This window comes from Pseudomonas sp. GX19020, from assembly GCF_023371075.1.
Classification (GTDB): Bacteria; Pseudomonadota; Alphaproteobacteria; order Rhodobacterales; family Rhodobacteraceae; genus Pseudogemmobacter.
Genome location: NZ_JAMCCR010000010.1, coordinates 56,542 through 112,972, shown reverse-complemented (window position 1 = coordinate 112,972; position 56,431 = coordinate 56,542). Strand labels below are relative to the sequence as shown.

General features: G+C 62.6%; 56 protein-coding genes and 1 pseudogene (2 of these 57 running past the window's edge). 45 read left to right on the top strand and 12 right to left on the bottom strand.

All coding sequences use genetic code 11. The features are described 5' to 3' along the window. The 30 genes from M3484_RS15575 to M3484_RS15430 all read left to right on the top strand — a co-directional run. Positions 1–118, top strand: partial view of an HAD family hydrolase gene (locus tag M3484_RS15575; RefSeq protein WP_249497599.1) — the 3' end only. The gene continues 533 nt to the left of window position 1, outside the view; only the last 118 of its 651 coding nucleotides appear in the window; the start codon falls outside the window, past its left edge; its stop codon occupies positions 116–118. Positions 119–318: 200 nt separating this feature from the next. Next, a complete protein-coding gene (locus tag M3484_RS15570; RefSeq protein ID WP_092904248.1) occupies positions 319–1,140 on the top strand; it encodes a carbohydrate ABC transporter permease in 822 nt (273 codons plus the stop codon). Positions 1,141–1,194: 54 nt separating this feature from the next. Continuing rightward, on the top strand, positions 1,195–2,496 hold the full coding sequence (locus tag M3484_RS15565) for an extracellular solute-binding protein (RefSeq protein WP_249497597.1): 1,302 nt from the start codon (positions 1,195–1,197) through the stop codon (positions 2,494–2,496). A gap of 75 nt (positions 2,497–2,571) precedes the next feature. Further along, positions 2,572–3,465, top strand: coding sequence for a carbohydrate ABC transporter permease (locus M3484_RS15560; protein WP_171909715.1), 894 nt, complete (start codon positions 2,572–2,574; stop codon positions 3,463–3,465). Then, a complete protein-coding gene (locus M3484_RS15555; protein WP_249497595.1) occupies positions 3,462–5,741 on the top strand; it encodes a propanediol/glycerol family dehydratase large subunit in 2,280 nt (759 codons plus the stop codon). The genes M3484_RS15560 and M3484_RS15555 overlap by 4 nt, the downstream gene beginning before the upstream one ends. Beyond that, positions 5,738–6,160, top strand: a complete 423-nt coding sequence (locus tag M3484_RS15550) for a diol dehydratase small subunit (protein WP_249497593.1) — start codon at positions 5,738–5,740, stop codon at positions 6,158–6,160. The genes M3484_RS15555 and M3484_RS15550 overlap by 4 nt, the downstream gene beginning before the upstream one ends. A 13-nt stretch (positions 6,161–6,173) precedes the next feature. Next, the gene (locus M3484_RS15545; RefSeq protein WP_249497591.1) at positions 6,174–7,283 is read left to right on the top strand and encodes an ABC transporter ATP-binding protein; all 1,110 of its coding nucleotides are present in this window, start codon (positions 6,174–6,176) and stop codon (positions 7,281–7,283) included. After that, entirely contained in the window at positions 7,280–8,074 is a 795-nt protein-coding gene (locus tag M3484_RS15540; protein ID WP_249497583.1) for an SDR family NAD(P)-dependent oxidoreductase, read from the top strand. Before M3484_RS15545 ends, M3484_RS15540 begins: the two co-directional genes overlap by 4 nt. 46 nt (positions 8,075–8,120) lie before the next feature. Beyond that, positions 8,121–9,269, top strand: a complete 1,149-nt coding sequence (locus M3484_RS15535) for a phosphotransferase (RefSeq protein ID WP_249497581.1) — start codon at positions 8,121–8,123, stop codon at positions 9,267–9,269. Positions 9,270–9,274: 5 nt separating this feature from the next. Beyond that, the gene (locus M3484_RS15530; protein ID WP_249497576.1) at positions 9,275–10,603 is read left to right on the top strand and encodes an aspartate aminotransferase family protein; all 1,329 of its coding nucleotides are present in this window, start codon (positions 9,275–9,277) and stop codon (positions 10,601–10,603) included. A gap of 75 nt (positions 10,604–10,678) precedes the next feature. After that, entirely contained in the window at positions 10,679–11,368 is a 690-nt protein-coding gene (locus M3484_RS15525; RefSeq protein ID WP_249497575.1) for a GntR family transcriptional regulator, read from the top strand. Between the two features lie 622 nt (positions 11,369–11,990). Continuing rightward, positions 11,991–12,167 (top strand): hypothetical protein, encoded by a 177-nt coding sequence (locus M3484_RS15520; protein WP_249497574.1) that lies wholly within the window; start codon positions 11,991–11,993, stop codon positions 12,165–12,167. Between the two features lie 30 nt (positions 12,168–12,197). Next, on the top strand, positions 12,198–13,178 hold the full coding sequence (locus tag M3484_RS15515) for an ABC transporter permease (RefSeq protein ID WP_249497573.1): 981 nt from the start codon (positions 12,198–12,200) through the stop codon (positions 13,176–13,178). After that, positions 13,175–14,281, top strand: coding sequence for a M20/M25/M40 family metallo-hydrolase (locus tag M3484_RS15510; RefSeq protein ID WP_249497572.1), 1,107 nt, complete (start codon positions 13,175–13,177; stop codon positions 14,279–14,281). The genes M3484_RS15515 and M3484_RS15510 overlap by 4 nt, the downstream gene beginning before the upstream one ends. Beyond that, entirely contained in the window at positions 14,281–15,777 is a 1,497-nt protein-coding gene (locus tag M3484_RS15505; RefSeq protein ID WP_249497571.1) for an FGGY-family carbohydrate kinase, read from the top strand. Before M3484_RS15510 ends, M3484_RS15505 begins: the two co-directional genes overlap by 1 nt. A gap of 27 nt (positions 15,778–15,804) precedes the next feature. Continuing rightward, the gene (locus tag M3484_RS15500) at positions 15,805–16,794 is read left to right on the top strand and encodes an autoinducer 2 ABC transporter substrate-binding protein (protein ID WP_092904272.1); all 990 of its coding nucleotides are present in this window, start codon (positions 15,805–15,807) and stop codon (positions 16,792–16,794) included. A gap of 65 nt (positions 16,795–16,859) precedes the next feature. After that, entirely contained in the window at positions 16,860–18,377 is a 1,518-nt protein-coding gene (locus M3484_RS15495; RefSeq protein WP_249497570.1) for a sugar ABC transporter ATP-binding protein, read from the top strand. Further along, the gene (locus tag M3484_RS15490) at positions 18,374–19,417 is read left to right on the top strand and encodes an ABC transporter permease (RefSeq protein WP_249497569.1); all 1,044 of its coding nucleotides are present in this window, start codon (positions 18,374–18,376) and stop codon (positions 19,415–19,417) included. Before M3484_RS15495 ends, M3484_RS15490 begins: the two co-directional genes overlap by 4 nt. A 41-nt stretch (positions 19,418–19,458) precedes the next feature. After that, positions 19,459–20,457, top strand: coding sequence for a dihydroxyacetone kinase subunit DhaK (locus M3484_RS15485; RefSeq protein WP_249497568.1), 999 nt, complete (start codon positions 19,459–19,461; stop codon positions 20,455–20,457). Continuing rightward, a complete protein-coding gene (locus M3484_RS15480; RefSeq protein WP_249497567.1) occupies positions 20,454–21,050 on the top strand; it encodes a dihydroxyacetone kinase subunit L in 597 nt (198 codons plus the stop codon). The genes M3484_RS15485 and M3484_RS15480 overlap by 4 nt, the downstream gene beginning before the upstream one ends. Positions 21,051–21,117: 67 nt before the next feature. After that, on the top strand, positions 21,118–21,996 hold the full coding sequence (locus M3484_RS15475; protein ID WP_349306282.1) for a TAXI family TRAP transporter solute-binding subunit: 879 nt from the start codon (positions 21,118–21,120) through the stop codon (positions 21,994–21,996). Between the two features lie 443 nt (positions 21,997–22,439). After that, positions 22,440–23,417, top strand: a complete 978-nt coding sequence (locus M3484_RS15470) for a LysR family transcriptional regulator (RefSeq protein WP_249497566.1) — start codon at positions 22,440–22,442, stop codon at positions 23,415–23,417. Between the two features lie 158 nt (positions 23,418–23,575). Beyond that, entirely contained in the window at positions 23,576–24,991 is a 1,416-nt protein-coding gene (locus M3484_RS15465) for an amidohydrolase family protein (protein ID WP_249497565.1), read from the top strand. Between the two features lie 12 nt (positions 24,992–25,003). Beyond that, the gene (locus M3484_RS15460; RefSeq protein WP_249497564.1) at positions 25,004–25,636 is read left to right on the top strand and encodes a glutathione S-transferase family protein; all 633 of its coding nucleotides are present in this window, start codon (positions 25,004–25,006) and stop codon (positions 25,634–25,636) included. Between the two features lie 49 nt (positions 25,637–25,685). After that, positions 25,686–26,690: a membrane dipeptidase gene (locus M3484_RS15455; protein WP_249497563.1), complete on the top strand. Its 1,005-nt coding sequence runs from the start codon at positions 25,686–25,688 to the stop codon at positions 26,688–26,690. Positions 26,691–26,723: 33 nt separating this feature from the next. Then, positions 26,724–27,755 carry an ABC transporter substrate-binding protein gene (locus tag M3484_RS15450; RefSeq protein WP_092904288.1) on the top strand — a complete coding sequence of 344 codons (1,032 nt, stop codon included), beginning with the start codon at positions 26,724–26,726 and terminating at the stop codon, positions 27,753–27,755. Positions 27,756–27,777: 22 nt separating this feature from the next. Then, a complete protein-coding gene (locus M3484_RS15445) occupies positions 27,778–28,689 on the top strand; it encodes an ABC transporter permease (protein ID WP_249497562.1) in 912 nt (303 codons plus the stop codon). Then, positions 28,689–29,486 carry an ABC transporter permease gene (locus M3484_RS15440; RefSeq protein WP_249497561.1) on the top strand — a complete coding sequence of 266 codons (798 nt, stop codon included), beginning with the start codon at positions 28,689–28,691 and terminating at the stop codon, positions 29,484–29,486. The genes M3484_RS15445 and M3484_RS15440 overlap by 1 nt, the downstream gene beginning before the upstream one ends. Next, complete coding sequence (locus M3484_RS15435; protein WP_249497560.1) at positions 29,483–30,529, top strand: ABC transporter ATP-binding protein; 1,047 nt, start codon at positions 29,483–29,485, stop codon at positions 30,527–30,529. The genes M3484_RS15440 and M3484_RS15435 overlap by 4 nt, the downstream gene beginning before the upstream one ends. A gap of 66 nt (positions 30,530–30,595) precedes the next feature. Beyond that, complete coding sequence (locus M3484_RS15430; protein WP_249497559.1) at positions 30,596–31,159, top strand: NAD(P)H oxidoreductase; 564 nt, start codon at positions 30,596–30,598, stop codon at positions 31,157–31,159. A 63-nt stretch (positions 31,160–31,222) separates the two neighbouring features. On the opposite strand, the gene M3484_RS15425 is transcribed toward M3484_RS15430, so the two are convergent. After that, positions 31,223–32,122 carry a LysR family transcriptional regulator gene (locus M3484_RS15425; RefSeq protein ID WP_249497558.1) on the bottom strand — a complete coding sequence of 300 codons (900 nt, stop codon included), beginning with the start codon at positions 32,120–32,122 and terminating at the stop codon, positions 31,223–31,225. A gap of 161 nt (positions 32,123–32,283) precedes the next feature. Here M3484_RS15425 and M3484_RS15420 point away from each other — a divergent pair, with 161 nt between their 5' ends. Then, positions 32,284–33,021: an SDR family oxidoreductase gene (locus tag M3484_RS15420; protein ID WP_249497557.1), complete on the top strand. Its 738-nt coding sequence runs from the start codon at positions 32,284–32,286 to the stop codon at positions 33,019–33,021. Between the two features lie 37 nt (positions 33,022–33,058). Here the strand turns inward: M3484_RS15420 and M3484_RS15415 are convergent, their stop codons facing one another. Together M3484_RS15415 and M3484_RS15410 are read right to left on the bottom strand one after the other, a co-directional pair. Next, complete coding sequence (locus M3484_RS15415; protein ID WP_249497556.1) at positions 33,059–33,229, bottom strand: hypothetical protein; 171 nt, start codon at positions 33,227–33,229, stop codon at positions 33,059–33,061. A gap of 671 nt (positions 33,230–33,900) precedes the next feature. Then, positions 33,901–34,380, bottom strand: a complete 480-nt coding sequence (locus M3484_RS15410; protein WP_249497555.1) for a pyridoxamine 5'-phosphate oxidase family protein — start codon at positions 34,378–34,380, stop codon at positions 33,901–33,903. Between the two features lie 387 nt (positions 34,381–34,767). Here M3484_RS15410 and otsB point away from each other — a divergent pair, with 387 nt between their 5' ends. The 3 genes from otsB to M3484_RS15395 are packed head-to-tail and all read left to right on the top strand — an operon-like array spanning position 34,768 to position 38,815. After that, entirely contained in the window at positions 34,768–35,544 is a 777-nt protein-coding gene (gene otsB, locus M3484_RS15405; protein WP_249497554.1) for a trehalose-phosphatase, read from the top strand. Positions 35,545–35,549: 5 nt separating this feature from the next. Then, positions 35,550–37,382 (top strand): glycoside hydrolase family 15 protein, encoded by a 1,833-nt coding sequence (locus tag M3484_RS15400; RefSeq protein WP_249497553.1) that lies wholly within the window; start codon positions 35,550–35,552, stop codon positions 37,380–37,382. Next, on the top strand, positions 37,379–38,815 hold the full coding sequence (locus M3484_RS15395; RefSeq protein ID WP_249497552.1) for an alpha,alpha-trehalose-phosphate synthase (UDP-forming): 1,437 nt from the start codon (positions 37,379–37,381) through the stop codon (positions 38,813–38,815). Before M3484_RS15400 ends, M3484_RS15395 begins: the two co-directional genes overlap by 4 nt. Before the next feature lie 54 nt (positions 38,816–38,869). On the opposite strand, the gene M3484_RS15390 is transcribed toward M3484_RS15395, so the two are convergent. Continuing rightward, a complete protein-coding gene (locus M3484_RS15390; protein WP_249497551.1) occupies positions 38,870–39,112 on the bottom strand; it encodes a hypothetical protein in 243 nt (80 codons plus the stop codon). A gap of 51 nt (positions 39,113–39,163) precedes the next feature. Continuing rightward, positions 39,164–39,943, bottom strand: a complete 780-nt coding sequence (locus tag M3484_RS15385) for a peptidoglycan-binding domain-containing protein (protein WP_249497550.1) — start codon at positions 39,941–39,943, stop codon at positions 39,164–39,166. Between the two features lie 596 nt (positions 39,944–40,539). On the opposite strand from M3484_RS15385, the gene M3484_RS15380 reads away from it, so the two are divergent. From M3484_RS15380 to M3484_RS15370, 3 genes are all read left to right on the top strand, one after another. Then, positions 40,540–41,097: a hypothetical protein gene (locus M3484_RS15380; RefSeq protein WP_249497549.1), complete on the top strand. Its 558-nt coding sequence runs from the start codon at positions 40,540–40,542 to the stop codon at positions 41,095–41,097. A gap of 87 nt (positions 41,098–41,184) precedes the next feature. Then, positions 41,185–41,919, top strand: a complete 735-nt coding sequence (locus M3484_RS15375; RefSeq protein ID WP_249497548.1) for a cytochrome c oxidase assembly protein — start codon at positions 41,185–41,187, stop codon at positions 41,917–41,919. Further along, complete coding sequence (locus tag M3484_RS15370) at positions 41,916–42,398, top strand: CopD family protein (RefSeq protein ID WP_249497547.1); 483 nt, start codon at positions 41,916–41,918, stop codon at positions 42,396–42,398. Before M3484_RS15375 ends, M3484_RS15370 begins: the two co-directional genes overlap by 4 nt. Here M3484_RS15370 and M3484_RS15365 read toward each other — a convergent pair. Continuing rightward, positions 42,359–42,901 (bottom strand): DUF2231 domain-containing protein, encoded by a 543-nt coding sequence (locus tag M3484_RS15365; RefSeq protein ID WP_249497546.1) that lies wholly within the window; start codon positions 42,899–42,901, stop codon positions 42,359–42,361. The genes M3484_RS15370 and M3484_RS15365 overlap by 40 nt on opposite strands. A 48-nt stretch (positions 42,902–42,949) precedes the next feature. On the opposite strand from M3484_RS15365, the gene M3484_RS15360 reads away from it, so the two are divergent. Genes M3484_RS15360 through M3484_RS15345 form a run of 4 tightly spaced genes read left to right on the top strand, consistent with a single transcriptional unit; the run spans position 42,950 to position 47,767 of the window. Beyond that, positions 42,950–43,648, top strand: a complete 699-nt coding sequence (locus M3484_RS15360; RefSeq protein WP_249497545.1) for a cytochrome c oxidase subunit II — start codon at positions 42,950–42,952, stop codon at positions 43,646–43,648. Further along, complete coding sequence (gene ctaD, locus M3484_RS15355) at positions 43,645–46,122, top strand: cytochrome c oxidase subunit I (protein WP_249497544.1); 2,478 nt, start codon at positions 43,645–43,647, stop codon at positions 46,120–46,122. Before M3484_RS15360 ends, ctaD begins: the two co-directional genes overlap by 4 nt. Beyond that, positions 46,119–46,436: a hypothetical protein gene (locus tag M3484_RS15350; RefSeq protein ID WP_249497543.1), complete on the top strand. Its 318-nt coding sequence runs from the start codon at positions 46,119–46,121 to the stop codon at positions 46,434–46,436. Before ctaD ends, M3484_RS15350 begins: the two co-directional genes overlap by 4 nt. A gap of 50 nt (positions 46,437–46,486) precedes the next feature. Beyond that, positions 46,487–47,767 (top strand): NAD(P)/FAD-dependent oxidoreductase, encoded by a 1,281-nt coding sequence (locus M3484_RS15345; RefSeq protein ID WP_249497542.1) that lies wholly within the window; start codon positions 46,487–46,489, stop codon positions 47,765–47,767. A gap of 201 nt (positions 47,768–47,968) precedes the next feature. Here the strand turns inward: M3484_RS15345 and M3484_RS15340 are convergent, their stop codons facing one another. Further along, positions 47,969–48,562: a hypothetical protein gene (locus M3484_RS15340; protein WP_249497541.1), complete on the bottom strand. Its 594-nt coding sequence runs from the start codon at positions 48,560–48,562 to the stop codon at positions 47,969–47,971. Positions 48,563–48,591: 29 nt separating this feature from the next. After that, positions 48,592–49,119 (bottom strand): hypothetical protein, encoded by a 528-nt coding sequence (locus M3484_RS15335; protein WP_249497540.1) that lies wholly within the window; start codon positions 49,117–49,119, stop codon positions 48,592–48,594. A gap of 596 nt (positions 49,120–49,715) precedes the next feature. Here M3484_RS15335 and M3484_RS15330 point away from each other — a divergent pair. Both M3484_RS15330 and M3484_RS15325 read left to right on the top strand, forming a co-directional pair. After that, on the top strand, positions 49,716–49,937 hold the full coding sequence (locus M3484_RS15330; protein ID WP_249497539.1) for a hypothetical protein: 222 nt from the start codon (positions 49,716–49,718) through the stop codon (positions 49,935–49,937). 104 nt (positions 49,938–50,041) lie between these two features. Further along, positions 50,042–50,581 carry a sigma-70 family RNA polymerase sigma factor gene (locus tag M3484_RS15325; protein WP_249497538.1) on the top strand — a complete coding sequence of 180 codons (540 nt, stop codon included), beginning with the start codon at positions 50,042–50,044 and terminating at the stop codon, positions 50,579–50,581. Between the two features lie 151 nt (positions 50,582–50,732). Here the strand turns inward: M3484_RS15325 and M3484_RS15320 are convergent, their stop codons facing one another. The 3 genes from M3484_RS15320 to M3484_RS15310 all read right to left on the bottom strand — a co-directional run bounded on the left by M3484_RS15320 (position 50,733) and on the right by M3484_RS15310 (position 53,845). Further along, the gene (locus tag M3484_RS15320) at positions 50,733–52,322 is read right to left on the bottom strand and encodes a sensor histidine kinase (RefSeq protein WP_249497537.1); all 1,590 of its coding nucleotides are present in this window, start codon (positions 52,320–52,322) and stop codon (positions 50,733–50,735) included. Between the two features lie 84 nt (positions 52,323–52,406). Further along, complete coding sequence (locus M3484_RS15315) at positions 52,407–52,970, bottom strand: response regulator (RefSeq protein ID WP_249497536.1); 564 nt, start codon at positions 52,968–52,970, stop codon at positions 52,407–52,409. Positions 52,971–53,176: 206 nt separating this feature from the next. Further along, on the bottom strand, positions 53,177–53,845 hold the full coding sequence (locus tag M3484_RS15310; protein ID WP_249497535.1) for a response regulator: 669 nt from the start codon (positions 53,843–53,845) through the stop codon (positions 53,177–53,179). Between M3484_RS15310 and M3484_RS15305 the strand changes: the two are divergent. Beyond that, positions 53,822–54,357, top strand: a pseudogene (locus M3484_RS15305) (SDR family oxidoreductase). The gene M3484_RS15310 and the pseudogene M3484_RS15305 sit on opposite strands and share 24 nt — an antisense overlap. Here the strand turns inward: M3484_RS15305 and M3484_RS15300 are convergent. Continuing rightward, positions 54,306–55,379, bottom strand: a complete 1,074-nt coding sequence (locus M3484_RS15300; protein ID WP_249497534.1) for an HWE histidine kinase domain-containing protein — start codon at positions 55,377–55,379, stop codon at positions 54,306–54,308. The pseudogene M3484_RS15305 and the gene M3484_RS15300 sit on opposite strands and share 52 nt — an antisense overlap. Positions 55,380–56,363: 984 nt before the next feature. Here M3484_RS15300 and M3484_RS15295 point away from each other — a divergent pair. Then, a protein-coding gene (locus M3484_RS15295) for a hypothetical protein (RefSeq protein ID WP_249497533.1) crosses the window boundary here: on the top strand, positions 56,364–56,431 show its beginning. Its footprint extends 247 nt past the window's final position; only the first 68 of its 315 coding nucleotides appear in the window; the start codon lies at positions 56,364–56,366; its stop codon lies off the right edge, out of view.

Genomic DNA, 56,431 nt, shown 5'->3' with positions numbered 1-56,431 from the left:
AAGTGCCGGTATGCGTGTTGCATTGCTCTTGCCCCCGGGCCACCCCGACCCTGCAGGAGACCTGCAGCCGGACTACCGCATCACCGCATTGAACCAGATCCCCGGTCTGCGTCGCTGATCGCAGCTTAACCCTCGTTCTGATCCGCGCCTATCAAGGCCCCCGCTTTTGGCGGGGGTATTCGCCGTTGGCAGAACCGCTTCGCGGTGACTGCGGGCAATTTGCTCCTCACCAGCGCAAGTCTTGCGAATTTCAGTTGACAAGTCCCCGGGACTCTTTGCAAGGTCGTTATCTGTTATAACAAATTACAGGCATCGCGGATGCAACCCTCTCTCGTCCAGCGTCTTCTGACCCATACAATCCTCGGGTTTTGCAGCCTGGTGGTGCTCTTGCCGCTGCTTTGGGTGCTCAGGACCTCGTTTGCCGATAAGGTGGTGGCCTATCAGCTGCCCCCGGAAATCTTCTTCGTTCCGACCCTGGAGAACTATCGGACCATCCTTTCCGAGATGAACTTCGGAACGTTCTTCCTTAACAGCCTGGTGATTTCCCTGGCTTCGACTGTGCTGGCGGTGGTGATCGGGGCTTTGGCGGCATATGCGATCGACCGCTACCAGGCTGGCGGTAAGGCAATGCCGGTGATCATCCTTGCGACCCAGATGATGCCACCCATCGTGCTGGTGATCCCGTTCTTCCTGATCTTCAAAGATATCGGGCTGACCGATTCCCATCTTGGGCTGATCATCACCTATCTGGCCTTCAACCTGCCCTATGTGGTCTGGCTGCTGATGAGCTTTATGAAGCGCGTCCCGCGAGAGCTCGACGAGGCAGCGCTGATCGATGGATGCACACCATTCACCGCCTTTATCCGGATCATCGTGCCGGCCCTTCTGCCTGGTATCGGCGCCGCCACAATCCTCAGCTTCGTGCTCAGCTGGAATGAGTTTCTCTTTGCACTGATGCTTTCCGGCAATGACTCGAAAACCCTTCCGGTCGCTATTTCGAGCCTCGTAACGCAGCAAGGCACAGCAATCGGCGCGGTCAGTGCAGCGACGATCCTCGCCATGCTGCCAATGGCAGTCCTCTATTTCGCCATGCGCCGTTTCCTCGTCTCGGGGCTGAACTCAGGCGCGGTGAAGGGCTGAGCCCCAAAATAAAACAAGGGCAAAGCCCTGAAACAAACCAACAAGGAGACAGAAATGACCCGTTTGACGAAAACCGGGCTCGGTATAACCGCCGCGCTTCTGATGACCACCTCGGGCGCGCTGGCTGATGCGGCCGCCGTCTGCCAGGGCAAGACGCTGAACCTGCTGCTGGAGACTGTGCCCGACAGCACGGCACTTCTGGAGGTTGCACCTGAATTCGAAGCTCTCTCCGGTGCAAAGCTCAATCTGGAAGCGGTGAATTACTCGCTGATGCATGAAAAGCTGGTACCAAGCCTTACCGCTTCGTCCGGCTCCTATGATGTGCTGGTGGTCGACAGTTACTGGGCCGGGGAGTTTGTCACTGCGAACTGGATCCTGCCGCTCGATGACCGGATCGCGGCGGACGGGGTCGATACCTCGGCCTATTATCCGGCACTGATGGAGGTGAATGGCCACGTTAAGGGCAGCACCTATATGTTGCCCTTCTGGCAATATGCGATGGGGATGCTTTACCGCAAGGACATCACTGACAGTGCAGAGTTCCAGGCAGCCTATAAAGAGAAATTTGGCCGTGACTGGCGCCTGCCCGAGACCCTGCAGGAATATGCCGAACTGGCGAAATGGGCGGGCGAGTTTACCGGCAAGGCCGGTGTCGCAATGTCCGGTCAGCGCGCCGATCCGGTGGTGATGGAGGCGACCAATTACCTCTTCTCGCTTGGCGGCGATTTCTACAACCGTGAAACCTGGGAGCCGGCACTGAGCTCTCCCGAGGCCATCGAGGCGGTGACGATCTATGCCGACCTGATGAAGAATGCCGCCCAGCCGGGCGCACTCGGGGCCAATTTTGACGATGTGGCCAATGCGCTGAAACAGGATAAAGCCGTCATGGCAATTCAGTTTCTCTTCCTGATGCCGACGCTTCAGGATCCTAAGGAAAGCCAGGTTGTCGACAAGATGGCCTTTGCGCGGATGCCAGGCAAGGACAGCCTGCTTGGCGGCTGGGGCTGGGCAATTCCGTCCAACGCGACCAATCCCGACTGCTCGTGGGAATTCATCAAATGGGCGGAATCGAAAGATGTCGCGATGAAACGCGCTATGGCGGGCGGACAGCCGACCCAGGCCTGGATCTATGACGATGCCGCCTATCTGGAGCGCTGGCCGGCGATGGGCGCGGTCGGTGACGCCCTTGCCCATGCCAAGGGTCTCCCTGTGATGTCGCGCGCAACCCAGCTTGTCGAGGTCTTCGCCGAGGTGATGGGCGATGTTCTGGCAAATAACACCGATCCGGCCACCGCCATCGCCAATGCGGAAGACAAGCTTGCGCGTCTGACCCGCGGCGATCCGCTGCTGAAATAAGCGGAACCTGTAACATGTCACGGCCCGCCTTTGCCGGGCCGTGATACCCGATCCCAGCGACGGATGCCCGAAGACATGACACGCGCCACCCCGAACAGTTCCCGCCGCGACGGCTTCTCTGTCGGCTTTTACAAACTGCTTTTCATGACGCCCACGATCCTCGTGCTGGCGCTGGTGGTGGCGGGGCCGCTGCTTTACTCGCTCTGGCTCAGCCTGCACGAATATATCATCACCTATGGAATGGGTGATCTGATCTGGTTCGAGAACTACACCCTGATGATGAGCGAGGAATTCGCCGGCGTCTCATGGGTGACGATGAAGCTCACCGTGATCGTCGTCGTGCTGGAGTTTCTGATCGCCTTCGGGCTTGCACTGCTTCTGAACCAGCCCTGGCTGAAGATGCGCAATTTCTATCTGGTCGTGCTGATGCTGCCGATCCTGATGACGCCCGTCGCGGTGGCGCTGATGTTCCGGCTGATGTTCAACCCCAATCTGGGCATCATCAACTGGGTACTGTCGCAAGTCGGCATTCCCGAACAGGGCTGGTTCGGAGATCCCGATCTTGCCCTTGCGACAGTGGTTTTCGTTGATATCTGGAACGAGACCTCCCTCATGCTGATCATGCTTTACGCCGGGCTTAAATCGCTGCCCCAGGACCCGGTGGAGGCGGCCCGGATTGATGGCGCCAGCTCCTGGCAGATCCTCTGGCATGTGACATTGCCCATGCTCAGGCCGGTGATCCTTGTGACGGTGCTGATCCGCCTGATCACCGCGCTGAAGAGCTATGACCTGATTTACATGCTGACCCAGGGCGGTCCGGGTAAAGTCACCGAAACGATCAGCTTCTATGCCTACAGGCTGGGCTTTCGCTTCCTTGATATCGGCCAGGCGGCGGCTGTGTCCTTCATTCTGCTGGCTGCGGTCGTGGCCCTGACCGTGCTTCTCCTGCGCATCATGAAAGAGAAATGAAGATGGATGCCGGTCAGACCCCGCGCTGGACGCGCATGCTGGAATGGGACCAGCGCCCTCTGCGGCTTGACAGCTTTTCAGAAGAAAACCCGGAACATGGCTTTGCCGTCTTCCATTCCCCCTGGGATCCTGTGCCGGGCCTTGTACTGGGTGCGGCAGGCGAGATCCTTGAGATGGATGGCCGCAAGGCTGCGGATTTCGATATTCTCGACGCATTCATCGCCGCGCATCACCTCGATGTTGCCGTTGCGCCCGAGGCGATGGCACTCGACAGCACCGGGATCGCCCGGATGCTGGTCGATGTGAACGTGCCGCGTGAAGAGCTGGAGCGGCTGGCCCGCGGCATGACGCCTGCGAAACTGGCCGAGGTGGTCGGGCGGCTTTCGATGCTGGAGGCGACTTTCGCCTATTCCAAGATGCGCCAGCGCCACAGCCCCGGCAATCAGGCGCATGTGACCAATGCCAAGGATGACCCGCTGCAACTGGCGGCAGACAGCGCCATTGCTGTTGCGCTTGGCTTTGACGAGATCGAGACGACGATGCGGGTGGCGGGCAATGCATGGGCAAATGCGCTGGCCTGCACCGTAGGCGCGGCCTCGGGGCGTGGTTCGACCCTTTTCCAATGTTCCATCGAAGAGGCCGAGGAACTGAAAATCGGTCTTGCGGGCCTTGCCACCTACGCCGAGACGGTTTCGGTCTACGGCTCTGAGCGCAGCTTTGTTGACGGTGATGACACGCCCTGGTCCAAGACCTTCCTGACCGCAGCCTATGCCTCGCGCGGCATCAAGGCGCGCTGCACGTCGGGCGCCGGGTCTGAGCTGCTGATGGGCTTTCATGAGAAATGCTCGGTCCTTTATCTTGAGGCGCGCTGCCTGTGTCTGCAACGCGCCATGGGCGTGCAGGGTACGCAGAACGGTGGCGTCGATGGGGCGCCGCTGACCGCCTCCATGCCCGGTGGCGTGCGCGAACTGATGGCAGAAAATCTGCTGGCGGTCTGGCTGGGCCTCGAATGCGCCTCCGGGAATGACACCAAAACCTCGGAATCAGAGGTCAGGATCGGTGCGAAGATCACGCCCTATCTTCTGGCAGGATCCGACCTGATCACCTCGGGGTTCGGCTCGATCCGCGCCTATGACAATTCGTTCAATCCCTCTTTGTTCAATGCGGAAGAGCTGGAGGATTATCTGACCCTGCAACGCGATTTCCAGGCCGATGGCGGGCTTGCGCCGGTTGCAGAGACAACGGCACTGGCCCTGCGCCGTCAGGCAGTCCTGGCTTTGGCAGATGTGCTGGACGAGCTGGGCCTTGCGAAGGCCGGGGCCGAGATGATCGAAAGCGTGATCCATGCCTCTGGCTCGAATGAAACAGAGACATTCTCGCCGTTGCGCACGCTGCAGATCAGCCAGGACATTGCAGCACGCGACCTGACCGCGCTTGACGTGGTACGCGCTCTGGCGCTGCGCGGGCATCGTGAGATGGCAGAAAACCTGATGTCCATGCTGCGCCAGCGCGTCAGCGGTGATTATCTGCAGACCTCGGCCATCGTGCGCGACGGGCGCGTCGTATCGGCCGTCAACGACCCGAACCGCTATTCCGGCCCGGGCACCGGCTACCGCATGGACGAAGACCGCTGGAACCGCGTCAAAGCGGTGCGGGGAACGATCAACCGCAATCATATCCTCGCCGGCGAGGGCCGCCACCAGGCCCCCTCGGGCGCCGCGCAATTCTACCCGATCGGCGAGGCCGCTCCGGGCCGTGATCCGCATGAGGTGGTGATCGGCATCTCTCCGGCCTTCGGGGAGAGGCTGCACCAGACCACCGCCGGCCACGCCGTAAGCGATGTGCTGGATGCCCTGACAAAGGGTATTCTCGAAGGCGGGGCCTTGCCGCGTGTCGTCCGCATCCGTCACACCGCCGATACCTCATTTCTCGGGCTGACGGCGGCACGGCTGGCAGGTTCGGGTTTCGGCATCGGCATTCAGGCCAAGGGCACAGCGATCATTCACCAGAAAGACCGGCTGCCGCATATGAACCTGGAGCTTTTCTCCAATGCGCCTCTGGTCCGCCTTGATCAGTATCGCGCAATGGGCCGCAACGCGGGCCGCATGACCTGGGGTGAGTTGCCTGAGCCGATCATCGTGACCAATGATGGCCAGGCACTTGGAGCGCGGTTCCATCCGCGTGTGGCATTGCTCTACGCCATCGAGACCGAGATGACCGACCCCACAGCCGCCCCCGAAGAGATGTTTTTCGCCAGCGCGGAGCGCAACGCATGAGCCAGTCTCCACTTGATCTCTATCCGCTTTCGGAAAAGGCGCCGGAGCTGGTGCGTACCCCCGGCGGTCTGGGGCTTGATGACTTCACCGTTGATGCCGCCGTGGCGGGGCGGATCGGGCCGCAGGACCTTGCGATCACGCCCGAGGTGCTGCGGCTTCAGGCGGATATCGCCCGCGCGGCAAGGCGCGATAAACTGGCCGAGAACTTTGAGCGCGCGGCCGAGCTGACCGCTGTGCCGCAGGAAATGCTGCTCGACACCTACGAGCTGCTGCGCCCTGGCAGGGCCGGCTCAGCAGCTGAGTTACGCGCCCGCGCGCAGCTGATGCGCGACAGTTTCAATGCGCCCCTGATTGCGGCGCTGATCGAAGAGGCCGCCGAAATCGGCGAGAAACGCGGCCTTTTCACCAAAAGATTCTAGGAAGGACAGGGCTATGGCAGAGGTAGAAGTCGTCCGACTCGCCAAAAGTTTCGGGACCCATGACATCATCCGCGATCTCGATCTGAAAATCGAAGACGGGGAATTCGTCGTATTGGTCGGCCCCTCGGGCTGCGGCAAGACCACGCTTTTGCGCATGATCGCAGGGCTGGAGCCGACAACGGCAGGGGAAATCCGCATCGGGGCGCGGGATGTGACGCATCTGTCACCGAAGAACCGTGACATCGCGATGGTTTTCCAGTCTTACGCGCTTTACCCGCATATGACGGCGGCTGAAAATATGGGCTTCAGCCTGAAGCTTGCGAAGGTTCCGGCGGCAAAGATTGCCGATCAGGTGGCGCGTGCGGCAAAGCTCCTGCATATCGACCACCTTCTGAACCGCAAGCCGCGTGAACTGTCGGGCGGTCAGCGTCAGCGGGTTGCCATGGGCCGCGCTATGGTGCGCGAACCGGCGGTCTATCTCTTCGACGAGCCGCTCTCCAATCTGGATGCGCAACTGCGCACCTCGATGCGGGCCGAGATCAAGCGGATGCATCTCGAAGAAAAACAGACGGTGATCTATGTCACCCATGACCAGATCGAGGCCATGACACTTGCCGACCGCATTGTCGCGATGCGGGCCGGCAAGATCGAACAGATCGGCAGCCCCGATACGCTTTACAATCGCCCGGCCAGCACATTCGTCGCGAAATTCATCGGGTCGCCGGCAATGAACCTGCTGCCCGCTGAACTGACCGGCGGTGAAATCCGCGTCGGGGCCGGGCCTTCCTTCGCCCTTCCCGCCGGTTTTGCCCATTTGCGCGGCGAGACGGGCCGCAAGGTTCTGCTTGGGATTCGTCCCGAAGCCTTCCACCTTGCGCCGCTTCAGGCGGACTGGCCGGCTTTCCAGGTCACGGCCTCGCTGATCGAACCCTGCGGTGCAGAGGTCTATGTGATCGGCGATCTCGCGGGCCAGGAGGTGACCCTGCGGCTGGCCCCCGGAACCGCCCCTGCCCGTGGCGAGAGCCGCAGCTTCTTTGCCGATACCGGCGCAATCCATCTGTTTGATGCCGCAACCGAGCGCAGCCTGCGGGAGCCCGCCAAGGGTGAGGGGGAAAAAGCATGACCACGCAAAAGCTTCTGGACGGCAAGACCGCCCTGGTGACCGCCGCCGGATCTGGGATTGGGGCGGCATCGGCAGAAATTCTTGCAGCAAACGGCGCCTTCGTCATGGTGACGGATCGCGACGCTTCTGCTGCGGCTGCGACGGCCGCACGGATCAGGGACGCCGGGGGCGAGGCGGGGTCTGCCGCGCTTGATGTGGCGGATGAAGCGTCAATCACCTCGGTTTTTGCAGCGCTGGTCGCTGATCGGGGCGCGTTGAACATCCTGCACAATCACGCCGGCATCCAGATCGCGGGCGCGATGGAGGATATCGGCGCGGATGAAATGCGCAAAAGCTATGAGATCAATGTCGTTGCACAGTTTGCGGCCTGCAAGGCGGCGCTGCCGCATATGCGCGCGCAAGGCGGCGGCGTGATCCTGAACACGGCCTCGAATGCAGGGGTGTTCCTCGACAAGGGCATGCTTGCCTATATCACCACCAAATCCGCCGTCATTACGATGACAAAGCAGATCGCGCTGGATTACGCCAAAGACGGCATCCGGGTGAATGCGCTTTGCCCGGGCTGGGTGGATACCCCTTTCAATGGCCCCTATGAGGCGCAGCTTGGCGGACGGGCTGCGCTGGAGAAGGTGGTCGGCACCCTGGTGCCGATGGGCCGGTTCGGACGGGTGGAAGAAATCGCCGAAGCGATCCTTTTCCTGTGCTCGGACCGTTCTTCTTTCATCACCGGCCATGCTCTTGTTGCGGATGGCGGCGAATGCCTCGCCGGTGGCAGCAATTCCTCTGTGTAAGCCGCCCCGGGGGGCCGCTACCGAAGACAGGAACAAGGATAAAGACGTGCAGATCCCGTCCGACCTCAGCGCCAGCCTGGCGCATGGCGGCTTGCCGCCCTTCAGGATGACCACCGATCCCGCTCTGGCACCGGATGCCCGCGCGGCAGACGCCAATTTACTGCTTTCGCAGGACCCGCCCGGCATTTCCATCACCCAGGCCGAAGAGATCGCCCTGCGGACCTTCGGCATTGCCGGCCAGTTCCGCAGCCTGTCATCCGAGCGGGATTCCAATTTTCATGTCAGCCTGGCCTGTGGCACCCAGGCGCTGTTGAAGATCACCAATGCCAGCGAGGACCGCAGTGTCACCGCGATGCAGACGGCGGCGCTGATGCATCTGGCAGTGATTGATCCCGACCTGCCGGTGCAGCGGATCTGTCAGACGCTGAAAGGTGAGGCCTGGGACATTGTCACCGGCCCTTCGGGGCAGCAGCATATCGTGCGGCTGCTGACATGGCTTGACGGCACAATGCTGCATGCCGCAACGCCCGGCCCGGATCTGCACTACCGCATAGGCGCGCTGCTGGGGCGGTTGAGCAAAGGGATGCGCGGCTTTTTCCATCCCGCCGCGGGTCATGTGCTGCAATGGGACATTAAACAGGCGGCCAGCCTGCGCCCGATGCTGTCCGCGGTCAGCGATACCGCGTTGCGCGACCGGCTTGGCGCCCATCTCGACCGGTTTGCAGCTGAGATCGCCCCGCGCCTGCCGCATCTGCGGGCCTGGGTCGTGCACAATGATTTCAACCCCCACAATCTGGTTGTCGACGGAGTTGAGGCCGATATCCCGACCGGGATCATTGACTTCGGCGATATGGTTCATACGCCGCTGGCCTGTGATCTGGCGGTCGCCTGCTCCTATAATATCACCGAGGGGCCAGCGCCACTTGCGCGGGTCGCGGATATGGTTGCGGGCTATGCCTCGGTTCTGATGCCAGAAGAGGAAGAGATCGCGCTGCTCCCCGATCTGATCCGGATGCGCCATGTCACCACGCTGGCCGTTACCTCCTGGCGCGCGGCCCGCTATCCCGAAAACGCGCCCTATATCCTGAGGAACGCAGCCGCCTCGCTGCGCGGACTTGATGCGATCGATCACATCGGCGCCGATGAAACCGCGCGGCTGCTGCGCGCCGCCCTGCCTGCAAAAACGACGGAGTGACCCGGATGAAACCCGATACCACCATGGTAAATGCTTTTGATCCGACGCGGACCGCTGGTCTTGCCCCTGAGGATCGTGCGCTGATCCAGCGGCGTGGCAAAGCGCTTGGACCGGCTTACCGCCTGTTCTATGAAGAACCACTCCACCTTGTGCGGGGCGAGGGGGTCTGGCTTTACGACGCCCAAGGCAATGCCTGGCTTGACGCCTATAATAATGTGGCCTCTGTCGGCCATTCCCATCCAAAAGTGGTTGAGGCGATCAGCCGCCAGCTTGCCACGCTCAACACCCATACCCGCTACCTGCATGAGGGCGTGGTCAGCTATGCCGAGCGGCTGCTTGCCACCATGCCCCCCGAGATGGGCCATATGATGTTCACCTGCACCGGGTCAGAAGCCAATGACCTCGCACTGCGTATCGCGCGGTCTTACACCGGGCGCCAGGGGGTGATCGTGACCCGGCTGGCCTATCACGGGCTGACCGAGTCGGTATCGGAATTCTCTCCCTCGCTGGGTGGCTTCGTACAAAGGGGCGCGAGGGTGCGCCTGATCGATGCGCCCAATGCTCTGTTTGTCCCGCCCGCCGAACAGGGGGCGAAACTGGCGGCGGATCTGGCGAAGGCCATCGCAGAGATGCGCGCTGACGGGATCGAGCCCGCGGCTTTCATCGTCGACACGATCTTCTCAAGTGACGGGCTCTACCCCGATCCGGCGGGCTTTCTGAAACCGGCCGCCGATCTGATCCGCGCCGAAGGCGGGCTCTTCATCGCCGATGAGGTGCAGCCTGGCTTTGCCCGCACGGGGGATCGTTTCTGGGGCTTTCAGCGGCATGGCATCACGCCTGATATCGTAACGATGGGCAAACCAATGGGCAATGGTTTCCCCGTTGCAGGCGCGGCTATCCGCCCGGAAGTCGTCGCGGAATTCGGCGAGAAAGCCCGGTATTTCAACACGTTCGGGGGAAATCCGGTGGCCAGTGCTGCCGGAATGGCGGTGCTTGATGTGATCGAAACCGAAGGGCTTCAGCAAAACGCGCGCGAGATCGGGGCCTTTCTGAAGCAGGGGCTTTCCGAGATTGTACGCGGACGCGACGATATCGGTGACGTGCGGGGCGCGGGGCTGTTTCTGGCGATGGAATGTGTCGAGAGCCAGAGCACGAACAAACCGAATGCCCGGCTAGCGGGCCATATCGTCAACCATCTGCGGCGCAATGGTGTGCTGATCAGCGCCACCGGACCCGGCGCGAACATTCTCAAGATCCGCCCGCCACTGGTGTTGCAAAAGCCCGAAGCGACTCGGTTTCTTGAGGCAATCAGTGCGGCGGTTGCCGCCGCCTGAGGCCTGGCTGGCAGCAGGCTCGCGCCGTGCAGGGGAAACTGATAGTTTCGGTCAAAGTGCCTGAAAGATAGCAAGATGGATTTTGCCCAACTGACCGCCGAACCCTTGCACGAGCAGGCCTATTCGGCCTTGCGAAATGCGCTTCTTATGGGGCGTTTCACCCCCGGACAATCCGTGACCATCCGTGGTCTGGGGGCGAGCCTCGGCATTTCGGCCACTCCGGTCCGGGAGGCCCTGCAGCGCCTGATCGCCGAAGGGGCGCTGGAACTTGCCGCCAACCGCACGGTACAGGTGCCGGTCATGACGCGTGCCCGGTTTGCCGAGATCACCGCGATCCGCCTGCGCCTGGAGCCTCTGGCCGGTGAGGCCGCGCTGTGCCATGCCAGTTCAGAGCTTTGTACAAAGCTGGAAGTGTTGAACGAACGCATGTTCGCTTCAATCGCCGAGGGACGTTTTTCCGACTATCTGGCGGATAATCAGAGCTTCCATTTCCTGATCTACGAGAGCGCGAAACAGCCATTCCTTCAGCAGATGATCGGGCTGTGCTGGTTGCGGACCGGCCCCTGGCTGAACCGCCTCGCGGATGAAGGGCGCTTCCATGTCATCGCCAATGAAGAACATGGCCAGATGATCTCGGCATTGCGCAGACAGGACCCCGCCGCGATCGCCGCAGCGCTGGTGAAGGACATAGGGGACGCCGCCGAAGTGCTGGCAACCCATCTGATCTATGCCGAGGATACCGGTGCCCCGAAAGGCCGGCCCTGAGCCGGTCATCGCCGTAGCAGATTGTCGGTTCGGGGGGCGGGTCTTTCGGCGCGTTGCGCGCCCGGGACCGTGCCACAGGAGTTTAGGCTGCAAAGCCTGGCCTGCGGCCTAGCCCGGGGTGGCGCTGGTCCGGGGTGCTTCCGTTTGTTCATCGCATTCACGGCCTCTGACCACGTGACAGGGGCAGAGGCCGGTGGAATTTCAGGCATATCGGGTGAAACATTTTGTTTGATATGTTCGATAATGTTTAATGCTGCAAGATGCCTCCGGTTGCCACGATTTTGCCCATAAAATATTTTTCATCAGCAAAATCATTGATGTATGAAAATTTCCATACAGATGGTCATGAAGTTCCCGGCAGAACTCAACGAAAATCTCTGATCGTCGCAGGTCTCGGCACAGAATTCTTTTTCGATTGTGTTCGAATCCTGTTGACGCTTGTCGAGGCCATCCATTAGCCTTTTCTCCAGACCCGCAAACAGGGTTGCAGGGGGATTATCATCGAGAGAGAGGCAGGGCAGGTTTGCCCGGGGCGCAATTTTCGCGGCACGTTTAGATTGCCATGCGGGCAGCTATGTCAAACTTCGCAAAATTGCTTCCGGGTACGAAACCGGTGACTGCCATGGTCCACCTGAAGCCTTTGCCGGGGGTCCGGCTTTATGATGAGGCGGCGGTGACAAAGGGGATCGTCAAAGGGGTCGCCTGCGACCCGGAGGCTTTGCAGGCAGCAGATGTTAATGCCGACGATCCGGAGAGTGCAAGTGACCTCATGAGGATCGTGAGAGCCAGCCTGGGCTGACGTTCAGGCAGACCATACCGGGGAGAGACGATGGACGTAAGACGCGATACGACAACCAGCTATCTTTACGGCCTCGCAGCGCTGGCGGTCGGGATTTTCGTCGCGTTGTCACTGGCCGCGCCGGGCTATCTTTCCTTCAACAATCTCTCCTCGATGGGGTTCCAGTTCCCGGAATTCGGGCTGCTGGCACTGGCAATTCTGCCTGCAATGATTGCCGGAGGGATCGATCTTTCTGTCGTGGCTGTCGCCAATCTGAGCGCGGTGATCTGCGCGGTTCTGCTGCGTGAAGGCGGCGTTGCGGCGTCAGTCGCCATACCGGTAACGATCCTCACGGGGCTGTGCTGCGGTGCGGTCAACGGGCTCCTGATCTCATGGCTCAGGCTGCCCGCGATCCTTGCGACACTGGGCACCATGCAGCTGTTTGGCGGCATCGCTATCGTCATAACGGGCGGCCCGTCGCTGACGGGGCTGCCGGCTTGGTATGCCGCTTTGGGGACATGGTCGGTCTTCGGGATCCTGCCGCTGCCGCTGGTCATCTTCGCAGGCGTGGCCCTGGTGCTGGGACTTGTGCTGGCGCGGACGCGGCTTGGACTGCGTGGCAGGCTTTACGGTGCCAATGCAACTGCCGCCCGCTTCGCCGGCATTTCCGAGACGACAACCCTTGTGCGGACCTATGCAATCTGCGGCGGTATCGCGGCTCTGGCCGGGCTGGTTGTGCTGGCGCGGGTCAGCTCGGCCAATCCCGATTACGGCAGCTCTTATCTGCTTCTTGTGATCCTGATCAATGTGCTGGCCGGGGTGGATCCCAATGGCGGCCGTGGCACCGTGATCGGAGTGGTGCTGGCGGTGCTGACATTGCAGCTGATCTCAAGCGGTCTGAACTTTATGGCCTTCAGCGCCTATTCGCGCGACCTCTTCTATGGCGGCCTGCTGGTTGCGGTGATGCTGGGGCGCTGGATGGCTGGCAATCTGGGCCTCGGCCCTCTTTTCATGCGGAAAAAACGGATATGATCGACTCTCTTCGCCAGTCACTCGAAGCGCTGATGCTGATCCCGGGCCTCGCCGGGCATGAGGATCGGGTCCGCCGCCATATCACCGGGCAGCTTGCACATCTGCCATTGCAGGTCTCGGTCGATATGCTGGGCAATCTGATCTGTACGCTGCCGGGTGCCGATACCGCACCTTCGGTGATGCTGTTTACCCATATGGACAGCCTCGGTTTCGTGACCCGCAAGATTGAAGCGAACGGGCTGATCCGCATCGAGCGTCTTGGCGGCATACCCGAGAAAGCGCTCCCGGCGCAGCTGGTCACGTTCTGCGTGGGTGAGGGTCGCGATGTGCATGGCATCATCGCCAACAAGTCGCACCACGCGACCCCGGCAGATGAGAAATACAAGGTCACGCCCTATGCGGATCTTTTCATTGATATCGGCGCCGAAAGTGCGGGCGCTGTCGAAGCGCTTGGGATCCGGATCGGCACGCCGGTGGTTTATACGCCCCGGGTGGTGCATCTGAACGAGCACCGCGTTGCGGGCACCTGGATTGATGATCGTGCAGGTTGCGCGGTGGTGATGGCGGCGGCGGCGGCCCTGGCGGAACTGCCGGTTGCTCAGCGCCCGACGGTGCATTTCGTCTTTGCCGTGCTGGAAGAATTCAACCTGCGCGGCGCGATGGTAGCAGCCCAGGGGCTGCGGCCCGATGTGGCGATTCAGATTGACCTCGCGCTGAACTCGGATACGCCGGACATGACCAGCCGCGGGGAGGTCGTCCTGGGCGGTGGCCCGGCAATGGCACTGTATTCCTTTCACGGGCGGGGCACGCTGAACGGCACCATCCCCCATCCGGCGCTTCCGAAACTGATGGATGAGACTGCCGCCGCCGAAGGTATTCCCCTGCAGCGTACCGCCCATACCGGCGCTCTTACCGACAGCTCTTATGTGCAGCTGGTCGGCACCGGCGTCGCCTGCATTGATATGTGTTTTCCCTGTCGCTACACCCATACCTCGCTGGAATTGTGCGACTTGCGTGACCTTTCACAACTGACCCGGCTGGTCAGTGCGGCCATTGCGCGCATGGCAGGTGATTTCAGTCTCGACCGTGATCTGGTGACCTGATGCGCTATACGCTCGGCATTGATATCGGCACCTATGAGGCGAAAGGATGCCTTGTCGATGAGACAGGGCGGGTGATGGCCGAGGCTGCGCGTCGTCATGACATGCAGGTCCCAGAGCCGGGCTATGCCGAACATGATGCCGAGGCCGACTGGTGGCAGGGCTTTGTCACGCTGACGCGGGAGTTGCTGGCAAAAAGTGCCGTTAATCCTAAAGAGATTGCCGCGGTCGGCATCTCGGGGATCGGCCCCTGCATGTTGCCGGTCGACGCGGCGGGCGTCGCGCTGATGAATGGTGTGCTTTACGGCGTCGACACCCGCGCCAGCCGGGAAATCGCAGAGCTGACGGCGGAAATCGGCGTCGAAACGCTGTTGCGGCGCACCGGCAATGGTCTGACCTCGCAATCGGTCGGGCCCAAGATGCTCTGGCTGAAACGCAACCGGCCCGAGATTTTCGCGCGCACGAAATACATCATGAATTCGACCACCTGGCTCGTGTTCCGGCTGACGGGGAGAGTGGTGATCGACCATTATTCTGCCTCCAGCTATCATCCTTATTATGACATCGAAAGCCAGTCCTGGACGCGTGATTACGATGATCTGATCGCGCCGGCCGCGCTTTTGCCCGCGCTGACCTGGGCCACCGATATCGCCGGACATATCTCTTCTGACGCCGCGCAGCTGACGGGCCTTGCTGAAGGCACGCCGGTGATTGCGGGAACCATCGACGCCGCCGCCGAGGCGGTTTCTGTGGGCGTGCAGGATTCCGGTCAGATGATGCTCATGTATGGGTCGTCAATGTTCCTGATCCTCGTGACCGACGAGAGAATTGCGGACCCGCACCTCTGGTATGCGCCCTGGCTTTTCCCGGGCCAGCACGCGCTGATGTCGGGAACTGCCACTGCTGGCACGCTCACGCGCTGGTTTGTCAGCCAGTTCGCCCGCGATTTGCCCGAGACAGAGGTTTTTGCGGTGCTCAGCGCCGAGGCGGCAGCCTCACCTCCCGGCGCGCGGGGCCTGTTGATGCTGCCCTATTTCTCGGGCGAGCGCACGCCGATCCATGATGCAGCGGCGAAAGGGGTTATTTTTGGCCTCGATCTCTCCCATCAGCGCGGTGATCTCTATCGGGCCCTGCTGGAAGGGGTTGGCTATGGCATCGCCCAGATCCTCGATACCTATAACGCGGCAGGCGCGCGCATCACCGAGGTGATAGCGGTGGGGGGCGGCACCCGCAATTCGATCTGGGCGCAGGGGATCTCGGATATCACGGGACGGGAGCAGACGATCCGCGCCCGCTCGACCGGTGCGGCCTATGGCGATGCCTTTCTCGCTGCGGTGGGGGTCGGCATGGTCGCTCCCCGCGATATCACGCGCTGGAATCCGAGTGCGCGCATGCTGACACCTGATTCTGATCTGACGCAGCTTTACCACGACGGTGCAGCGCGTTTCCAAAGACTTTACCACAGCACCCGGCCGCTGCTGGCCGGTGGCAAAAACTGAAAAATAAACAAAACAGAGGAGGACGATATGAGTTTTTCCATCCGCAAAGGCGCTCTGGCACTGGCGCTTGGCGCGACATGTCTCGCCGGCCCAGCGCTGGCCGAAACCAAAAGCTATGAGATCGTGACCGTGGTGAAGCTGGAAGGCATCGCCTGGTTCAACCGCATGGCCGAGGGCGTGGCCGGCTTCAAAGAAGCCTCCGGCCATAATGCCACCACGATTGGCCCGGTTTCGGCCGATGCCGCGTTGCAGGTTCAGATGATCGAGGATCTGATCGCGCGCGGCGTTGACGCAATCACCGTGGTGCCGAATTCGCCCGAGGCGCTGGAGCCGGTCCTGAAAAAGGCGCTCGATGCCGGGATCAAGGTGATCGGCCACGAGGCTTCCTCGCTGCAGAATGTCACCTGGGATATCGAGGCCTTCGACAATGGCGCTTACGGCGAGCATCTGATGAAGGCGCTGGCCGAAGGTATGGGCGAGGAAGGCGAATATGCCGTGTTCGTCGGCCATCTGACCGCAAAAACCCATAATGAATGGGTCGATGCCGCGATCGCCTATCAGGAGGCCCATTATCCGAAAATGACGCTGGTAGGCGGCAAGGTGGAATCGAACGAACAGCAGCAGACCGCTTATGCCAAAACCAAGGAATTGCTGCGCACCTATCCGAACCTCAAGGGCATCCAGGGGTCGGCCGGTGAGGATGTGGTTGGCGCCGCCCTCGCGGTTGAAGAAGCCGGGCTTGAAGGCAAGGTGACCATTGTCGGCACCTCGCTGGTATCTGTCTCCGGCCCTTATCTCGAGGCAGGCACCATCAGCATGATTTCCTTCTGGGATCCGGCCAAGGCCGGTGAGGCGATGAACAAGCTGGCGGTCATGGCGATCGAGGGGCAGGAGGTCAAAACCGGCGATGACCTGGGGATCCCGGGCTATAATGACGTTAAGGTTGATGGCCATGTGATCTATGGCCAGGCCTGGGAAGATGTGACCTCGGCGAATATGGGCGATTACAACTTCTGATCCGTTTCATGCCCTGCCCGGTTTGGTCCGGGCAGGGCACGCGCTGCGCTCTTCGGGATATTTCCATGCCCTCACCCGTTCCCCTGCTGGACCTGCGAAACCTTGCCAAGGCCTATGGGCCGATCCCGGTGCTGGAAGGGGTCGGCTTCACGCTCTGGCCGGGTGAAGTGCGTTGTCTTGCCGGCGAGAACGGGTCGGGCAAATCAACCCTGATCAAGATCCTCTCGGGGGTCATTGCCGCCGATGCGGGCGAGGTGTTGTTCGATGGCAAGCGCGCACCAAAAGGCGCGCGTGCGGCGATTGCGATGGGTCTTTCGGTGATCTGGCAGGATTTCTCGCTGCTGCCCAATCTGACGGTCCATGAAAACATCTCTTTCCTGTCAGCGCTTTCGTCGGGGGCAAAGGTCTATTCGGCGCGTCGGAGCAGGGCTCTGGCGCTGGAGGTCCTGGAGCGGATGGGCGTCAGCCTTGATCCCGACCGGGTGCTGGAAGAAATTCCCGTGGCCGAAAAACAGGTCGTCGCCATTGCCCGAGCGCTGGCAAACGAGGCGCGCATCATCGTGATGGACGAGCCGACCACCGCCCTGACCCGGGCCGAAGTGGCGCAGCTGTTCAGGATCGTGCGCCAGCTGAAGGCCGATGGCGTTGCCTTTCTTTTCGTGTCTCACAAGATCGAAGAGGTTTTCGCAGTCTGCGATACGGTCACGGTGCTGCGCGACGGCAAGGCGGTTGTCGCGGGGCCAATCACGGCATTCCGGCCGGCCGGCCTTGTCGAAGCGATGTCGGGGCGCCCCATCGACAGCCAGCGCCTGGCGCGGAGCCCGGTCGCTGCAGCGGCCCCGGTGCTGCGGCTGCGCGGTCTGACGCGCCGGGGCGATTACGAGGGGGTGGATCTTGATCTGCATTCTGGCGAGATCACCTCGATTGTCGGCCTGCTCGGCTCGGGGCGCACGCCGCTGGCCCTGTCCCTGTTTGGTTTGTTGCAGCCCGACAGTGGCACGATTGAGGACGCATCCGGGGTGATCCGCCTGCGCTCCGCGCAAGATGCCATGGCGCGCGGTATCGCCTATGTTCCCGAAGACCGGCTGACCGAGGCCCTGTTCGCCGACCAGCCGATCCGGGACAATTTCGGCGTGGCAACGATGGAACATGACCTGCGCGGCCCGTTCCTCAGCCTCAGATCCATGGCAGCCCGCACAAACAACGCGATCCGGCGACTCTCGGTCCGCGCGCCCGGGCCGGGACCGAATATTTCGACCCTTTCGGGCGGCAATGCGCAGAAGGTGGTTCTGGCACGGTGGATGGAAACCGACCCGAAGCTGCTGATCCTGAACGGGCCAACTGTCGGCGTCGATGTCGGCTCGAAACGGGCCATCCATGAACTGGTGCTGGCGCTGTCGCGTCAGGGCTGTGCGGTATTGGTGGTGACCGATGACATTTACGAGGCCATGGCGCTGTCCGACTGTATCAGGGTCATGACCGGGGGCCGTCTGACCGCCACTTTCGACGCTGAATCCGTCACTGAAGACGAAATCTATGCCGCCGTCACCGCCGATCATCCGCAAGAGGAGAGCGCCGCATGACCGCTGACCCGGCAGGAAAAACGATGGGAAATATGACAGGTATTCTGACCCAGACCCTGCGCTCGCCCCAGGGGGTGGTCATGGCAATGGCGCTGGCTCTGGCGCTGTTTCTGGGCGCCCTGAACCCGGCCTTTTTTTCTGCAGCCACGCTGATCGACATCACGCGCAACGGGCTGGTGACCGGAATTTTCGCCATCGGCGTGATGCTGGTCCTCTGCGCCGGGGGGATTGACGTCTCATGCACGGCCATCGGCGCCTTTGCGATGTATGCAACCGCAAAACTCATCATGGCCATCGATCCCGGCCTGTCGATCTGGGCCTGGTTTGCGATGGGGGCGCTGATCGGGGCGCTGCTCGGCCTGATAAACGGAATTTTGGTTGGCGGGTTCGGGCTGAACACGCTGATTGTGACGCTGGGCACTATGAGCCTGATCCGCGGTGCGCTTCTGACCTTCCTTGGCACCGTCTATGTCACCAATATGCCGCGCGAAGTGGTCAGCTTTGCACGATCGAATATTGTGCGGATCGAGAATGAGATGGGCCAGATGGTCTCGCTGCCAAAGGCCTTCTGGGCTCTCGCAGCTGTGTCGGTTCTGGTCGGGCTGATTTTGCGATTCACAATATTTGGCCGCAAGGTCTATGCGATCGGCGGTTCAGAGGAAGGCGCGCGGCGGCTTGGGATCAATGTGGCCGGGGTCAAGGTTGCTGTCTTCGTGATGGCAGGGGCAATTGCCGGGATTGCCGGGATAACCCATATGACGCTGGCCCGTATGGCGAACCCTTTCGATCTGGTCGGGCAGGAACTGAATGTCATCGCAGCTGTCGTGTTAGGTGGCGCGCGGATCACGGGCGGCTACGGCACGGTGATCGGTACGATGCTGGGTGTTCTGGTCATCACCATGATCAATACCAGCCTTCTGATGGTGGGTGTGCCATCCTATTGGCAGAAAGTGGTGGTCGGCGCCCTGATCATCATCGGCACAGCACTGCCCATCGCGATGGAGCGCTGGCAGGCGCGCAGCATCCACAGCCGGGCGTGACGCAGAAAAACCAGAACCACAGACCCCGGGAGGACGCCGCGATGAAGAAAATCCTGAACCAGGCCGCGCATTACGTTGATGAGATGCTTGAGGGCATGATCCTCGCCCATCCGGACATCTATGCCCAGCCGTCGCGCCGGGTGGTGGCGCGGGCGCGCGGCGCGGCCGAGGGCCAGGTCGGCATCGTCTCGGGGGGGGGCTCGGGCCATCTGCCGGTTTTCACCGGCTATGTCGGCGAGGGGTTTCTTTCAGCCTGCGCGGTCGGGGATGTCTTCGCCAGCCCTTCGGCGGAACAGATGGCCGAGGCGATCCGGCTTGCCGATCGCGGCAAAGGCGTGCTCTGCCTCTACGGCAATTATGGTGGCGATGTGATGAATTTCGACATGGCCTGCGAGATGGTCGATCTGGAGAATGACATTTCCACATCGACCGTTCTTCTGACCGATGACGTGGTTTCGGCCCCGAGGAGCGAGGCTGCAAAGCGCCGTGGTGTCGGAGGCATGGTTTTCGCCTTCAAGATCGCCGGAGCCGCTGCGGATGAAGGGCTTGACCTCGCAGGCGTGACCGCCGCTGCACAAAAGGCCGCCGACAATCTCGTGTCGATCGGCATGGCGCTGACGCCCTGCATCATTCCGCAGCATGGCAAACCCACTTTCGAGCTGGGCGAGAATGAGATGGAAATGGGCATGGGCATTCATGGCGAGCGCGGCATTTACCGCTCGGCCATCAAAACCGCCGACGAGATCGCCGATGAGATGCTGGACCAGCTGGTTTCTGATCAGCCGCTTGAAGCGGGGGCGCGCATCGCGCTTCTGGTCAATTCTTTGGGTGCGACCCCGCAGGAGGAGCTTTACATCCTTTACCGCCGTCTCAGGGCCAGGCTTGATGCTATTGGCGTGACTGTAGCCGGGCTGCTGATCGGGCGTTACGCCACCTCGATGGAGATGACCGGCATGACACTGACGGTACTTAAACTGGATGCCGATCTGGAGCGCTGGCTGAAGGCGCCGGCGCATTGTGCCTTCTGGAGCGTCGCATGATTACGGTTGCCGATCTGAAAGCGGGGCTGGAGCGGGTGGCAGCCTATACCGCCGGCTTTTCGGATGAGCTTTGCCGCGCCGATGGCGAACTTGGTGACGGCGATCTGGGGATCACCGTCACCAATGGCTTTGCCGAGGCGGCGCGGATTGATCTCCCGGCTGATTTCGGCCTCGCCCTTCTGGAAGTGGCAAAGGCCTTTCAGCGGGTGTCGTCCTCTTCCTATGGCACGCTGATTGCAACTGGATTTATGTCGGCAGCGAGAGAGCTGAAAGGCTCTGACAGCCTTGATCCCGCCCGGATTCCGGCCCTCGTCGGAGGGGGCCGGGACGCGATGATGGCGCGCGGTAAGGGCAACCTGGGTGACAAGACGGTGCTGGACAGTCTCGACGCAGTGGCGCGGTCGCTTGTGGGGGTGCCACCGGAGCAGATGGCGCGCGTCGCAGCAACCAGCGCAGGCGAGGTCGTCGAGGCTTTTCGGTCCCGGCCCTGTCTTCTCGGCCGGGCCCGGATGTTTGGAGAGCGTTCCGTCGGACTTGCCGATCCCGGCCAGCTGGCATTTCAGCGGATCCTTGAGGGCTTGCATCCCGCTTAGATCCGGGGCGCGGACCCTGCGCGGCGGCCGGTTTTGTGGGCGTTTGATTGTACTGGCATAGCGCGGGCTGAGCTGGCGCGGTTGCGGATGCCCTCTCCACGGGTCGCTGAGACGCTCTGGGGCAAGGTCGTCAGCATGCAGTCTGCTCCGGATCCGACAAATCCTGAGGGCTGTCCACTCGGTCTCCGGCGACAGGGGCGGTGCGATTGAATCGGGCTTTTCGCAATCAGACGCGGCCTGTTGCGCCTGGACCGGCACCGGCGTTTTGCACGGCCAGGAGCCGGTAGCCGCACTGTATGCCATCGCAAACCTTTACCCGGCATCGAACCACTTGGTGGCGCGGGCCGGCTCGGGGATCAATTCGGTCGCTGACCTCAGGGGCAGGAAGGTTTCGCTGGACGAGCCTGGCTCGGGTACGCTGGTCGATGTGCAACTGATCCTTGCGGTCTGGGGTCTCTCGGAAGCTGACATCACCCCGGAATATCTGAAGCTAAACCAGGCCGCCGATCTGATGAGTGACGGCCATATGGACGCCTTCTTTTTCGTGGGTGGTTTCCCCGCCGGGGCGATTGCCGAGCTGGCGACCAGCAGAGACATCACCATCGTTACGCTGACCGGCCCTGAGGCCGGGGGCGTGCTGAAAGACTATGGTTTCTGCGCGCCGAACACCATTCCGGCAGCCACCTGTCAAGGTGTTGATCAGGACGTGGCAACGCTGGCGGTGGGCGCGCTCTGGATCACCGGTGCCTCGCAGTCCGAAGAGCTGATCTATGAGATCACCAGTGCCGTCTGGAACAAGAACTCACGGGCGCTTCCGGATGCGGGTCACGCCAAAGGCAAGGAAATCGTGCCGGATCATGCGCTGGATGGCGTTGGCATTTCGCTGCATCCGGGCGCCGAAAGGTTCTGCCGCGAGGCAGGGCCCGAGATCCCCGCCGCTGAGTGAGCTGTGCCGAAGGGAGAAACCGGGGGCGGAGTGGTTAAAGCCCCGCCCCCTCTGCTTACGGCGCCCCGACCTGCCGGGCTGCCTGAGGCGTCAGGGGCGCAGTCCCTGACCTGTCATCCCTCCCGCAGGCGGATCGCAAGGCGTTTCCGGGTGGAATTTCGGGGAAGGCTATCGTCAGTGAGCGCGCCCATCAGGGCGGGCGTCACGCCGCATGAGAAATCTGTCACAGGCGTGACGGTTCCGGGCAGATCGGGTCCAGTTTTGCGATGCGGGCAACCTTTAGCAGGTTAACGCTATGCAAGCGAAGAAGAAGAGAACATGGTTCCGGGACCCCAGGTGGCTGGTGCCCGGATCAGGCCCTATAGTCATCGCCTTCACTGGGGCAGCCAGAAACTCTGCGTCCCCGCCCATCTCATATTCTGCCGCAAGGGAGTTGATGAAATATGGATCTGCGTCAGCTTAGATATTTCGTCGCCGTCGCGGAGGAGCTGCATTTCCGCAATGCAGCGCAAAAGCTGCATATCTCGCAGCCGCCCTTGTCCCAGCAGATCCGCCAGCTTGAGGATTATGTCGGGCAGGCGCTGTTCAACCGTGACACCAAAGGGGTCAGGCTGACGCCGGCAGGGCGCCGGCTCCTTCCCCATGCGCGGCGCGCGATTAAGGCAGCCGAGATCGCTTTCGGGGCCGTGCAGCGTGCCGAGGGAGAGACGCTCCGCCTCGGCTTTGTCAGCTCGTCCTCGGTGCTGCTGCCGGCGATCCTGAAAGGGTTCCGCGAGGCCTGGCCCGAAACCGAGCTTCGTCTGACCGAGGCGAATTCGGTGCGCCAGGGCGAGATGTTGCTGGAAGGCGAACTGGATGTCGCTCTGATCCGGGGTCCCTGGCGCGCGCCGGGCTTTGTGACGGAAGAAGTGTCGGTTGACCGTCTCGTCCTTGTGCTGGCCGAGGATCATCCCCGGGTCGGAGATCCGACGCTGCGGCTGGCAGATCTGGCCGTCGAGCCTTTTGTGTTCTTTTCCCGCGATATCGGACCGGGCTATTTCGATGCCGTCATGGGGGCCTGCATGACCGCCGGTTTCTCGCCCGAAGTGTCGCAGGTCGTGGGCTCCACCCTGACAATGGTCGCGCTGGTATCGGCCGGTTGCGGCTACAGCCTTGTTCCGGAAAGCGTGGCCGCCGTGACGAGGGGGGTCGCTGTTCTGTGCCCACCGGATCTGACGGCCGTCAGCACGCTGCACGCAGTCTTCCCTGAGACAGCGGCCAGCAGCCCGGCCGTCATGTCAATCATCGATGCGATCCGCGATCAGGCGCCAGGCCGGGCCCTTGCCCGCACAGGTTCTGTCAGTGCCGGAAAACCTCCGGGCGGAAGCCCCGGCAGGGCAGCTCAGACCCATGCCGCAAAACTGCCGGCTGGGATTATCTGATCAGGGCCGGCTCCTCCCCTGGCGCTATTGATACGAAATATCTATCAACAAAGTCGTAATAAGTATTTGAGCGAACCGGCTGACCCTTTATGCTTGAGGAGAACCGGCGCGCCTGCCTGAGGGGTGCCAGAGGAAACAGTCTTAGCGGAGCCTATGTCATGGAGCAGCTGCCTGTCGATAGTCTGATCCGCAACGGCTTTGTCATCACCATGGATGCCGGGCGGCGCTGCCTGCCCAACGGGGCGATCGCGATCAGTGGCGGGCGTATCGTTGATGTCGGACCAGAGGCGGAGCTCCTTGCCCGCTACCGCGCGGATCAGGTGATCGACGCCAAAGGCGGCACGGTTCACCCCGGCTTCATCGACACCCATGTGCATTTCATGAACACGGCCCGGGGCGCGCTGCCGGATACGCTGGAGACCGGCACGATGATGAATGTGCTGCGCCGGTGGTGGGATCTCTCTGATCTTGCCGATGAGCGCGCGGCGACCATGCTTAACTGCCTCGAAATGCTCTCGAATGGCACGACCTGCTTTCTTGAGGCCGGAACGCTGAAATATGCCGATGCCGCCGCCGAAGCTGCCGCTGAGCTTGGCATCAGGGGCTTTATCGGGGATCCGTTCCTGTGGGATCTGCCGATCAGCGATGGCGTTTACGACATGTCGCGGGCCGCGCGCGATCTTGATCGCAGCCTTGATCTGCTGGGTGGCCAGCTGAAGCGCAATACGGCCGAGAAAGAGCCGCTGATCCGCGGCTGTGTCGTGGTTTTCGGGCTGGGTTCGGCCTCGGACGAGCTGCTTCTGGCCGCAAAGTCGGTGGCGGATGCAAATGGCGCGATCCTGACCATGCATCAGTCCTTTGACCACCATGATGCCGGGGCCGATGCCGCGCGTCTGGGGAAACGGGCGATCTGCCATTATGCCGATCACGGTTTGCTGGGCGAGAACATGACGTTCAGCCATATGAATGACCTCGATCCCGATGAAGCGAAGCTGGCGGCAGAAGCCGGTGTGACGGCGGTCTGGTGCCCGGTGACCTCGATGAACCTCGGGGCGCAGGCGGCAAAACATGCGAGGCATCTGGAGCTGCGCCGCCACGGCGCAAATGTCTCGCTGGCCAGTGACGGTGTTGCCTCCGGCTGCCGCTATGATGTGGGGTTTCAGGGGCTTGTGGCGCTTCTGGGTACCCGCGCCAAGGGCGATGGCCAGCAGATGACCGCGATGGATGTGCTGGAACTGGCCACCATCGGCGGCGCGAAGGCGGTGGGGATGGCAGCCGATCTCGGCTCGCTGGAGCCGGGGAAATACGCCGATATCGTCATCCGCAGCACCGATCTGCCCGAGGCCCATCCCTGGTCTGACCCGGTGCAGTCACTGGTCTATAATTGCGGTTCGAAATCGGTCGACAGGGTGATCGTCAACGGCGTCCTCGTCTGGGCGGACGGTCATCCGCAGCTGGTTGATGCCGCGAAAGCCTATGACGAGGCGCGGCGCTCGCATCTGCGGATGCTGGAACGCCTCGATATGAAACCGCGATGGCAGCCGGACCGGCCGCAGAGCAACGGCCTCACCTGAGGAAACTCCAGAATGTACAAACTCTATTACGCGCCGGGACTTGCGAGTCTCGCGCCCCATTTTGTGCTGAACGAAATCGGCGCGCCCTATGAGCTGATCCTCGTCGACCGCAAGAAGGGTGAGCATCAAAGCGCGGATTATCTGGCGCTGAACCCGAACGGAAGAATTCCGACGCTGGTCGATGGCGATCTGACGCTGTTCGAGGCGGCGGCGATCTGCCTGCATCTGGCGGACCGCCATCCCGATTCCGGATTGATTGCCGCACCCGGCAGCCGCGAACGCGCCCTGACCTATCAGTGGCTGACCTTTCTGACCAACACGGTCCAGGTGGATTTCTGGCAGTATTACCGCCCCGAATTCTATGTGTCGCCCGAAGACGAGCCTGCCTATCGGGCGCGGATGGAGGAGCATCTTCTGCGCCATCTGGCCGTGCTGGATACGGCCTTGCAGGGGCGGCGCGCGCTTGCCGGTGAACAGCCTTCCATTGCCGATTTCTACCTGCTGCTCCTCGGGCGCTGGTGCCGCCTGCTGTCAAAGCCGACCCGCAGCTTCCCCGAACTTGCCCGCCATCTCGACAGCCTGGTCGAACGGCCGGCGGTGCAGCGCAGTTTCCGGGCGGAAGCCATCACCGCCCCTTTCTTCTGACATCTCCATTCCCTGACCCGACCCCCGATCCCTGACCGACGAGGCAACCATGTCCGAACTCACCCCTCCGAAACGCCGCATCCTGATCGACGGATTGCAGGCCGATGAATGCGATGTCGAGGTTTTCCAGGAATGGAACCGGGGCGGATTGTCCTGTGTTCACACCACCTGCATGAACTATACCTTCGACAACACACGTGACGCGCTGTCCGCCCTGTCGCGCTGGCGGCGTGCCTTCCGGCACCATCCCGATCTGATCGAGCAGGCCCGGACCGCCGATGACATCACCCGGATCGCCGAAAGCGGCCGCACCGCCGTCATCCTCGGATTCCAGAACACCCTGCCGCTGGAAGATGACCTGGCGCTTGTCGAGATCTTCTATGATCTGGGCATCCGCTGCCTGCAGATGAGCTATAATCATCAGGGTCTTGCGGGTTCGGGCTGTCTTGAGCCAAATGACAGCGGGCTGTCGCTTTACGGCAAGAAGATCATTTCCGAGATGAACCGCCTCGGCATGATCGTTGACGTGTCGCATTGCGGGTTGCGCACCACGCTGGACAGTATCGAGCATTCGAGCCAGCCGATCGCCGTCACCCATTCCAACCCGTCCAGCTTCGGCACGAAATACGGCCATAAATTCGAGCTGACCCACCGGCTGAAATCCGATGATGTGCTGAAGAAGCTGGCCGAAACCGGCGGCATGTTCGGGATGGTGCTGTTCCCTGCGATGCTTCCCGGCGGGATCGACTGCAAGCTGGAGACCTTCGTCGATATGGTGGAACACGCAGCCTCTGTGGTGGGCCACAAATCGCTGGGGCTTGGCACTGATTTCGTCTGGCGTCGTCCGCTGTCTTATATCCGCCAGGTCCGCACCGGTCGCTCGACCTATGACTGGGCGCCGGTGGTGCCGCCGGTCTGGCCGGAATGGATGCGCACGCCCGCCGACCTGCCGCGCCTTGCAGATGAACTTGCGCGCCGCAAATGGACCGAGGAGCAGATCGACGATTTCCTCGGCCAGAACTGGCTGGATTACTATCGCCGGATCCTCGGCTGATTTCCCCTCATACCGAAAACAGGACAGAAACCCATGTTAAACCGACGTTCTCTCCTCGCCGCTCTCGGCTCGGGCACCGCGCTGGCCCTGATCGGCGCACGCAGTGCCCTGGCCGATGGGAAAGTGGTCAATTTCATCAGCTGGGGCGGCACCACCCAGGCCGCCCAGGAAGAGGCATGGATCGGCCCCTTCACCGAGGCGACCGGGATCAAAGTCGCCCCGGGTGGCCCCTCGGATTACGGCAAGCTGCAGGCGATGGTCGAGGCCGGCAACGTCACCTGGGACGTGGTCGATGTCGAGCATGACTTCGGCGTCTATGCCGGCAATGCGGGCCTGCTGGAGAAGCTGGATTTCTCGATCATTGACCGCGATTCCCATGATCCGCGCTTCGTGACCGATTACACTATTGGCAGCTATGTCTCGACCCATGTGCTCGGCTTTGTCAAAGGCAGCTTTGACGCCGATCCCGCAGGCTGGGCGGATCTTTTCGATCTCGAGAAATTCCCGGGCAAACGCGCTTATTACAAATGGGTCGGACCGGGCCTTCTGGAGGTGCCGCTGCTGGCAGATGGCGTGAAGCCCGAGGATCTCTATCCCCTCGATCTGGACCGCGCGTTCAAAAAACTTGACCAGATCAAATCGCAGATCGTCTGGTACAGCAGTGGCGCGGAATCGCAGCAGCTGGTCGCCTCGGGCGAGACCAGGATCGGGATGCTCTGGAGCGGGCGCCTCTGGTCGCTGATCCAGGACGGGCTGGATATCGGTATTTCCTGGGATCAGAACCTTGTCGCGGCCGATGTGCTGGTCGTGCCCAAAGGCACGCCGAACAAAGAGGCGGCGATGCGTTTCCTTGCCTATGCGGGCAGCGCAGAAGGCCAGGCCCGTATGGCCAATCTCTCGGCCTATGGCCCGACCAATCCCGGCGCGATTCCTGAGCTGGCGGCAGAGATCCTGCCCTATCAGCCCAGCGAACATGCAGCACAGAATGTGCCGCTGGACATCGCCTGGTGGGCCGCAAATCGCGACGCAATCAGCGCGCGCTGGTATGAGTGGCAGGCGGGCTGATCCGTCATGAGGGGAAAAACAGATGCAGACAGGCCCTGACAAGACCCGATCCGTGCTGCTGACCGGCCCTGCCCCACGGAGCCGGAGCGCGGGGCTGCGCGCTAGGCTTGAGGGAGCGACCGCGACCCTTGCGGGTCCGGCGCTGCTTCTGGTTCTGTTTTTCTTCATCCTGCCGGTTGCGCTGCTGCTGGCCAGAAGCATTCTCGAGCCCGAAGCCGGGCTCGGGAATTATGCCGAATTGCTGCAATCCGGGGCCTATCGCACGGTTTTGCTCAACACATTCACCATCGCATCGGTGGTGACCGTGGTGACAGTGCTGATCGGCTTTCCCGTCGCCTGGCTGATCGCGGTGTCGAACCGGTTCTGGGGTATGGCGCTGCTGGGGCTGATCTTCATTTCGATGTGGACCAGCCTGCTGACGCGCAGCTTTGCCTGGCTGATCCTGTTGCAGTCCAATGGGGTGATCAACCGGATGCTGAAAGGGCTTGGCCTCATTTCGGAGCCGCTGAGCCTTGTCAACAATATGACCGGGGTCGTGATCGGGATGACCTATATCCTGCTGCCTTTCGTGATCTTTCCCCTGCTCAGCACGATGCGCGCGATCGAGCCGGGCCTGTTGCGGGCCGCCGCGCTTTGCGGCGCAAACCGATGGCAGTGCTTCTTGCATGTCTTCCTGCCGGCCTGCGCGCCGGGGATCGCGGCAGGCGCCCTGATGGTCTTTGTCATGTCGCTGGGCTATTTCATCACGCCCGTCATGCTGGGTGGCAGTTCAACCATGATGCTGGCCGAGCTGATCGTGCATCTGGTGCAATCCCTGCTACGCTGGGGACTGGGTGCGGCGGCGGCCTTTATCCTCTTTGCCATCACGCTTGCGGCCTATGCCCTGCAACTGCGGCTGTTCGACCCGCTGCGTTCAGCAAAGGGAGGCCGCTGATGTTACTGGATTTCCGTCATCTCGGTGCCATCCGCTGGGTGCTGATCGGGGTCGGCCTGCTGGTGGCCGCATTCCTGCTGCTGCCGGTCGTATTCATCGTGCTTTTGTCCTTCGGATCGTCCCGCTGGCTGATCTTCCCGCCGCCGGGATGGACGCTGAAATGGTATGAGGCGTTTTTTGCCGATCCCGGCTGGTTTGCGGCCCTCGGTGCCAGCCTGCGGGTGGGCCTTGCGGCGGCGGTGATTGCGGTGGTCTTCGGGCTGGGCGCAGCACTTGCAATGAGCCGCGGCAGGCTGCGCGGGGCCTGGTGGCTGCATATGCTGCTGCTGATGCCGATGGTGCTGCCGGTGGTCGTTCTGGCCGTCGGGATCTATTCCCTCGCGCTGCGGGTCGGGCTGAATGACACATTCATCGGCTTTGTGCTGTCCCATGCCATCGTGGCTCTGCCCTTCACGGTGATCATCCTTGTGAACGGGCTGAACAGCTTTGACCCCGCGCTTGAGGCTGCCGCCGTCCTGTGCGGCGCCAGCCGCTGGCGGGCGCGGCTGCATGTGACCTTTCCTGCCATTCGTCTCAGCATCATCACAGCGGTGATCTTCGCCTTCCTGATTTCCTGGGACGAGATCGTCATCTCGATCTTCATGGCGGGGCCCAACCTGCAAACCTTGCCGGTCAAGCTCTGGACCACCCTGCGCCAGGATCTGACTCCGGTGATCGCGGTGGCCTCTACGATGGTGCTGGCCTTTTCACTGATCCTGCTGCTGATCGCGGCAATCCTTACGCGGAGGGGCAGATGACAGCCTGGCTTTCAATCGACGCGCTCAGCAAATCTTTTGGCCAAAGCATCGCCGTGCGCGATGTCAGCCTGGAGATCGGACGCGGCGAATTCGTCACCTTTCTGGGCCCGTCCGGTTCGGGCAAATCGACGCTGCTCTATATGATCGCAGGGCTTGAAACACCCAGCACCGGGGATATCCGGCTTGCCGGTGACTCGCTGCTGCCGGTGGCGCCGAACCTGCGCAATATCGGCATGGTCTTTCAGAGATACACCCTGATCCCGCATCTGACCGTGGCCGAAAACATCGCCTTCCCGATGAAGATGCGCAAATGGGACCGGCAGCGGCAAAAGCGGCGGCTCGAGGAGATGCTGGCGCTTGTGCGGCTTGAGGAGTTTGCGGGACGCAGGCCGGATTCCCTCTCGGGCGGGCAGCAGCAAAGGGTCGCCCTTGCGCGCGCGCTTGCCTACGAGCCGGAGATGCTTCTGATGGATGAACCGCTGGCCGCGCTGGATCAGAGCCTGAAACTGGATCTGCAGCGCGAGATCAGACGGATCCATGACAGCACCGGCGCGACGATCCTTTACGTCACCCATGATCAGGAAGAGGCGATGCGGCTTTCTGATCGCATCGCGGTCTTTCACAATGGCACTGTCGAACAGTTCGCCACGCCAGGAGAGATCTACCAGAAGCCAGGCACCGCCTTTGTCGCGGGCTTTGTCGGGCATTCGAACCTTCTGCCGGCAGAGATGTTCGCCGAAAGCCGCCCCGTCGACGCCTTTCCGGGTGCGGATTCCGCCGGAACGCCGGGTCTTCAGCCCGACAAAGGCGCGGCCCTGTTCCGGCCCGAGGATTTCACCGTTCTCCGCCGCGAGCCCGGATCAGCTGCTCTGCCCGGCACAATTGCCGACATCGCGTTCCTGGGGCCGGTCGTGGAAATTCTGGTCCGCCTCGCATCCGGGGCCCAGATTCTGGTGAGGCAGGCGCCCGACCTGTCCCCGGATCTGCGTCCGGGAGAACTGGTGTCACTCCGCATCCTGCGGCAGCCCTGGATTCTGCCCTGAGCTGTCAGGGCCACTGCCGGAACCGGCAGGGTCAGATGACGCATCACAAGAGTATGGAGGCCCGATTTGAACGTCCTGGTCGTTTTCGATCACCCGCGCCGGAATTCGTTCTGCGGCGCGGTTCTGGACCGCTTTGTCGCCGGACTGAAGGAGGCAGGGCACCGGGCGGAAATTGCCGATCTGCGCGCAGAAGGCTTTGATCCGCGCCTGGGCGTGGAAGATGAGCCTGATCGTGATGCGCCCGGCAAAATCTACAGCCCCGCCGTTCTGGCCGAACAGGCGCGCGTCACGAGAAACGACGCGCTCGCCTTTGTGTTTCCGGTCTGGTGGTGGTCGCTGCCGGCCACAAGCAAGGGCTGGATCGACCGGGTCTGGAACCGTGACTGGGCCTATGGCGCGCGCAAACTGACGCATAGCAAGGCCCTGCTGATCGGCCTCGCCTCAGCCGATGCCGGGCAATATGCGAAGCGCAGCTATGACAGTGCCATGCAGACACAGCTGGTGCAGGGCGTCCTCAATTATTGCGGCATAGAGGATGCTTCTCTGGAGCTTCTGCATGGCAGTACAGGGTCAGAAAGCGGTCGCTCCGGCCTGCTGGACCGGGCAGCGATGCTCGGCCGGACGTTCTGAAGCCCATACCGATAAGGTTCCGGCGCGTTTGGCAGATGCGTGGCGCGGGCGGCCTGCACGCTGTTAAATGCGCGGACCGCTGGCGAACTGCTGCGCCGCCCAGTCGATGAACAATCGCACCCGGGGCGACAGCTGTCGGTTGCTGGGATAAAGAAGCGAAACCGGCATGGGCGGCGGCAAGTTGGCCGGCAGCACTTCGACCAGCTCGCCCGCATCCATTGCGGCCTGCGCATGGTAACGCGGCACCTGGATCAGTCCGAGGCCCAGCCTCGCGGCGTCGACATAGCTTTCGGCCGCATTGACGGTAAGCGTTGTCGGCAGGATCATTTCACGCACCTTGCCACCAATCGAGAATTCCAGCGGCAGCACCCTTCCGGTGGCCGTCGAATGAAATCCGACCATGCGATGGCCGGTGCCAAGCGCGTCGAGATCAGCGGGATTGCCGGACCTGGCAAGATAATCCGGTGAGGCAAGGGTAACCTCTGCCAGGCTGGCAAGTCGGCGCACGATCATTTCACTGTCCTGCGGCTGACCAACACGCAGCACACAATCGATCCCCTCGCGCACAAGATCTGCCAGCCGGTCGCCCTCGCTCATGTAAAGCGCGATCCCGGGATAGCGCTCCAGAAACTGCGGCAGGGCGGGCAGAATGAAATGGCGCGCCAATGTGCCATGCACATCCACACGCAGCGGCCCCGCTGGCGTGGCACCGGCAAAAGCCCCTTCGGCATTCTCGACATCGGCAAGGATGGTAATACAGCGCCGGTAATATGCCTCCCCGTCGAGGGTCGGCCGCACACTGCGCGTCGTGCGCTGAAGGAGCCGCGTCCCGAGCCGGTCTTCCATATGCCGGATCACCTGGGTCGCGGTAGAGCGTGGAATGTCGAGATCAAAGGCCGCCTGGGTGAAGCTCCGTCTTTCGACGACCCGCGTGAAGAGCCGCATCGCATCCAGTCGGTCCATGGTCTCTGCTCTGTTTCTCAGGCCGGGAGCTGCGAAACCCGGCCCGCTTTTGTTCGTATCAATGGAATAGTGATGCCAGAACATAAGTAATTATCCGCATCATGGAAAGGCGCATATTCCCTGCAATCCGGCGCATCGGCGCTGAACACAGGAGAAATGAAATGACTGACAGCAATAAGGTCGCCCTTGTCACCGGCGCGTCTCGCGGCATCGGCGCGGCCATCGCCCGTCGCCTTGCCGCCGACGGCTACAGCGTCGTCATCAATTACGCAGGCTCGGTCGGGCCGGCCGAAGAGCTTGCAGCCGCCATCGAAATGGCGGGCGGCAGGGCCCTCACCGCCCAGGCCGATGTCAGTGATGCCCGGGCCGTCACCCGTATGTTCGACACTGTCGAGGCCACCTTCGGGGGTGTTGATGTACTCGTTAATAATGCCGGAATCATGAAGCTGGCCCCGATCGGCCAGAGCGAAGATGCGCTGATCGACAGCCAGATCGACATCAATCTGAAGGGCACGATCCACACCCTGCGCGAGGCGGCGAAACGCCTGCGCGACGGGGGGCGCATCGTCAATTTCTCGACCAGCGTGGTGGGGCTGAAACTCGAAACCTACGGCATTTATGCCGCCACCAAGGCCGCAGTCGACACGCTGACCGGCATTCTGGCCAAGGAATTGCGGGGCCGTTCGATCACCGTCAATGCGGTCGCGCCCGGGCCGACCGCGACCGCACTGTTCCTCGATGGCAAAACGCCCGAGCTTGTCGGGCATCTGGCAAAGATGAACCCGCTCGAACGGCTCGGCAGCCCCGAAGACATCGCGGCGGTGGTTGCCTTCCTCGTCGGCCCGGATGGCGGCTGGGTCAACGGCCAGGTGCTGCGCGCCAATGGCGGCATGATCTGACAGGGCCCATCCCGGACCCTGCCGCGTAGCCGGTCGCTTACGCCCCGAGCGTCAGAAGGCTGCGGCTGCGCGATAGTGCGGCGGCGGAAACGCTTTCGACAAGGGCGGCGGGAAGCCCCCGGGGCAATTGACGCGCCGCCTCGTCCAGGGCCTGGAGAAAGCGGCTGCGGACCTTCTCGATAATGGCGACCGCCCTTGCCCGGGACACCGGTCCCGGGATCTTGTCGAGGCGATAGTGGCGACTGTCACCGGCAGCCCGAAAGCTCTCGCAGGCGTCAGGCAGCAGAACTCGCTTTCGACGCTGTCCTGCAGATCGATCCGACCCGGCAACCGGCCGAACTGCGTTTGAAAGATATGGGGTGTCGGCGTGGTCCCATGCCGCTTTTTCCACTGGTTCTTATGCCGAGCAGGGCGGTTGTTCAGCAAGGCCTGTAACCTCTGTCAGGCCGGATGCCACTTTATCAGAACTGATCCTCAAGTTCCGCTTCTTCGCCCTGCGAGCGGGCCGCAATCTGAATCTCCAGGTCATGGCGACCAGGATCGACCGCAGCTTCGTCGGTTTCGCGGCCGTTGCGATGGTGGAGACCATCGCCTGTCGCAGGCAGGCCCGCACGAGGATTGTCATGAGAGGTTAATTTGCAGAAGCGTAACAAACGTGAAGGAATGCCAGGATGCATATACGTTTAGTATAGGTCACAGGGCATAATGTCCGATACCGCAGGAAGGGGCGCGGCGCTTGTCCCGAAGATGGTTCGGCGGGGTGCAGAAGGCGCGCCCGGCCTGCCAGGCCCGAACATTCACATCTGCCATTAGCTTACCGGCTTTGGTTCACGTCTTCAGGGGCCATCCGGGTTCCGGCGCCGCTTGCATCTCACCACATCAGCGCAACGGGACTGCGGCCACTTTGCTCTTGTAATCTTCCTTTGGGTCGGCGCCGAACAGCGCTCTGAAGCCCGCGACGATCGAGGAGGCGTTCTCCCAGATCTGCGCACCTTCCGGATCCAGACGCAGGAGGCGCAGGTTCGGGTCATCCTTGCCGTCGAACCAGGCTGCAATCATGCTGTTCCAGAGGCGATCAACCACCAGCGGATCAGTGTCGATGGTCACTTTGCCATGAATCGTCGCAAAGAGATCATGGCCTTTTGAGACAAGGGCCGCCACTGCGCGCCCGCCGCCTGAGGTCACGATCTCATTGTCGGTGCTGGTGAAAAACCAGATCGGGCCCCGATCCTCGTTCTCAAGGATTGCGGTCATCGGCCGGGTATGGCCATCATCCTTGCCCGCAAGGCCCAGCATAAGCACACGGTCCGAGCGCAGGGCGGTCCAGAGTCTGGTCTCCAGTTCAGCGGCTGTCGACATAACGTCCTCCTGTTGCTGTCGGGGTCTGAACCGGCGAAGGACGGATCTGTTCCCGCCCCTCCGGCCCTGATATGCAACATTCGCGCGATAAGCAGGTTTATGCCGTCAGAGGCGCGCAGTGGCGCAGATGGCCGGGAATGACACCCAGGGCGCGCGAAACAGTCGACAGGCTGGCCCTGCACCGCGTGTTGAACATGTGCCCAGCCTCGTCGGCAGATACATCGCCAGGCGAAGATCCGCGCCCCCTGTTTGCAACCCGGACGCGATTTGCCCACTATTCCTGATATGGTTGCGAAAAATCGACAGGAAGCGTCACCGGAAGCCCCGCCGGAAGGCCAGGGCATTTCAGAACCGCCGGTCTCAGCATCGCCCCGGACACCTTCTTGGGTGACCGAGAACGGGCCGGCTCTGCCAGATCCCGGCAAGGTTGCGCTCTTCCTGGATCTGGATGGAACCCTGCTCGATCTGGCAGCAACGCCGGATCAGGTGGCGGCAGAACCGGGGCTGGGCGCGTTGCTGCGGCAGCTGGAGCGCCGGACGGAAGGTGCATTGGCTTTGGTGACGGGTCGTCAGGTGGCTTTTGTCGATGCCCTGTTCCCCGCGCATCGTTTCACGGTGGCCGGACTGCATGGGGCCGAGCTGCGCCCCTCCACAGCGATTGGGACAGGGATTGCCGCGATTGCCGCGCCGGCACGGGAAACCCAATCATTTCTGGCGGCCTTCTCAGGGATGCAAAATGCGGCCCGAGACATCGGGTTGCTGACCGAGGATAAGGGCGCGGCCTTCGCCCTGCATTACCGACAGGCCCCTGAACTGCGCGAAGCGGCAGAACGGATCATGGCAGAGGCCGCGCGTATAGCGGGGCCCCTTTACCGGTTGCGGGAGGGGAAATGCGTCATCGAACTCTGCCCCGCCGGTGCCGATAAGGGGGCCGCGCTCCGGAACCTTATGGCATCGCCCCCGTTTAACAGCCGCCGTCCCCTGGCCGCCGGCGATGACCTCACAGACGAGGCCATGTTCGGGGCGGCCAATGCCCTCGGGGGGATCACAATCCGCATCGGAGCACAGGACAGCCCGAGCGCTGCCACCGCACGAATTGCCAGCCCGGCCGCCTTCCGGGCCTGGTTACGTCAGCTCGCCGGACTGACCGGCGCAGGAGACTGAGCTTTATGACAGATCGCAAAACTGCCACCCGCGCCCGCTCTGATGCGGGACTTGATCGCGCCGTGATCGGCAATGCCAGCCTTGCCGCCCTGATCGACCGGGACGGCGGGCTGGACTGGATGTGCGTTCCGCGCATGGATGGCGACCCGGTCTTCTGCGGGCTGCTGGGTGGCGTTGCGGGGGATGCAACAGGCGTGCAGGACGGTGCCTGGCGTATCCGGCTGGACCGCCAGACCGATAGCCGCCAGCGTTATCTGCGCAACACCGCCATCCTCGAAACGATCCTGACCGATGAACACGGCAATGAGGCGCGGATCCTCGATTTTGCGCCGCGTTTCATGCGCAACGGCCGCATGTTTCGCGGTTATTCGGTTCTGCGCATTGTCGAGCCGCTGCGCGGCACGCCCAGGCTGACGGTCTCGCTGCGGCCGCGGTCAGACTATGGCGCGGATACCCCGGTACGCACACGTGGCACCAGCCATATCCGCTATATCCTCGGGCCGGAAGTGCTGCGCCTGACCACCGATGCGCCGGTCGATTACATCCTGGCGGAGACCCCTTTCCTGCTGGAACATCCGCAGGCTTTTATCCTCGGGCCGGATGAGAGCCTGACGGATCATCCGATGGTCGTGGCGCGCCATTTCCTGCAAGAGACCACGGATTACTGGCGGAACTGGGTCCGCAGCCTGGCGCTGCCCGCCGATTTCCAGGATGTGGTGATCCGCGCGGCAATCACGCTGAAGCTTTGCTCGAATGAGGAAACCGGCGCGATCGTCGCAGCCCTGACCACCTCGATCCCGGAATATGGCGCCAGCGGACGGACCTGGGATTACCGCTTCTGCTGGCTCCGCGACAGCTATTTCACTGTCCAGGCGCTGAACAGTCTCAACGCCACCAGGACAATGGAAAACTACCTCAGCTATGTGTCAAACCTCGCGGCGGGGTCTGACAGCGGCTATATGCAGCCGCTGTTCGGCCTCGGGCTGGAGCGGGTGGTGGACGAGCATATCGTCGCAGCCCTGCCGGGCTATCGCGGTTTCGGCCCGGTCCGGCGTGGCAATGCGGCTTTCGCCCAGGTGCAGAATGACGGCTACGGTTCCGTCATCCTGGCGGCAATCCAGTGTTTCTTTGACGAACGCCTGCCCGATATGGGCGATGAGGCCCTGTTCCGCCGGCTGGAAAAGCTGGGGGCCGAGGCCGAGGCCTGCTGGGATCAGCCCGATGCGGGGCTGTGGGAGTTCCGCACCCGCGAAGAGGTCCATACCCATTCCGCGCTGATGTGCTGGGCGGCCTGCGACCGTCTGGCGCGGATCGCCGGTAAGCTGGGCCTCGCGCCCGAGGCTGCGCGCTGGTCCGCCAGCGCGTCGCAGATCAGGGAGGCGATCTTCCGCCTCGGCTGGAACGCTGATCGCGGCTGCTTCGTGGCCGCGTTCGGCGGAGATGAGGTGGATGCGAGCCTGCTTCTGATGGCGCAGACCGGCTTTATCGCCGCCGATGACCCGCGCTTTCTGGCCACTGTTGCCGCCTGCGAGGCGGATCTGCGGTTCGGAAACCACCTTTACCGTTACCGCCGCCCCGATGATTTCGGCGCGCCCGAGACCGCCTTTACCGCCTGCACCTTCTGGCTGATCGACGCGCTGGTGCGCACCGGGCGCAAAGACGAGGCGCGCGAGATCTTTGCCGATGTGCTGGCGCGGCGGAACCATCTCGGCCTTCTGTCAGAGGGCGTCCATGTCGAAAGCGGCGAGCTTTGGGGCAATTTCCCGCAGACCTATTCCATGGTCGGGCTGATCAATGCCGCGATGGCGCTGTCGCGCCCCTGGGAGGATGTGCTGTGAGCCGCCTGATCGTCGTCTCGAACCGGGTGCCCGCGCCCGACCGCCCGCCACAGGGCGGGCTTGCGGTGGCCGTCCGGGCCGCACTGCAGGAACGCGGAGGGGTCTGGATGGGCTGGTCGGGGCAATCCTCCGGCGAGGAGGATCCCGGAGCGCTGAAGCTTTTTGAGGAAGGCCAGATCACCTATGCGCTGAGCGATTTGTCAGAGCGCGATCTGTCGGAATACTACAACGGTCTCGCGAACAGCGTGCTCTGGCCTTTGTGCCATTACCGGATCGACCTTACGGATTACAGCCGTCGCGACGCCGAGGGGTATTTTCGCGTCAACCGGCACTTTGCCGGGCGCCTCGCGCCTCTGATCCGCAAAGGCGATCTGATCTGGATCCATGATTACCACCTGATCCCGCTTGCGGCCGAGCTGCGAAAGCTGGGCATCACGAACCGGATCGGGTTTTTCATGCATATCCCCTGGCCCGCGCCGGATGTTTTCCTCACGCTCCCGGTGGGCGAGACATTGCTGCGGGCGATGACCTCCTATGATCTCCTGGGCTTTCAGACCGCACCGGATGCCGGGAATTTCAGCCTTTGCCTCAGTCGCAGCGGAGTGGCAAAGCCGGTGCCGGGAGAGGATGGCACCCATCTTGCCGAGGGCCGCCGGTTCAGGGTCGGTGCCTTCCCGATCAGCATCGATGCGGCAGCCTTTGGCCGCACCGCCGCGAATGCCGTGCGCAATGTCGCGATGCGCAAATTCCGCGCCTCGCTGGAGGGGCGGATGCTGATCATGGGGGTCGACCGGCTTGATTATACCAAGGGCCTGCCGCAGCGCATGCACGCCTTCGGGCGCTTTCTTGAATCCAGTCCTGAATGGCTGGGCCGGGTGACCTATCTGCAGGTCACACCCCAGACGCGCGAAGGCGTCGCGCAATATGACACATTGCGCCAGGAAGTGGCCGGGCTGGCCGGGCAGATCAATGGCATGCACAGCCGGCTTGACTGGATGCCGGTGCGCTATGTGAACCGCGCCTTCGGCCAGCAGACGCTGGCGGGGCTTTACCGGATCGCCAGGATCGGGCTGGTCACGCCACTGCGCGACGGCATGAATCTGGTGGCCAAGGAATATGTCGCGGCCCAGGATCCCGAGGATCCGGGCACCCTCATCCTGTCCCGCTTCGCCGGGGCCGCAGCCGAATTGCGGGACGGCGCGCTGCTGGTGAACCCTTATGACGAAGAAACCATTACGCGCGCCATTGCGCAGGCGGTTACGATGACCCGCGACGAGCGCAAGGCGCGCTACGCCGCCATGACGGCGGTTCTGGCAGAGCATGATGTCTTTGCCTGGTGCCGGAACTATATGGCACAGCTCGGGGATGCCCGCCCGGCCCTTGCCTCTGGCACCGAAGCCGGCCGCCGCGCGCCGGGTCAGACTGTTGTCTGACCCGGATGCCAGTTACCGACAGGCCCGTCACAGCCGCGCTAGGGGAGCAGACCCTTATGTCGCGCGGCGGATAAAACCTGCGACAGGCCAGGTCCAGCCGATCTCGCGTGACCGGTTCGGGCGCAGCCAGATCCAGTTCAGAAGGCCTGCCGGAACGCCAAGCAGCAGCCCGGCCAGGGCCGCGATGACAAAGGTCGCCGCATCATAATAACCAAGTGCGAGGCCCGCGATCACCACCGCTCCGGCGATGCAGGCCGCCCAGAGATGGACGAGCAGAAGGCGCAGCCAGGGAAACATCCTCTTCTCCTTTCATATCAGGTTCAGGGCACCCCACAAAGGATGCCGGTTTCACCCGCCGCTCTGCCGGCGCAGTTCGCGCAGCTGGTCGGCGGTGATATAGCCGCTGGCCCGCAGCCCTTCGTCGCGCTGCCAGGTCGCGATGGCATTGCGGCTGTTCTGACCCAGAACACCATCGGTGCCCCGCGTGTTATAACCAAGCGCCGTCAGGCGGCGCTGAAGGTCGCGGCGTTCCGGGACCGTCAGCCCGAGGAGGCGCTCCTCGGCCCGGTCATCCATGGCGACAGTGTTTTCCGGCGGCGATACCGTTCCGGCCTGTTCGCGAAGCTGGCGGACCTGGCGGTCGGTCACATAACCGCTGGCGGCCACGCCGTTTGCCGTCTGCCAGCGCCGTATGGCGTCGCGGGTCTTGCTCCCCCAGAGACCATCCGCCACCCCGGCGTCATAGCCAAGCGAGGTCAGCTGGCTCTGGATCTGGCGCCGCTGATCGCGGCTCAGCGCGAGCGCTGCTTCTGCATTGCTGGCACTGTCGGAAGGCGCAGGTGCGGGCAGGGGCTTCGGGTCAACAGGGCGGACCACGCCGCCAAGCCGCGCGATTTCGCGTTCCGCTTCGGCACGGGAAAGGCCATTCGGGAAGCGTTGCAGATAGGCACGCCAGCCGTTCAGCGTTCCGGCCTGCCGCGCCTCGGCGCCGGCCTGGCGGTCAAGCTCCTGCACCAGCAGGCCCTGTGCAACGCCCGAAATGATACCTTCGAGATCCCCCTGCGCCTGTGCCGGAGACTGCGCCCCGAGACAGACGAAAATCGCAAGAGCAGAGACTGACTTCCTCATAATGTTCCTCCTTTGGTCAGGCGCTGTGCGCCCTGTCATGGCACAAGAGCGCCTCAGCACGCGAAAGGCCCTGATGCGGCGGTGGCGGACCGGGCCTGCAAGGCGCCTGCCCCGCTGTCCTGAGAGGAGGCGACCGGTCCCTCGGGCCGATCTGGCGCCGGAATCGGATCTCCGACATCGGGGAGTTGCGGGATATCCGGGCCGCGGCGGCCCGGTCTCGGGTCCTGCACCGGCGTATCGGCCGGATCCTGCGGTACATCCGGGCCTGCGGGCGGGGCCGGTGTGACCGGCAGATCGGGATCTTCGCCTCCATGTGGCATCGTAAATCCTCCGTCTGATGTGAGGCCGGAATGGTGTCCGGCACAGGAAGCAAACCCGCTGCCGCAGGCTCTGTTCCGTCTCGATCTGTCATGCAGCGCTTTTTCGCCTCCCGGGTGCGGCGGAGCTTAAAAAGTGGGGCAGTACCGCGCGGGGCGGGATCACTTCGGAACAAATCGCAGTCCAAAAGGTTTCTTCCCCTCATGCGCCGCCTTTGTCGCCTGGACAGGCAAGGGCGGGCCGCCAGCAGACCACCTGTCCGGAAGGGGGAGAATGACATGCCCGTAATGACCCGGCTTTACCAGGATCACGCCGCCGCAATGCGCGCCGTTGAGCAGATCGAGGCGCTGGCTTTGCCCTCGGTCGAGCCGTCGATCCTTGGCGGGGATGCCCTCAGAGAGTATCGCGATATGCGGATCGAACGAGATCCGGTCACGGGCGAAAAGACCCGGATCCCCGAACCCGCCCCTGCAACAGCGGCGGGTGGGGCGCTCGGCGCGGCGGTGGGTGGCAGTGCGGGCCTTCTCGCAGGGCTTGGGTTTATCGCCATCCCCGGCCTTGGCCCGGTCGCCGCCGGCGGGTGGCTGGTCACTGCACTGACGGGCGCGGCGGGTGGCGCGCTGGCCGGGGCCTCTTTCGGGGCGCTGGTCGATCTTGGCATCCAGGAAGAGGATGCGGATCTCTACACCGAGACGTTCCGGCGAGGCGGCGTCGCTGTCGCCGTGCGCTTCCCGGAGGCTTGCCGGGGCGAGGTAGAAGCGGCGCTGGCGCAGACCGATGCCCATTCGCTGCCCGATTTACGCCGCGCGCATCAGACCGGAACCCCGCATCACTGACCGTTCCGGGCGCGAGGGGAAAACCATCTGCCGGATTGCGAATTACATTGCCGCGCCGCCACAGAGATATTTCAGGAGAACGCTTTCATGGACAGAACAGGACTGCCAGACCCGGTTCCCTGGTGCGGCCCTGCGCCAGACCCGGCCGCGCTGCTGAGCAGCTGGAATTTTCACCCGGGTCTTCTGACGGCATTGCTGGCGGCCCTGATCTTCGGCCTTTTCCGCGCTCAGGGCCGGGGCGTCTTTCTGATGGCATGGGGCGCTCTTGTCATTGCGTTCGTCTCGCCGCTTTGCGCCATGACCACTGCCCTTTTCAGCGCCAGATCCCTCCATCATCTGTTACTCGTGAGCCTTGCCGCGCCGATGCTCGCGCTTTGCCTGCCCCTGCGCTGGCTGCGCGCGCCGGTCGCGTTTTTCCTGACCGGTGGCGCATTGGTTCTCTGGCATATTCCTGCGGTCTACAGCGCGGCTTGGGACAGCGCCGGGATATACTGGCTGCTTCAATTCGCCCTGTTGCTGCCCGCCTGGGCCTTCTGGTCCTCTGCCTTTTTTCCGGCGGATCGCGACGCGGGCGCGGTTCTGGTCAATGCGGCGCTGACCGGCGCGCTTGCGGGGGTAATGGGGCTGATCGGGGCGGTGCTGACCTTCTCGAACCGGCTGCTTTATACGGAACATATGGCGGCACCACTTGCCTGGGGGATCGAGCCGCTTGCCGATCAGCAAACTGCCGGGCTGATCATGTGGGTGCCGGGGCTGCTGCCGCTGGCACTGGTCGCCGCCGTCATGTTCAGACGCGCCTGGCGCGTGGGGCAGGCCGCATGATTGCCGCGCTGAAATTCCTGCATGTCGCAGGACTCACCTGCTGGTGCGCGAGCCTGATCGCGCTGCCGCTGCTGATGAAAACCCATGGCCGCGCCCGGAACCAGCGCCAATATGCGCATTTCCGGCTTGTCACCCATATCGGCTATATCGCCTTCGCAACGCCTGCCGCTCTGGTGACCATCATTGCAGGCACCGCGCTGATCTTTGCCGCGCAGGTTTTCGCGCCATGGCTGCTGGTGAAACTGGCTTTCGTGGCCGCAATGGTGCTGGTGCATGTCTGGTTCGGCCACCTCATCCAGCGCTCGGGCGAAGAGAAGCGCAGCCACTGGCAGGCCGCGCCGCTCGCAGGGCTGCTGCTGGTTCTGCCGCTGATCGCGATTGTGCTGGCGCTGGTTCTCGGCAAGCCAGACCTCACGCCGCTCAGAGGGTTGATCCCGGATCAGTTCCTCGCACCACGCGGAGGAGGGGGCGCATCATGATCGCTCTGCGTTCCCAGCCCATAGTCGAACACGAGCTTGCCGCCATGCCAGCCGGTCATCGCAGTCATCCCGGTCGCAAGCAGCGATGCAAGAAAACCCCAGGGCAGCAACGCGCCCACGGGGTCTGCAAGCCGCATCCCCCAATTCGCGCCGAGCACCGACAGGAGCATCACCGCGAGGATGAAATGTGTCCAGCTGGCGGCGCGGATACGGATACCCGGCACCAGCAGCAATTCGGCAGTGCCCGCCAGTCCGGCAAGGATACCCATCCCGAAACCAACCCCTGCCGCCCAGAGCGCCGCGCGCGGCCAGAAGAGATCCCCCGTCCACCAGTAAAGCGCATCTGCGCCCAGCGTGCTGACGCAAAGCGCGATGGGGAAGGCCACCAGCATGGCATGGATCGGATGGCCCGCGACGGCGATCTTCGACTCGGTGCGGTGAAAGCTCCGATGTTCATGGATCGGGTCGCGGAGCCTGCGGCGGGGTCGTCTGGCCTGGGTCATCTGCGTCTGTCCTCCTCTGCGGCTGTTGGAAAACCAGCGGCGGCGCTGATGGTTCCGGCGCTGGCCGGATGTGGCGGGCCGCTCTCGACCCTTTCCCCCCAGGGGCCTGCGGCCGCTGATATCGCGGCCCTCTGGTGGGCGATGCTCACGGGCGCCACGCTGATCACGCTTCTGGTGCTGGTGCTGGTCTGGCGCGGCTTTGCGCGCCAGGGCATCCGCCCGCCCGCAGAAAGCTTCTGGATCAGGGGGATGGGGCTTGGCTTCAGCTTTGCCGTTCTGATCGCGGTGGTCAGCGCAGGCATCTGGGTGGGCGAGCGGATCCAGGCCCGCCCCAGTGCGGATGTTGTCCGTGTCGAAGCCATAGCGCGACAATGGAGCTGGCGCTTTAACCAGCCCGGCCCGGATGGGGCGATGATCGGGACCGAGGGTCGCCTTTACATCCCCGCCGGAACGCCGATTGATGTCGTGATCCGCTCGGACGACGTGATCCACGCCTTCTGGGTGCCCCAGCTGGCGGGCAAGATGGACGCCCTGCCCGGCCGCGACAATCTTCTGCGGATCGAGGCCTCAGCCCCCGGCCTCTACCACGGAACCTCCGCCGAATTCTCGGGCATCGGCTATGCCGGGATGCGGTTTGAAGTGCTGGCCTATGATCCGGCCAGCCCGCCCGATTTCAGTGATCTTTCAGGCACTACCGGCCCGGTGGATCAGGCAGAGCCTGCCGCCCACCAGGAGAGCACCCCATGACCGAACTCCCCCCGGGCCTTGCCGCCAACCCGCCGCAGCGCGCCTTGCACCTGCACCGCCAGCTTGACCACATCTGGGGTCGCCCGGCAGGTCTGCGCGGCGTCCTGACCTCGGTCAACCACAGCGAGCTGGGGCTGCGGTTCATGCTGGCCTCTTTCGTGTTTTTTGCCATTGCAGGCTGTCTCGCCATGCTGATCCGGGCGCAGCTGGCAACGCCCGGCGGCGCGTTTCTCGACACAGCGCTTTATAACCAGTTCTTCACCATGCATGGCAGCCTGATGATGTTCCTCTTTGCCATTCCGATGCTGGAAGGGCTGGGGATGTATCTGCTGCCCAAAATGCTCGGGTCACGCGACCTAGCTTTCCCGCGCCTCTCGGCGCTTGGCTGGTGGTGCTATCTCTTCGGCGGGCTTATCATTCTTTCCGCGCTGGTCGCGGGTGTCGCGCCGGATGGCGGCTGGTTCATGTATACGCCTTTGTCGTCAAAGACCTACAGCCCGGGGATCAATGCCGATGTCTGGCTGCTGGGGGTGACCTTTGTCGAAATCTCGGCGCTGGCCGCAGCGGTTGAGATCACGGTCACTATCCTCAGAATGCGCGCGCCGGGGATGAAGCTCACGGAAATGCCGCTCTTCGCCTGGTATATGCTGGGGACCAGCGCAATGATGCTGGTGGGCTTTCCGCCGCTGATCCTCGGCTCGGTGCTGCTTGAGATTGAGCGCGCCTTTGACTGGCCGTTCTTCGATGTGACGCGCGGCGGTGACCCTTTGCTCTGGCAGCACCTCTTCTGGCTTTTCGGGCATCCGGAGGTCTATATCATCTTCCTCCCCGCCGCCGGCGCAATCTCGACCATCCTGCCGGTGATGTGCCGCACCAGGATCATGGGATACGGCGCCATCGTTGCTGCCGTGCTGGGGCTGGTCTTCCTCTCCTTTGGCCTCTGGGTGCATCACATGTTCACCGTGGGCATTCCGCATATGGCGCTGGCGTTCTTCTCGGCGGCCTCGGCGCTGGTGGCGGTGCCGACCGCAGTGCAGATCTTCGCCTGGATCGGCACGATGTGGCAGGGAAGACCGCAGATGCGGCTGCCGATGCTGCATCTGATGGGGTTTTTCTCGACCTTTGTGATGGGCGGGCTGACCGGCGTGATGCTGGCGATCGTGCCCTTCAACTGGCAGGCGCATGACACGGCTTTCGTCACCGCCCATCTGCATTATGTGCTGATCGGCGGGTTCGTTTTCCCGATGATGGCGGCGGCGGTCTACTGGATGCCACTTTTCACCGGGCGCGCGGCGGTGCGTGGTCTGGGGCCTGCGGCTTTCTGGCTGATCCTGATCGGCTTTCACGGCACGTTCTTCATCATGCATCTGACAGGTCTGCTGGGAATGCCGCGCCGGATCGATGTCTATCCCGACAACCCGGAATGGATCTGGCCCAATCTCGTCAGTTCCTTCTTCGGCTTTGTGATGGCGGCGGGCTTTGCGCTTTTCGCGCTGGATCTGGTGTTGCAGACGCTGTTCGGCACGAAGGCACGGCGCGATCCCTGGACGGCCGGAACACTTGAATGGGCGATGCCGATGCCCGCCCTCAGCTACAACATCGCCTCGCTGCCGCTGCCCGGCCAGAGCGCTTTGCAGCTGGCGCGCGGCGAAGGGCTGCTGCCCGGAGCACCCCGCGCGCGGCGCGAGACGCTGGTCGTCGATGCGATCAGCGGCGCGCCGCGTCATATCGCTGTACTGCCGGGGAATTCCGCGCTGCCGATTTTGACCGCAGCCGTGATCGGTGGTTTTGTCCTGACGATGCTGTTCGGGCTCTATCTTTTGGCGCCTCTTGGTCTTGTGGCCATCGCGGCAATCATCTGGCAGTGGCACCGTTTCATGGGCAGCCCCCGGAATGAGGCGCTGATCAGTCTCGCGCCGGGGCTGAGTCTCCCCGTCAACGCCATGATCCCCGACGGGCTGGCGCGGACCGGGCTCACCTGTCTCCTGATCGCGAATGGCACTTTCTTTACCTGCTTTCTCTTCGCCGTCGGGTTCCTCTCGGTCATTGCCCCTGGCTGGCCCGCACCGCCCTCTGGCATCGTGACCCCTCTCACTGCAGCGCTGACTGCCGTGCTGATCCTGATCCTGATTGCGGCCTCCGGGCTGGCGCGTTTCCGCCTTGCAGCCGGGGCGCCTATCGCCTTGCCGCTTTTGCTGCTGGGGCTTGGGGTAACCGGCGGTCTGGCATTGCAGCTTGATGATCCGACGCGTCACGCCCGCGATGCACTGCGCGCGGCCGGGCTTGGCTATGTCGCGCTGCATTGCGCGGTTTCCGCGCTTTTTGCCGGGTTGTGTCTCACACAACGCCGGGATGGCAGGATCGCGCCGGCCCGCCTTTCGGCCTGGCCGATCTGGCGCGCCTGGCAGGATTTCACGCTTGCGACCACGCTGATCCTCATGCTTCTGATCACCGGGCAGGAGATAGTCGTATGAGCTGGCCCCTGCGCGCCCTGTTTGGCCCGACCCTTTGGGCCATAGCCTTTTGCGCAATCTACGCAGCGCATGGGGTCGGCTGCGCGCGTGGCTGGCCCGGGCGCCCTGCCCCTGTCGGCGATCTGCATCATTTCACGCTGATATCGCTTTGGCTGATATGCGTCGCGGCGGCGGGTGTGATCCTCTGGTGCTCCCCGCGCGGCAGCGACATTCCCGACCGCCTGATCCGCGCCGGCGGCTGGATCGGTCTGATGGCAACATTACTCACCCTCTTCCCGGTCCTCGGACTGACGACCTGCGGCACCGGGCCATAACGCGGCCAGACACCACCGGCCCCTGCCCTCAAAAGGAGATCACCCCGCCCATGACAAGCCAGCAACCGCCTCACCTCGTCGTCATCGGCGCCGGTTTTGCCGGGCTGCAAACCGTGCAGGCACTGAAAGGCGCCGGCCTGCGCATCACCCTGATCGACCAGCGCAACCACCACCTTTTTCAGCCGCTGCTCTATCAGGTGGCGACCACCATCCTTGCCCCATCCGAAATCGCCTGGCCGATCCGAAGCCTGATGGAGCACCGGCCGGATGTGACAACCCTGATGGCACGGGTGCGCGGCATCGATCCCGACCGGCGCCAGGTGATCACCGATGACGGGGCGCAGATCAGCTATGACATGCTGGTCATCGCCACCGGGGCGACGCATGCCTATTTCGGCCATCCCGAATGGGAGCCGAATGCGCCCGGGCTGAAGACGATCGAAGATGCGACCCGGATCCGCAACCGCATCCTCCTGGCCTTTGAACGGGCCGAGACCGAACCCGATCCCGCGCAGCGCGAGGCGCTGCTGACCTTTGGCGTCATCGGTGGTGGCCCGACCGGGGTCGAATTGGCGGGAATGCTGGCCGACCTCGCCCGCAACATGATCCGGGGTGAGTTTCGCAATATTGACACCAGCCAGACGCGCGTCCTGCTGATCGAGGCGAGCAAGCGCATTCTCCCCTCCTTTCCCGAGGATCTCTCTGCCTATGCCGCCCGGGCGCTGGAGCGGCGGGGGGTAGACCTGCGCTTTGGCACCCCGGTCACAGATTGCACCGAAGACGGCGTTCAGATCGGGGATGAATTCCTGCCCTGCCGCACCCTGATCTGGGCGGCGGGTGTTGCCGCATCGCCTGCGGCAGACTGGCTGGGGGTGGAGGGGGATAAAGCGGGGCGCGTGCGGGTGCAGTCGGATCTGACAGTCGCGGGCCGCCCCGAGATCTTTGTGATCGGTGACACCGCAGCGGTGGTGCAGGAAAATGGCGATCCGGTGCCGGGCATCGCGCCCGCGGCAAAGCAGCAGGGCAGCCATGTCGCCGGCATCATCCGGGCAAGGCTGAAGGGCGAGGTAAATCCCGCACCATTCCACTATCGCCACCAGGGAGATCTCGCGACCATCGGGAAACGCGCCGCTGTCGTGAAGATCGGGCGGCTGAGCCTTAAGGGGGCCTTGGCGTGGTGGATCTGGGGGATCGCCCATATCTTCTTTCTGATCGGCACCCGCAGCCGGGCATCTGTGGCCTGGAACTGGCTCTGGACCTATCTGCGCGGCCAGAACAGCGGCCGCCTGATCGCACATCCGAAACCCGGCGATGAGCCTGCCATCGACTGATAGTTTCGCATCTGATGGGGCCATTCCTGCAAGAAAGCGCGGCTGAAAAGCAGACGGCACAGAGCGCCGCAAAATGCGGCCCGGTCAGAACCGCCGCCGCAGGGCAATATCGGATTGGTTAGACCTGGACACCCGGCACAAACCGCAATGGCAAAAAGACCCGCACCCTTGTCACAAGGGTGCGGGAAACGGCGGGACCGGTTACAGAGGCGGAAAGCGCGACGGATCATGTTCCCGCAGACGCGCCTGGCGCTCGGCCTCGGCCTCATCATAGCGCCAGCCCCCGACCTCGAAACGCGAGCGCAGATCGCCGATGCCGACCTCGGGGACCTTGGCAAGCGCTGCGGTCACTTCTGCGCGGCGCTCTTCGGGGAAGCGGACGGTCAGGGCGACATTGCCGCGCTGCATTGCCTCGTGAAAGACCGGGGCATCGGCCTCACTGATGCCGATATCCGCCAGTGCGCCAATCGTGCCCCCGACGGCCGCGCCACCAGCCGCACCCACGGCTGTCGCCGCAAGCCAGCCCGCGGCAACCAGCGGGCCGATGCCTGGAATGGCGAGCATCCCGAGGCCGGCCAGCAATCCGGCACCTCCACCCGCAACGGCACCAATCCCCGCGCCGGTTGCGGTCCCCGACAAGTCCCTGGGGGCGGCGTCGACCGACCCGTAGTGCTCACGCACCCGATCATTGCCCAGGACCGAGACCTCGACATCGCTCCAGCCAAGCGAGTCAAGGCTCGCCCGGGCACGCTCTGCCGTGTTGATATCTTCATAAACTCTTGTGAGAACAGCCATTTTATAGCTCCTTCTGTCGGATTACTGTGTTATTGAGCAGCAGGCGTGGTGACGACATTGCCCCTGTAGTCGATGGCCACCGCGACCGCGTCAGTGCCGACCTTGCCAGTGCCGCGCCAGATACCCTGGTCGTCGAGGGCAAGCGCCGAGACATCGGTGACATTCCAGGCGATCGCGCGCTGCCTTGCCTGTTCTTCGGTGAAACTGTTCGCACCTTCCAGCGGGGCGCCGGCTTCGGGCGTATGTTGCGACCAGCTGTCCGCTGCGCAGATGGCCAGAAACTGGTCACGGGTCAGCCCATCGGGTCCGATTGTCACGCCGTCAATCCCGGCGCGGGCGAAGTCACGTTCGGATTCCGACTGGCTGATAAAGCCGTCCCCATTGATATCAAAAAGGCGATGCTGCTCTTCGCAGTCAGCAGTCGCGAGGCCCTGCGTGGTCTGTTCCTGCTGATCCGGAGAGATATCCGGCATTCCGGGAATTTCTTCCTGTGCCATCATGGCGGATGGTGCCGCCAGCGCGGCGATGATCAGGACTGCATAAGCTTGGCGTTTCATTTCGTCCTCCTCGGTGTGCGGCCACTTTGCGGGGTCCGGAACTGCCGGAACCGCTGCGACCAGGTGGCTGCATGAACCCCTCACCGCAAAGAATGTTCCCGGTTGCGGCATCCCGCGCCCATGCTGTTCCCCGCCAGTTCTGTGGAACAATCCGGCGACATTCCCGGTTTGATCAGCCTGACTTTGATCGCGGGGCGGGAGGCGCATCCGCATTGCGAGGAGCAGATGAGATGGGAAATGGCGGGGAAAACGGGGTGAGGAAATATGCCTGTCGGGATCTCCGGACCTTTGAGGGCCGATGCGACAGGCTGGCGGGGCCTGACGATCTCGCTGCCACTGTCCTCACATTCGGGTTGAGGCTGGCAATGTCACGGCTGAGGTCAGCGTGAGAGCTCTCACCGCGAAGAGGCGGCAGAAAGCACTGTGACCGCAATTCCACGGCCGCCGACGCGGTATCTGGTAGCTTTACCGCCCGAGGGGTCTCTCGGTTGTATCGCAATGGTCCCACAGAGGTCAGGCAGATGCTTTATTCAGGCTGTTATAAATGGTGGAACCGGGTAAACTGACTGTCGAGGCTTGCATGCTGGATTGTGACGATGAGTAACTCTGTAATTCCGTTCCCTGGCTCCGATCCGGAGCGGATTTCCGAAGAGGAAGACCCGATACGGGCCGCACGTCAGGAACTGCTGTCAGCGGTTATGGCTCAACCGGTTCCGGATCGGCTGAATGCGCTTGCTGCCGAAGTCGGCAGGGCGCTTGACCAGCGTGCAGCGGACCTCTCTTCCGGTCAGGGTGCGGCAACAGACGATACCGCCTGAACCACCTGAGCAAAACGGCGGATTGTCGCCGCGCGCTGAAGTTGCGGGGAACTTAACTTCCCCGGTCCCGTTTCCCTTTCATGCAGAAGAATAGGGAGACGATCATGACCATCTCGAAGCAGACACGACCGCAGGACGGAGCAGCTTCGGAGAATGTGGTCGAAATGATCCCGTTTCTCCGCATCTATGCGCGCAACCTGACACGCGGCGGACCAGAGGCCGACGACCTCGTCCAGGAAACGCTTGTGAAGGCGCTTGCAAATATTGACCGCTTTCAGCCAGGCACCAATCTTCGGGCCTGGCTTTTTACGATCATGCGCAACAGCTTTCTGACTGGCATCATGAAAAGAACCCGCGAGCCGGTTGGTGGTCAGGACTGCGTCTCAGGCCAGGTGATATCTTTTCCTGTGCATGACGCACATATTGCCTGCAGCCGGGTGATGCAGGCGATCCGGCGGCTGCCGTCGCAGTACCGGGAAGCCCTGGTACTCGTCTTTCTGGTGGGCGAGAGCTATCAGGATGTGGCGCGGATCTGCGATTGCGCTGTTGGCACCGTGAAAAGCCGGATCAGCCGCGGCCGGCAAATGCTGATGGATGATCTGCAGATGACTGAATTGCGCGACCTGATCGCCGTCAACTACTAAGCCTGCAATTCATAAGCTGCCGGCGGACCAGTCCTCTGCGAAACGCTGCCCGCCAGGTCAAGGATCCTGCGACATTGGGGGCAGTCGGATCGGGAACCGACTTGCGACGGCGATCCTCCGGATAGAACTGCTCTTCGGCGCTGTCCGCAGATCAGATTGGCAATGAGATCGTGCAGAGGATCCCTTCCGGACTGGTCCGGAAGGTGGTGGCAGCATCAAGCTGATAGGGCAATGCGCGCTCTATCAGTTCGCGCCCCTGCCCCCAGGCAGGCTCGGCCCCGGGCAGAGAGACACCCGTTTCACGCCATAGGATATGCAACCGTGATGGATCTTTTCCTTCGATCCGCCAGCCAATATGCAGATGTCCCGCCGCAGATCCCAAAGCACCGTGCTGTACCGCATTGGTGGCAAGTTCATGCAGGGCCATGGCCAGCAACTGCACTGCGGAAGGCCGCAGTGACACATCTGCGGGGCCTTCAAGGCTCACGCTTTCGCCAGAATCCGCGCCGACAGCCGAAAGCGCGGCCTGCACCAGCGCGTCGAAACCGAGGCCTGAATTCCCGTCAAGATCCGAGAGAAGGCCCTGCACCCGCGCCAGCATCTCGAGCCGGTCCCGGAAACGCCGCCCGAAATCCTCCAGATCGCGCGCGGATTTCAGGGTGCGCTGTGAAACCTGACGCACCACGGAAAGCAGGTTGCGTGTCCTGTGCTGAAGTTCCCCGACCAGCGCCCGCTGCTGTTCCTCCAGGCTGAGCAATTCGTTTATATCTGTCGAGGTCCCCAGCCATTCAATGATCTTCCCGTCGCAGTCGCGCACAGCGGTGGCGCGCGTCCGAAACCAGCGCCATCCCCCCTCCGTGGCATCCATCAGCCGGAAATCAGCCGCAAAGCCCTGCGTTTCCGCCGCGCCTGTGGCAGCGGCCCAGGCTTTCCGCAGAGCATCCAGATCGTCGGGATGCGCCTGTATCTGCCAGCCCTCGCCCAGAGCGCTTTCCAGAGGCTGACCGGTACAGGTGGTCCATTGCGGGCAGACCCAGGTCCATAAGCCGCGCGGATCGGCACGCCAGAACAGCTGTGGCAACCCTTCCATCAGGCTGTGCAGCCGCGCCGCGCTGTCTTGCCGCGCGCGTTCGGCTTTGCGGGGGCCCGCCCTGGGCAGGCCCGCAGGACTGCCGATACAGCGGTCGATTTCAGCGGCGATACGACCTGGAGTGCCGCGGATGTCAGGAAAGCCCGGATCCCATTCCCCGATTGTCAGACCGCCGCAGTCCTGCACGGCCCTCAGCCCGACTATGCCCTCGGCATGCAGCCCATTGAGCAGGACAGCGACCGCATGACGCCCCTCAGCCCGCGCGATGGAAGCGAACAATGTATCGACGGCCCCGGTCGTCTCACCTGCCGGGGGATCGCGCAGAGACAGGTGACCGGCCTCAAGTGTCAGCATGTGGTCAGGGCTGGCGATGTAAACATGCTCAGGCAAAAGGGGAGCGCCGTCTTCGGCCATAGCGACCTTCAGGGAGGTGACAGCCGCAGCCCGGGCAAGGATGTCGGCACAGGATTTGCGGTCTTCGCCGCCAACCGCAACCAGGTAAGCGCCACCATGACCAGGCTTTATCGCGGAAAGGACAGCCAGAAACGAGGCGAGCGAGATCGCGGAGATTCCGATGCCAACTACTGCCGCAACCTCAGGGGGCAGATCTGCAGGATCCTTCGTCGGATCAGGAAGGGAAGCATCGTTCATCGGATATCCCGGTCGTCTCGCGCAGAGGGCTGCAACAACTCTCCGAGGCAGCGGCAGCTGATCCCGGTTCCTGCCGCACTCCCGTCATTGCAGGAACTCACGGCCTCGCTCTGCCAGAACACGTTCCATCAGCCGTTGCAGCCATTTTTCCAGTGGAGGCAGTGTTGGCAGGCTGTGATGTTCCCGCAAGGCGAGCCTCAAAGTCGCCTCGACCAGCCGGTCTGCGGCCATCGCGTCGGAGAGCATAAGCCGCGCCGAGAGCCTGAGCCTCGGCAGAAGGGCGATCAGCGTTTGCGTATGGATCTGGCTTTGCAAAAGCGCCACAGCCTTGCTGGCTTCATGTGGTTTGGGCAGGCGCGCGATATGGGCGAACCGTCGCGGGATTCTGGCAATCTCATGCGCCGAGTAAAACACGAAGGGAATGGCCGCGCCCATCAAAAGATCGGCCAGCGGATAGACCTTCTGTCCCCGCAAATTGACATCCAGCACCGCAAGATCGGTGTCCCCGACATAATCCGTGGCCGCGGTGATGGATGGAAACGGCCCAAGCACCCTGGCCTTTGCCGCCCGGAAATGATCAGCGAGTTCTGAGGCGACATAGTAGTCATCCTCGACGATCATGATTGTGCGGCCAGAAAGGTTTTGCATGTCTTATCGGTCTCGCGGCTGGTTCAGCTGTTCAGATGCAGCGGGCCCGGCACGGATCGGACTATGCCTGCAGTATGACGCAAGATGAAATTGTCGCAACCTTCTCATAATTCATAACATATTATACTTATCAATGTGTTATGATCCATGCGCGGCGAATCTGCGGATATCCGCCTGGCAAAGATCTGCCTGTCCTGCAAGACGGGTCAGAGATCCACTGGTTTTCTAAGACGGGGAATTTCGGCATAGGCCGCCGGCAAAGAGGCTGTGTCATATCCGGTCATGAAAAGGAATGGGATCCCCGCAGCAATGAGGTGATCGGCCAGCGGAAATACCATCTCGCCCCTCAGATTGACGTCGAGCATGGCAAAATCCGGTTTTGCACCAGCGCATACACTGCTCAGTGCTTCGCTCAGCGTCGGAAAGGGGCCGATCACACAGGCCCCGCCCCGTTGCAGAAACTGTGCAAGATCGGTGGCCAGAAGATATTCATCCTCGACGACAAGGACAGATATTCCACTCAATGCAGGCAGAAGTGAGCTCAGATCCGGGTTCCTCATGGGATCATACTCCTTCGCTTTGCGTAAGACAGTAATCGCGTGAAGCCACACTCCAGGTCGCTCGCTTGCGGGAACAAACCGCTGTTCTGAATGTTCACGCAGCAATCTGTAAAGCGGAGGATATGACATGCGCAATTCTTCTGACCAGACGGAACCGCCCACCATTATCGCCAACGCGCCCTGACGTGACAAAACCGGCGAGGGGACGGACAAGGGAAGCTGCCGAAATATTTCGATTACCCGGGGCCACCCTTCCCGGAACAGGTTCAGGATCTGCCCGGCAGCTTTCGGATGATGCAGCCCCCGCCGGATCATGGCAAAGAAACCTGGATCCGCGCCGGTCGGCTTGATGGCATGGTAGCGGTGATCACTGGCGCCGACAGCGGTATCGGTCGGGCGGTTGCCATTTGCCTATGCGCGCGAAGGGGCAGATGTCGTGCTGGCTGACCAGGGCGGCTGTGCCGCATATGCGGCGTGGCAGTTCCATCTTCAACACGGCCTCGATCAATGCCGATATGCCAGATCCGGCACTGCTGGCCTACGCGACCACCAAAGGGGCTGTTCAGAATTTCACCGGCGGCCTGGCGCAATTGCTGGCGGAAAAGGGGATCCAGGTGAACTGCGTCGCACCCGGCCCGGTCTGGACCCCGTTGATACCGGCCAGCATATCCGCCGACAAAGTCTCCGGATTCGGTGAAAACTACCCGATGAAGCGTCCGGCACAGCCGGTGGAGCTGGCCTCGGCCTATGTGATGCTGGCAGAACCGATGTCGAGCTATATCTCGGGCGCCACCCTGGCCGTGACCGGTGGCAGACCGCTGATCTGATCTGCGGGCTCCAGCCCGATGGCGGAGGATCGCAGCGTGAAAACCACGCCTGCGGGGTCGAATTTCAAAAGCGCCTCGCCCCGGAACTCATGACTGAGCGCGGCTTCGATCAGCTCCCGCCCGAAGCCGCTGGTTGCGGGCTCGATAACGGGGGGGCCACCTACTTCGCGCCAGACCAGCTCGAACTGGCCACGCCGCTGCGTCCATTCGATCAGCACGCGACCCTGGTCATCCGACCAGGCCCCGTATTTCTGAGCATTGGTCGCCAGTTCTCCCAAAGCAAGGCTCAGCGCGAACACCTGGTCGGCCTCGATCATCACAGGCGGACCGCGCATGACAAGCCGGTTTTCAGGCAGACTGCCGGCAAGGGCATCGACAATAAGCGTGCGGATGTCGAGCGTGCCATAGGCATCCGCAAGAAGCGCCCGCTGCGCCTGGTCAAGCTGACACAGCCGTCTGACAGCGGCTTCCTTTGCTTCTTCGACCGATCTGGCCTGACGGAAGGTCAGCCGCACAATCGCAATGGCTTTGGCATAGGCATTCTTGATCCTGTGGCGCAATTCCCCGTTCAGGATGCTGCTACGGCGGGCGGTCATAACCTCGCCAGTCGTCTCGATAACGGTGTTCATGAACCCCGAAATCACGCCGTTCTCATCAGCGACCGGGCTGTAGCAAAAGGTGAACCAGCCGGTTTCATTGCCTTCTCCGCGTTCGATCTGCAGCTCATAATTGCGGATGAAGGTCGAATGTCCTTGCAGCGCCCGGTCCGCGATTGGCCCGATCTCATGCCAGGCTTCGGCCCAGATCTTACTGAACGGCTGACCAAGGCAGGGTGCCTTACGCCCGAGGATCGGCACAAATGCATCATTGTAGATCGTGATCATCTCAGGGCCCCAGCACAGACATTTGGGGAAATCGGATCGCAGGATCAGATCCGATGTGATGCGCAGGGCGACCGGCCAGCCAGCCTGCGACCCGAGCGGCGTTATGCTCCAGTCAAATTCACGAACCTGGGCATTCATGGCCCGATCAGTTTTGCTGTCCACAGAAGGAAACCCATGCCTGAATTCAGACGTTTAAGGCATCTGGTGCCGGGATAGTTGTGGGCTTCCACAAATGAATCAAGACAAATCTGGTGCAGGGTCAGTCCGGATGGCACCGCCGCCGGGCTTTCCTCAGCCTCCGTTCCGCGCCGCAGGCGCTGTGCATCGGATTCCCCTTTGTTCCGGCGCACCTGCGCGCAGCTGACGCGGGGCCGTCCTGGCGAGGAGATTGTCAGTGTTTTCGGCAATGGTCAGCCGGGGCAGAACCTCCCCCATTTCTGACCTGGCAGGGGGCTCAAGGCTCCGAAGGTAAGGCGCCGGCATCCCGGCGTTTGAGAACATACGCCGAAAAATGCGATGGCCACCTGCATAAGGATCGCCGCAATCCGCAAGCCAGACTCCCGGTGTCTTGGTGATGCAGGGGATCTGCTTTGTGAGACACACTTCGCCTGTTGCACCCGGAGGTCCGACGGCGGCGGGCCCGGCCGGAGCGTCAGGCATTATCCGTCAGGGTTCGGTATCGTCTTTGGATTTCTCGGCCCTGATTTGCCATCACCCTGCCCATCAGGCTCCGAGCGCTCATCCTCCATATCCGCCGGATATGTCTCATCATCCAGGACAGAGGGTTTGGCAGCGTCCCGGGGCACTTCGCCTTTGTGTCGTGTTTTGACAGGCATCTTCGATCCTCTCATCAGTGGTCGGTCTTATCTGAACACTTGGCGACCCCTGTGGTTTCCCGCCGTCTGATTGCCAGGCGGATTCTGTCCTGCTCGCCGCTGTCCTGCGCGGGCTGGCCAGGCGCAAGGCGCGGCCACCCGATAGTGCCGCCCCGCCCGCGCTGCGTTTTTGCCGGCCCGGCGGGCAGCAGGTTGATCAGGGTGCGTTACAGCCAATTTCCTCAGCGCGGGAACATCACCGCCCGGCGCCGGTTTGTCACGGAACCTGCACAGAAAGGAGAGCACCATGTCTGCGCCAAATACCAACCTCGAAAAGCAGCGAAAGCGTCACTTGGCCCCTTTGCTGGGGATCGC

Excerpts from the sequence above, each read along its gene's own strand:
- M3484_RS15310 (WP_249497535.1), bottom strand. The coding sequence starts at position 53,845 with ATGATCCGGCGGGGGCTGCATCATCCGAAAGCTGCCGGGCAGATCCTG.
- M3484_RS15335 (WP_249497540.1), bottom strand. The coding sequence starts at position 49,119 with ATGAAACGCCAAGCTTATGCAGTCCTGATCATCGCCGCGCTGGCGGCA.
- M3484_RS15570 (WP_092904248.1), top strand. The coding sequence starts at position 319 with ATGCAACCCTCTCTCGTCCAGCGTCTTCTGACCCATACAATCCTCGGG.
- M3484_RS15565 (WP_249497597.1), top strand. The coding sequence starts at position 1,195 with ATGACCCGTTTGACGAAAACCGGGCTCGGTATAACCGCCGCGCTTCTG.
- M3484_RS15330 (WP_249497539.1), top strand. The coding sequence starts at position 49,716 with ATGAGTAACTCTGTAATTCCGTTCCCTGGCTCCGATCCGGAGCGGATT.
- M3484_RS15420 (WP_249497557.1), top strand. The coding sequence starts at position 32,284 with ATGACTGACAGCAATAAGGTCGCCCTTGTCACCGGCGCGTCTCGCGGC.
- M3484_RS15360 (WP_249497545.1), top strand. The coding sequence starts at position 42,950 with ATGGTTCCGGCGCTGGCCGGATGTGGCGGGCCGCTCTCGACCCTTTCC.
- M3484_RS15435 (WP_249497560.1), top strand. The coding sequence starts at position 29,483 with ATGACAGCCTGGCTTTCAATCGACGCGCTCAGCAAATCTTTTGGCCAA.
- M3484_RS15350 (WP_249497543.1), top strand. The coding sequence starts at position 46,119 with ATGAGCTGGCCCCTGCGCGCCCTGTTTGGCCCGACCCTTTGGGCCATA.
- M3484_RS15480 (WP_249497567.1), top strand. The coding sequence starts at position 20,454 with ATGATTACGGTTGCCGATCTGAAAGCGGGGCTGGAGCGGGTGGCAGCC.
- M3484_RS15505 (WP_249497571.1), top strand. The coding sequence starts at position 14,281 with ATGCGCTATACGCTCGGCATTGATATCGGCACCTATGAGGCGAAAGGA.
- M3484_RS15325 (WP_249497538.1), top strand. The coding sequence starts at position 50,042 with ATGACCATCTCGAAGCAGACACGACCGCAGGACGGAGCAGCTTCGGAG.
- M3484_RS15510 (WP_249497572.1), top strand. The coding sequence starts at position 13,175 with ATGATCGACTCTCTTCGCCAGTCACTCGAAGCGCTGATGCTGATCCCG.
- M3484_RS15560 (WP_171909715.1), top strand. The coding sequence starts at position 2,572 with ATGACACGCGCCACCCCGAACAGTTCCCGCCGCGACGGCTTCTCTGTC.
- M3484_RS15375 (WP_249497548.1), top strand. The coding sequence starts at position 41,185 with ATGGACAGAACAGGACTGCCAGACCCGGTTCCCTGGTGCGGCCCTGCG.
- M3484_RS15445 (WP_249497562.1), top strand. The coding sequence starts at position 27,778 with ATGCAGACAGGCCCTGACAAGACCCGATCCGTGCTGCTGACCGGCCCT.
- M3484_RS15300 (WP_249497534.1), bottom strand. The coding sequence starts at position 55,379 with ATGAATGCCCAGGTTCGTGAATTTGACTGGAGCATAACGCCGCTCGGG.
- M3484_RS15490 (WP_249497569.1), top strand. The coding sequence starts at position 18,374 with ATGACCGCTGACCCGGCAGGAAAAACGATGGGAAATATGACAGGTATT.
- M3484_RS15470 (WP_249497566.1), top strand. The coding sequence starts at position 22,440 with ATGGATCTGCGTCAGCTTAGATATTTCGTCGCCGTCGCGGAGGAGCTG.
- M3484_RS15380 (WP_249497549.1), top strand. The coding sequence starts at position 40,540 with ATGCCCGTAATGACCCGGCTTTACCAGGATCACGCCGCCGCAATGCGC.
- M3484_RS15365 (WP_249497546.1), bottom strand. The coding sequence starts at position 42,901 with ATGACCCAGGCCAGACGACCCCGCCGCAGGCTCCGCGACCCGATCCAT.
- M3484_RS15425 (WP_249497558.1), bottom strand. The coding sequence starts at position 32,122 with ATGGACCGACTGGATGCGATGCGGCTCTTCACGCGGGTCGTCGAAAGA.
- M3484_RS15500 (WP_092904272.1), top strand. The coding sequence starts at position 15,805 with ATGAGTTTTTCCATCCGCAAAGGCGCTCTGGCACTGGCGCTTGGCGCG.
- M3484_RS15455 (WP_249497563.1), top strand. The coding sequence starts at position 25,686 with ATGTCCGAACTCACCCCTCCGAAACGCCGCATCCTGATCGACGGATTG.
- M3484_RS15460 (WP_249497564.1), top strand. The coding sequence starts at position 25,004 with ATGTACAAACTCTATTACGCGCCGGGACTTGCGAGTCTCGCGCCCCAT.
- M3484_RS15320 (WP_249497537.1), bottom strand. The coding sequence starts at position 52,322 with ATGAACGATGCTTCCCTTCCTGATCCGACGAAGGATCCTGCAGATCTG.
- M3484_RS15315 (WP_249497536.1), bottom strand. The coding sequence starts at position 52,970 with ATGCAAAACCTTTCTGGCCGCACAATCATGATCGTCGAGGATGACTAC.
- M3484_RS15340 (WP_249497541.1), bottom strand. The coding sequence starts at position 48,562 with ATGGCTGTTCTCACAAGAGTTTATGAAGATATCAACACGGCAGAGCGT.
- M3484_RS15345 (WP_249497542.1), top strand. The coding sequence starts at position 46,487 with ATGACAAGCCAGCAACCGCCTCACCTCGTCGTCATCGGCGCCGGTTTT.
- ctaD (WP_249497544.1), top strand. The coding sequence starts at position 43,645 with ATGACCGAACTCCCCCCGGGCCTTGCCGCCAACCCGCCGCAGCGCGCC.
- M3484_RS15450 (WP_092904288.1), top strand. The coding sequence starts at position 26,724 with ATGTTAAACCGACGTTCTCTCCTCGCCGCTCTCGGCTCGGGCACCGCG.
- M3484_RS15540 (WP_249497583.1), top strand. The coding sequence starts at position 7,280 with ATGACCACGCAAAAGCTTCTGGACGGCAAGACCGCCCTGGTGACCGCC.
- M3484_RS15370 (WP_249497547.1), top strand. The coding sequence starts at position 41,916 with ATGATTGCCGCGCTGAAATTCCTGCATGTCGCAGGACTCACCTGCTGG.
- M3484_RS15515 (WP_249497573.1), top strand. The coding sequence starts at position 12,198 with ATGGACGTAAGACGCGATACGACAACCAGCTATCTTTACGGCCTCGCA.
- M3484_RS15390 (WP_249497551.1), bottom strand. The coding sequence starts at position 39,112 with ATGTTTCCCTGGCTGCGCCTTCTGCTCGTCCATCTCTGGGCGGCCTGC.
- M3484_RS15440 (WP_249497561.1), top strand. The coding sequence starts at position 28,689 with ATGTTACTGGATTTCCGTCATCTCGGTGCCATCCGCTGGGTGCTGATC.
- M3484_RS15520 (WP_249497574.1), top strand. The coding sequence starts at position 11,991 with ATGGTCCACCTGAAGCCTTTGCCGGGGGTCCGGCTTTATGATGAGGCG.
- M3484_RS15525 (WP_249497575.1), top strand. The coding sequence starts at position 10,679 with ATGGATTTTGCCCAACTGACCGCCGAACCCTTGCACGAGCAGGCCTAT.
- M3484_RS15555 (WP_249497595.1), top strand. The coding sequence starts at position 3,462 with ATGAAGATGGATGCCGGTCAGACCCCGCGCTGGACGCGCATGCTGGAA.
- M3484_RS15550 (WP_249497593.1), top strand. The coding sequence starts at position 5,738 with ATGAGCCAGTCTCCACTTGATCTCTATCCGCTTTCGGAAAAGGCGCCG.
- M3484_RS15385 (WP_249497550.1), bottom strand. The coding sequence starts at position 39,943 with ATGAGGAAGTCAGTCTCTGCTCTTGCGATTTTCGTCTGTCTCGGGGCG.
- M3484_RS15410 (WP_249497555.1), bottom strand. The coding sequence starts at position 34,380 with ATGTCGACAGCCGCTGAACTGGAGACCAGACTCTGGACCGCCCTGCGC.
- M3484_RS15400 (WP_249497553.1), top strand. The coding sequence starts at position 35,550 with ATGACAGATCGCAAAACTGCCACCCGCGCCCGCTCTGATGCGGGACTT.
- M3484_RS15495 (WP_249497570.1), top strand. The coding sequence starts at position 16,860 with ATGCCCTCACCCGTTCCCCTGCTGGACCTGCGAAACCTTGCCAAGGCC.
- M3484_RS15485 (WP_249497568.1), top strand. The coding sequence starts at position 19,459 with ATGAAGAAAATCCTGAACCAGGCCGCGCATTACGTTGATGAGATGCTT.
- M3484_RS15465 (WP_249497565.1), top strand. The coding sequence starts at position 23,576 with ATGGAGCAGCTGCCTGTCGATAGTCTGATCCGCAACGGCTTTGTCATC.
- M3484_RS15530 (WP_249497576.1), top strand. The coding sequence starts at position 9,275 with ATGAAACCCGATACCACCATGGTAAATGCTTTTGATCCGACGCGGACC.
- M3484_RS15545 (WP_249497591.1), top strand. The coding sequence starts at position 6,174 with ATGGCAGAGGTAGAAGTCGTCCGACTCGCCAAAAGTTTCGGGACCCAT.